Annotated in this window: 46 protein-coding genes (1 of these 46 running past the window's edge); 27 read left to right on the top strand and 19 right to left on the bottom strand. The window is 60.0% G+C overall.

Annotated elements, in window-relative coordinates:
- The 6 genes from BGE01nite_RS16865 to BGE01nite_RS16840 form a co-directional block, all read left to right on the top strand.
- Positions 1-888, top strand: the 3' portion of a protein-coding gene (locus BGE01nite_RS16865; RefSeq protein ID WP_146851700.1) for a M20/M25/M40 family metallo-hydrolase. The gene continues 321 nt to the left of window position 1, outside the view; the window shows 888 of its 1,209 coding nt (coding positions 322-1,209); its start codon lies beyond the left edge, outside the window; it ends in the stop codon at positions 886-888.
- 69 nt (positions 889-957) lie between these two features.
- Positions 958-1,491 carry a hypothetical protein gene (locus BGE01nite_RS16860; protein ID WP_146851697.1) on the top strand — a complete coding sequence of 178 codons (534 nt, stop codon included), beginning with the start codon at positions 958-960 and terminating at the stop codon, positions 1,489-1,491.
- A 14-nt stretch (positions 1,492-1,505) separates the two neighbouring features.
- On the top strand, positions 1,506-2,444 hold the full coding sequence (locus BGE01nite_RS16855) for a LysM peptidoglycan-binding domain-containing protein (RefSeq protein WP_146851694.1): 939 nt from the start codon (positions 1,506-1,508) through the stop codon (positions 2,442-2,444).
- A gap of 29 nt (positions 2,445-2,473) precedes the next feature.
- Positions 2,474-3,433: an acetyl-CoA carboxylase carboxyltransferase subunit alpha gene (locus BGE01nite_RS16850; RefSeq protein ID WP_146851691.1), complete on the top strand. Its 960-nt coding sequence runs from the start codon at positions 2,474-2,476 to the stop codon at positions 3,431-3,433.
- Between the two features lie 190 nt (positions 3,434-3,623).
- Positions 3,624-4,256, top strand: a complete 633-nt coding sequence (locus BGE01nite_RS16845; RefSeq protein WP_146851688.1) for an N-acetylmuramoyl-L-alanine amidase family protein — start codon at positions 3,624-3,626, stop codon at positions 4,254-4,256.
- A 102-nt stretch (positions 4,257-4,358) separates the two neighbouring features.
- Entirely contained in the window at positions 4,359-4,778 is a 420-nt protein-coding gene (locus BGE01nite_RS16840) for a response regulator (RefSeq protein WP_146851686.1), read from the top strand.
- 87 nt (positions 4,779-4,865) lie between these two features.
- On the opposite strand, the gene BGE01nite_RS16835 is transcribed toward BGE01nite_RS16840, so the two are convergent.
- From BGE01nite_RS16835 to BGE01nite_RS16825, 3 genes are all read right to left on the bottom strand, one after another.
- On the bottom strand, positions 4,866-6,170 hold the full coding sequence (locus tag BGE01nite_RS16835) for a PQQ-binding-like beta-propeller repeat protein (RefSeq protein ID WP_146851683.1): 1,305 nt from the start codon (positions 6,168-6,170) through the stop codon (positions 4,866-4,868).
- Positions 6,171-6,233: 63 nt separating this feature from the next.
- A complete protein-coding gene (locus BGE01nite_RS16830; RefSeq protein WP_146851680.1) occupies positions 6,234-6,674 on the bottom strand; it encodes a hypothetical protein in 441 nt (146 codons plus the stop codon).
- A gap of 39 nt (positions 6,675-6,713) precedes the next feature.
- Complete coding sequence (locus tag BGE01nite_RS16825; protein ID WP_146851678.1) at positions 6,714-7,538, bottom strand: hypothetical protein; 825 nt, start codon at positions 7,536-7,538, stop codon at positions 6,714-6,716.
- 93 nt (positions 7,539-7,631) lie between these two features.
- Here BGE01nite_RS16825 and BGE01nite_RS16820 point away from each other — a divergent pair, with 93 nt between their 5' ends.
- Both BGE01nite_RS16820 and BGE01nite_RS16815 read left to right on the top strand, forming a co-directional pair.
- Positions 7,632-8,381 carry a HesA/MoeB/ThiF family protein gene (locus BGE01nite_RS16820; protein WP_146851675.1) on the top strand — a complete coding sequence of 250 codons (750 nt, stop codon included), beginning with the start codon at positions 7,632-7,634 and terminating at the stop codon, positions 8,379-8,381.
- A gap of 121 nt (positions 8,382-8,502) precedes the next feature.
- Positions 8,503-8,796, top strand: a complete 294-nt coding sequence (locus BGE01nite_RS16815; RefSeq protein ID WP_146851775.1) for an EF-hand domain-containing protein — start codon at positions 8,503-8,505, stop codon at positions 8,794-8,796.
- Positions 8,797-8,934: 138 nt separating this feature from the next.
- Here the strand turns inward: BGE01nite_RS16815 and BGE01nite_RS16810 are convergent, their stop codons facing one another.
- From BGE01nite_RS16810 to BGE01nite_RS16795, 4 genes are read right to left on the bottom strand one after another with little or no spacing between them, the layout of a single operon-like run.
- The gene (locus tag BGE01nite_RS16810) at positions 8,935-10,320 is read right to left on the bottom strand and encodes a DUF1501 domain-containing protein (protein ID WP_146851673.1); all 1,386 of its coding nucleotides are present in this window, start codon (positions 10,318-10,320) and stop codon (positions 8,935-8,937) included.
- A gap of 22 nt (positions 10,321-10,342) precedes the next feature.
- Positions 10,343-13,564, bottom strand: coding sequence for a DUF1553 domain-containing protein (locus BGE01nite_RS16805; RefSeq protein WP_146851670.1), 3,222 nt, complete (start codon positions 13,562-13,564; stop codon positions 10,343-10,345).
- 48 nt (positions 13,565-13,612) lie between these two features.
- A complete protein-coding gene (locus BGE01nite_RS16800; protein ID WP_146851668.1) occupies positions 13,613-14,989 on the bottom strand; it encodes a sensor histidine kinase in 1,377 nt (458 codons plus the stop codon).
- Positions 14,986-15,663, bottom strand: a complete 678-nt coding sequence (locus tag BGE01nite_RS16795) for a response regulator transcription factor (protein WP_146851665.1) — start codon at positions 15,661-15,663, stop codon at positions 14,986-14,988. The genes BGE01nite_RS16800 and BGE01nite_RS16795 overlap by 4 nt, the downstream gene beginning before the upstream one ends.
- Positions 15,664-15,863: 200 nt before the next feature.
- On the opposite strand from BGE01nite_RS16795, the gene BGE01nite_RS16790 reads away from it, so the two are divergent.
- The gene (locus tag BGE01nite_RS16790; protein WP_146851662.1) at positions 15,864-17,216 is read left to right on the top strand and encodes a C39 family peptidase; all 1,353 of its coding nucleotides are present in this window, start codon (positions 15,864-15,866) and stop codon (positions 17,214-17,216) included.
- An 87-nt stretch (positions 17,217-17,303) separates the two neighbouring features.
- Here BGE01nite_RS16790 and BGE01nite_RS16785 read toward each other — a convergent pair whose 3' ends face one another.
- Positions 17,304-19,739: an SHD1 domain-containing protein gene (locus tag BGE01nite_RS16785; protein ID WP_170266844.1), complete on the bottom strand. Its 2,436-nt coding sequence runs from the start codon at positions 19,737-19,739 to the stop codon at positions 17,304-17,306.
- Positions 19,740-19,992: 253 nt separating this feature from the next.
- On the opposite strand from BGE01nite_RS16785, the gene BGE01nite_RS16780 reads away from it, so the two are divergent.
- The gene (locus tag BGE01nite_RS16780; RefSeq protein ID WP_146851657.1) at positions 19,993-21,771 is read left to right on the top strand and encodes a polyprenyl synthetase family protein; all 1,779 of its coding nucleotides are present in this window, start codon (positions 19,993-19,995) and stop codon (positions 21,769-21,771) included.
- Between the two features lie 356 nt (positions 21,772-22,127).
- A complete protein-coding gene (locus BGE01nite_RS16775) occupies positions 22,128-22,574 on the top strand; it encodes a transposase (protein WP_146851772.1) in 447 nt (148 codons plus the stop codon).
- 219 nt (positions 22,575-22,793) lie between these two features.
- Here BGE01nite_RS16775 and BGE01nite_RS16770 read toward each other — a convergent pair whose 3' ends face one another.
- Together BGE01nite_RS16770 and BGE01nite_RS16765 are read right to left on the bottom strand one after the other, a co-directional pair.
- On the bottom strand, positions 22,794-23,780 hold the full coding sequence (locus BGE01nite_RS16770) for a phosphatidate cytidylyltransferase (RefSeq protein WP_146851654.1): 987 nt from the start codon (positions 23,778-23,780) through the stop codon (positions 22,794-22,796).
- 12 nt (positions 23,781-23,792) lie between these two features.
- Positions 23,793-24,386: a lysophospholipid acyltransferase family protein gene (locus tag BGE01nite_RS16765; protein ID WP_170266843.1), complete on the bottom strand. Its 594-nt coding sequence runs from the start codon at positions 24,384-24,386 to the stop codon at positions 23,793-23,795.
- Between the two features lie 217 nt (positions 24,387-24,603).
- Here BGE01nite_RS16765 and BGE01nite_RS16760 point away from each other — a divergent pair, with 217 nt between their 5' ends.
- Entirely contained in the window at positions 24,604-25,761 is a 1,158-nt protein-coding gene (locus BGE01nite_RS16760) for a glycine-rich domain-containing protein (RefSeq protein ID WP_146851650.1), read from the top strand.
- 136 nt (positions 25,762-25,897) lie between these two features.
- Positions 25,898-26,509 (top strand): DUF1294 domain-containing protein, encoded by a 612-nt coding sequence (locus tag BGE01nite_RS16755; protein ID WP_170266842.1) that lies wholly within the window; start codon positions 25,898-25,900, stop codon positions 26,507-26,509.
- Positions 26,510-26,555: 46 nt separating this feature from the next.
- On the opposite strand, the gene BGE01nite_RS16750 is transcribed toward BGE01nite_RS16755, so the two are convergent.
- Complete coding sequence (locus BGE01nite_RS16750; protein ID WP_146851646.1) at positions 26,556-27,704, bottom strand: hypothetical protein; 1,149 nt, start codon at positions 27,702-27,704, stop codon at positions 26,556-26,558.
- Positions 27,705-27,784: 80 nt separating this feature from the next.
- Positions 27,785-28,651 carry an MYG1 family protein gene (locus tag BGE01nite_RS16745; RefSeq protein WP_146851644.1) on the bottom strand — a complete coding sequence of 289 codons (867 nt, stop codon included), beginning with the start codon at positions 28,649-28,651 and terminating at the stop codon, positions 27,785-27,787.
- Positions 28,652-28,862: 211 nt separating this feature from the next.
- Here BGE01nite_RS16745 and BGE01nite_RS16740 point away from each other — a divergent pair, with 211 nt between their 5' ends.
- Positions 28,863-31,940, top strand: coding sequence for a PVC-type heme-binding CxxCH protein (locus BGE01nite_RS16740; protein WP_146851641.1), 3,078 nt, complete (start codon positions 28,863-28,865; stop codon positions 31,938-31,940).
- A gap of 49 nt (positions 31,941-31,989) precedes the next feature.
- Here BGE01nite_RS16740 and BGE01nite_RS29415 read toward each other — a convergent pair whose 3' ends face one another.
- Positions 31,990-32,196 (bottom strand): hypothetical protein, encoded by a 207-nt coding sequence (locus BGE01nite_RS29415; RefSeq protein WP_218033013.1) that lies wholly within the window; start codon positions 32,194-32,196, stop codon positions 31,990-31,992.
- Positions 32,197-32,864: 668 nt separating this feature from the next.
- Between BGE01nite_RS29415 and BGE01nite_RS16730 the strand changes: the two genes are divergently transcribed.
- Positions 32,865-34,151, top strand: a complete 1,287-nt coding sequence (locus BGE01nite_RS16730) for a Gfo/Idh/MocA family protein (RefSeq protein WP_146851636.1) — start codon at positions 32,865-32,867, stop codon at positions 34,149-34,151.
- Positions 34,152-34,161: 10 nt separating this feature from the next.
- Here BGE01nite_RS16730 and hemC read toward each other — a convergent pair whose 3' ends face one another.
- Positions 34,162-35,097 (bottom strand): hydroxymethylbilane synthase, encoded by a 936-nt coding sequence (gene hemC, locus BGE01nite_RS16725; protein ID WP_170266840.1) that lies wholly within the window; start codon positions 35,095-35,097, stop codon positions 34,162-34,164.
- A 43-nt stretch (positions 35,098-35,140) separates the two neighbouring features.
- On the opposite strand from hemC, the gene BGE01nite_RS16720 reads away from it, so the two are divergent.
- Positions 35,141-36,595: a DUF1501 domain-containing protein gene (locus BGE01nite_RS16720; RefSeq protein ID WP_246145743.1), complete on the top strand. Its 1,455-nt coding sequence runs from the start codon at positions 35,141-35,143 to the stop codon at positions 36,593-36,595.
- 11 nt (positions 36,596-36,606) lie between these two features.
- Here BGE01nite_RS16720 and BGE01nite_RS16715 read toward each other — a convergent pair whose 3' ends face one another.
- The gene (locus BGE01nite_RS16715) at positions 36,607-37,308 is read right to left on the bottom strand and encodes a hypothetical protein (protein ID WP_146851631.1); all 702 of its coding nucleotides are present in this window, start codon (positions 37,306-37,308) and stop codon (positions 36,607-36,609) included.
- Between the two features lie 146 nt (positions 37,309-37,454).
- Between BGE01nite_RS16715 and BGE01nite_RS16710 the strand changes: the two genes are divergently transcribed.
- From BGE01nite_RS16710 to BGE01nite_RS16690, 5 genes are all read left to right on the top strand, one after another.
- The gene (locus BGE01nite_RS16710; RefSeq protein WP_146851629.1) at positions 37,455-39,992 is read left to right on the top strand and encodes a bifunctional serine/threonine-protein kinase/formylglycine-generating enzyme family protein; all 2,538 of its coding nucleotides are present in this window, start codon (positions 37,455-37,457) and stop codon (positions 39,990-39,992) included.
- 90 nt (positions 39,993-40,082) lie between these two features.
- A complete protein-coding gene (locus BGE01nite_RS16705; protein WP_146851628.1) occupies positions 40,083-40,421 on the top strand; it encodes a hypothetical protein in 339 nt (112 codons plus the stop codon).
- 718 nt (positions 40,422-41,139) lie between these two features.
- Positions 41,140-42,933 carry a hypothetical protein gene (locus tag BGE01nite_RS16700; protein WP_146851627.1) on the top strand — a complete coding sequence of 598 codons (1,794 nt, stop codon included), beginning with the start codon at positions 41,140-41,142 and terminating at the stop codon, positions 42,931-42,933.
- Positions 42,934-43,037: 104 nt separating this feature from the next.
- Positions 43,038-45,902: a glycoside hydrolase family 31 protein gene (locus tag BGE01nite_RS16695; protein ID WP_146851626.1), complete on the top strand. Its 2,865-nt coding sequence runs from the start codon at positions 43,038-43,040 to the stop codon at positions 45,900-45,902.
- Positions 45,903-45,926: 24 nt separating this feature from the next.
- Positions 45,927-46,649, top strand: coding sequence for a DUF6209 family protein (locus BGE01nite_RS16690; protein ID WP_146851625.1), 723 nt, complete (start codon positions 45,927-45,929; stop codon positions 46,647-46,649).
- A 299-nt stretch (positions 46,650-46,948) separates the two neighbouring features.
- On the opposite strand, the gene BGE01nite_RS16685 is transcribed toward BGE01nite_RS16690, so the two are convergent.
- From BGE01nite_RS16685 to BGE01nite_RS16675, 3 genes are read right to left on the bottom strand one after another with little or no spacing between them, the layout of a single operon-like run.
- Positions 46,949-47,488, bottom strand: a complete 540-nt coding sequence (locus BGE01nite_RS16685) for a YraN family protein (RefSeq protein WP_146851624.1) — start codon at positions 47,486-47,488, stop codon at positions 46,949-46,951.
- Positions 47,489-47,495: 7 nt separating this feature from the next.
- Positions 47,496-48,191 (bottom strand): 5'/3'-nucleotidase SurE, encoded by a 696-nt coding sequence (surE, locus tag BGE01nite_RS16680; protein WP_146851623.1) that lies wholly within the window; start codon positions 48,189-48,191, stop codon positions 47,496-47,498.
- 47 nt (positions 48,192-48,238) lie between these two features.
- Positions 48,239-49,237 (bottom strand): uracil-DNA glycosylase, encoded by a 999-nt coding sequence (locus BGE01nite_RS16675; RefSeq protein ID WP_246145742.1) that lies wholly within the window; start codon positions 49,235-49,237, stop codon positions 48,239-48,241.
- Between the two features lie 364 nt (positions 49,238-49,601).
- On the opposite strand from BGE01nite_RS16675, the gene BGE01nite_RS16670 reads away from it, so the two are divergent.
- Positions 49,602-50,711 (top strand): L,D-transpeptidase family protein, encoded by a 1,110-nt coding sequence (locus tag BGE01nite_RS16670; RefSeq protein ID WP_146851622.1) that lies wholly within the window; start codon positions 49,602-49,604, stop codon positions 50,709-50,711.
- Positions 50,712-51,379: 668 nt separating this feature from the next.
- Here BGE01nite_RS16670 and BGE01nite_RS29035 read toward each other — a convergent pair.
- Positions 51,380-51,553: a hypothetical protein gene (locus tag BGE01nite_RS29035; protein ID WP_170266839.1), complete on the bottom strand. Its 174-nt coding sequence runs from the start codon at positions 51,551-51,553 to the stop codon at positions 51,380-51,382.
- Between the two features lie 112 nt (positions 51,554-51,665).
- On the opposite strand from BGE01nite_RS29035, the gene BGE01nite_RS16665 reads away from it, so the two are divergent.
- From BGE01nite_RS16665 to BGE01nite_RS16645, 5 genes are all read left to right on the top strand, one after another.
- A complete protein-coding gene (locus BGE01nite_RS16665; protein ID WP_146851621.1) occupies positions 51,666-52,700 on the top strand; it encodes a hypothetical protein in 1,035 nt (344 codons plus the stop codon).
- A gap of 98 nt (positions 52,701-52,798) precedes the next feature.
- Complete coding sequence (locus tag BGE01nite_RS16660) at positions 52,799-54,217, top strand: sulfatase family protein (protein ID WP_146851620.1); 1,419 nt, start codon at positions 52,799-52,801, stop codon at positions 54,215-54,217.
- Between the two features lie 99 nt (positions 54,218-54,316).
- Positions 54,317-55,129, top strand: coding sequence for a sterol desaturase family protein (locus BGE01nite_RS16655; protein ID WP_146851619.1), 813 nt, complete (start codon positions 54,317-54,319; stop codon positions 55,127-55,129).
- Entirely contained in the window at positions 55,126-56,676 is a 1,551-nt protein-coding gene (locus tag BGE01nite_RS16650) for a sulfatase (protein WP_146851618.1), read from the top strand. The genes BGE01nite_RS16655 and BGE01nite_RS16650 overlap by 4 nt, the downstream gene beginning before the upstream one ends.
- A complete protein-coding gene (locus BGE01nite_RS16645; RefSeq protein WP_146851617.1) occupies positions 56,673-57,560 on the top strand; it encodes a hypothetical protein in 888 nt (295 codons plus the stop codon). Before BGE01nite_RS16650 ends, BGE01nite_RS16645 begins: the two co-directional genes overlap by 4 nt.
- The last annotated feature ends 111 nt before the right edge of the window (positions 57,561-57,671 follow it).

The raw sequence follows: 57,671 nt of genomic DNA, 5'->3' as shown, positions 1-57,671 counted from the left end.
AACCGCATCTACGGTCCGGGCACCGTCGATATCAAAGGCGGCACCACACTGATCTGGCTCATGCTTCGTCTTCTTCGCGAAAGCAGCCCGGATCTCTTTGAAAGCACGCACTGGATGATCGCCGCAAACTCGGCGGAGGAAGTGATCGGGGCCGACTTCGCCCGCAAGACCACAGCACGCTGCCCTCAGGGTGCGCATGCGGTGCTTGTGTTTGAGGGCGGCCCTCATGAGAAGGACGGCTGGCATCTCGTCACGGCCAGGAAGGGGCGCGCAGAGTATCGCATCACCTCCCACGGTCGTGCCGCTCATGCCGGCAGCAATCACGCTCTCGGCATCAATGCCGTGGTCGAGCTCTCCCGCATCCTGCCAGCGGTCTCAGCTTTGACGAATCCGCAGAAGAACCTCACGCTGAACCTCGCCTCCATGCACGGCGGCACCGTGCTGAACCGGGTGCCTCATGAAGCCGTGGCCGAGCTCGAGATGCGTGCCTTTGAACCCGCAGCGCTCGCCGAGGCTGGAGAAGCCCTGGAGTCCTTTACCCAGCGCACCGCCGCCGGGGCTGAGATCAATGTCGAGTGCATCGGCCGCACGCAGGCCTGGCCCGGCGGCCGGGACACGGACGCGCTGTATCGCGCCTGGGAGAAAGCCGCCACCCAGATGGGCATCAGCACCGTGGCCGAACAACGGGGTGGCCTGAGTGATGCGAACTACCTCTGCACCCTGGGCCCGACCATTGATGGACTGGGTCCTTCCGGGGGCAATGCCCACTGCTCGGAGCGCAGCGCGGACGGCAGCAAGCTCCCCGAATATGTGGAAAAGGACAGCTTCGTGACAAAAGCGGTCCTGAACGTGCTGGCAGTCAACGTTATCGCGGCTCAGCAGGTCTGAGACTGGTGACAGGCTCCGGTCAGCAAAAACCGCTGGCCCTTCCCCCTGCCCCGTCTAACCTCCCCTCACATGCCAAGCCAGTTTGATATCGAATACGCCGTGGAGAACACGCAGGTGCTCCATGAGCCGGACCGCCGCATTGACACTTTTGGAAGCACCCGTTTTGAGTTTCAGCTCGTCTCCGAGCTCATGGACCAAGTGAACGCCACCCGCGTCCGCACCGGCCAGATCACGGCTGAAAAACCCATGATCCTCCGCCCGGATCCTGAATCCGTGGCCAATTTTGACTTCGAAGGCTTCGGCCCCCAGGGGCACGCTTTCGGGGACTTTCTGAAGGAAAACCTGCACCGTCTGGCCCTGCTGAAGTATGGCTTCCGCTTCCAGATGCAGGACATGCAGGAAGAAATCGTCCACGAGTCCATGACCGAGGTCTGTGACAAGCTGATGGCGGATGTCCGCCGCACCGGTAATCCCATGCTCGCCGTCATCGCCGGCGTGGATGACACCTGGGAAATCAGCCTGCTGAAGTTCACGGTCGAGATGATCGAGAAGTCCCAGAAGATCAACCTGTTCGATTTCAAGCGCCGCGGCCTGCTGGGCTGAACGTTGACACCCGAATGGCCAAGACGCAGCTCAAACTCCTGCTCTTTCTCATCGTCCTGGGAATCACCCTCGGATGCATGGCGACGGCGTACTACATTTACGACAAAGTCCTGAAGCCTGAGAAGGCCATCCAGCAGGAGATCGCCAGCATCAAGAAGGTGGACATGCCGCGCATCGATCCCGGCGCGAAGCGCTTCGAGGTCGCGATCGAGCAGATCAAGCAGGGCCGCATCAACGAGGGCCGTGAGGCACTGTACAAGATGCTCCAGCAGTTCCCGGACTCCGCCACCTGCACAGAGGCCAAGCGCATCATCGGCGAGATCAATCTGGACGAGCTTTTCTCCATCAACCAAAAAGCCGGAAAGAAAGACTACATCGTCCAGCCCGGCGACTCCCTGGCTCTCATTGCCAGCAAGCAGGGCACGAACATGGACATGATCGTTCGTCTCAACGGTCTGATGAGCACCGTGCTCCAGCCGGGAGATCACCTCACCCTCATCCCTCTGGATTTCTCCGTCGACGTGGACGTGTCGAACAAGACCGTCACCCTCTACCGGAATGTGGGAGACAAGCGTTACTTCTTCAAAGAATACGCCGCCGTGGACCTCCGCCTGCCCCCCGGCATGAAGGCGATCGCCGAAATGGAGATCAAGGGCAAGTCCGCCGTGGCAGATGGCAAGCAGCTCCTCTCCACTGACCCGCGCTATGTCGATGCCGAGAAATGGCTTCCAGGCAGCCGTGCAGGCATTGTCCTGCGCACCGTTCCTGTCAAAAAAGCCGTCCCCGTGCCGGAAACACCCGCCCCCAAGGCAAAAAAGGGCGCTGCCACGGAATCCACCCCCGACGTTTTGATTGAAGAAGCCCCAGAAACAGGTGTGTTCCTGAACCGCGGCGACCTCGAAGAACTGTTTGCGCTCGTCCGCAACGGCTCAAAACTGCATTTTGTCCGCTAACCGCCCTCTCAATCCCTTTCCCCTGCCCCATGAAACAAGTTTTGGAATTTGAAAAACCCGTCGTCAAGCTGCGCGAGGAACTCGAGGAGACACGCAAGAAACTCGCCAGCAAGCCGAGTGACAAGCTTACTGCCCAGGTCGCTGACATGGAGAAAAAGCTGGAAACCCTCCAGCGTGACATTCACAACAACCTCAACCCCTGGCAGCGCGTGCAAATCTCCCGTCACATCAACCGTCCCTTCATGCTGGACTACGTGAAGCATTGTTGTGACGAGTTCATCGAGGTCCACGGGGACCGCCATGTGGGTGATGACCACGCCATGCCCGCCGGCTTTGCCATCTGGGGCGGCAAGAGAGTGGCCGTCATCGGCCATCAGAAAGGCCGGGACACCAAGGAAAACCTGCTGCGCAACTTCGGCAGCGCTCATCCGGAAGGTTATCGCAAAGCTCTGCGCGTCATGCGCCTCGCGGAAAAGTTTGGTCTTCCTGTCGTGACTCTCATTGACACACCCGGAGCCTTCCCAGGCATCGGCGCGGAAGAGCGTAACATCGCCGAGGCCATCGCCTTCAACCTGCGTGAGATGATGACCCTTCGCACACCTGTCGTCGCCGTCGTCATTGGCGAAGGTGGCTCCGGTGGCGCGCTCGGCATCGGCATCGCTGACAAAGTGCTCATGATGGAGAACGCCTACTACTCGGTCATCAGCCCTGAAGGCTGCGCCGCCATTCTTTGGAAGCACCGCGAGCATGCGCCAGAGGCCGCCTCCGCGCTGAAACTCAGCGCCCAGGATCTTTCCCAGCTCGGCGTCATTGACGGCATCGTGCCCGAGCCTCTCGGCGGTGCGCACAATGATCACGAAACCGCTGCCGACGCGCTGAAAACCGCTGTGCTGAACGCGATCACGGAGTTGGAGAAGCTTCCGACGGCGAAACTGCTGGAGCAGCGCTACCAGAAGTTCCGCGCCCTCGGCAAATACACGGAGAACTGATCGTCAGACCGCTGGAAACAGTCGGGGGATGCCGGAAAACATGAGCACCGGAGCATCACCTCCTACGTAAGGATAATGTGGCAGGTGGTTTCCTGCTTGCCACTCATCAGCCGACACGTTAAACGCACCAAGGGAGGCATGGCACGAGGCCTGCGTCCTTGTCCATTTTCTCAATTCTCCCTTCCCGACAATGGCTCTCACTTCTCCAGGCAACTTCGTATCCGCCGGTTTCAGGCGTTGCTGGCTCTGGGTGCTGCTGCTGACTCTTGCAGCCCCGCTCGCCCGGGCCTTTGACACGGTGGTTCTCGATGCCGGCCATGGTGACTTCGACCGTGGCGCGGCCATCGGTTACGTTTATGAAAAGCATCTCGCGCTCGATACCGCCCGCCGTGTGGAGCAGCTGCTCCGCAAAGCCGGGCTGAAGGTCATCATGACGCGTTCGCGTGATGTCTTCATTCCGCTGTCCGGCCGTGCCTCCGTGGGCAACCGCTACGGCAATGCCATCTTCGTCAGCGTGCATTACAATTACAACCGCGGCGGCAGCGGCGCGGGCGTGGAGAGCTACTACTACCACACACGTGGTTATACCCTGGCAGGCTACATCCAGGCTTACCTGGTGCAGCGCACCGGCATGATCAATCGCGGCGTGAAGCACGCCAGCTTCCACGTCATTCGTGAGACCACCCGCAATCCAGCGGTGCTGATCGAGTGCGGCTTCGTGAGCAACAGCACCGAGCGCGCCCGCATGATGACGGGCGAGTTCCGCAACCGCATCGCTGAAGGCATCGCCCAGGGCATCGTGTCCTATCAGAAGGCAAACTGAATTGAGGAACCTCAGATAGGCAGGCAGCCGCAGCACAGCTGCATCGGGCATTCCGCCTAACAATGGCACATCCAGAAAACTGGCCTGCCACGAAGTGCGTTTATGCCTGCCTCCTCGCACTCCCTCAGCTCGGCACAGATGCGCGTCTTCATCGTCGACAATGACACCAAGACTCTCGACGTCCTGAAACGATGCCTGGAAACCATGGGCCACCAGGTCATGACGGCCGAAAACATGGAGGGAGCCCTTCATGGCATTTATGAATCCGACTTTGATGTCCTGATGTCCGACATCGGCCTGCCTGATGGCAATGGCTGGGACCTTCTGCGGCAGACTCAGAAGCGGAAGCCATTCTATGCCATCGCCATGAGCGGCTATGGATCGCCCGCCGACATCCGCGCCAGCGCCGCCGTCGGCTATCGGGATCATCTGGTGAAGCCCCTGACCCGGGAAAAGCTGCAGGACGCACTGCAGAAAGCCCGCGCTGAAACGGTTACCTGCGGCCCCACCGAGGACCAGTGAAGCTCAAGTGCATTGTTCACGCTTCAGCGTGTGCTTGGGAGTTCATTGAACACGCTGAAGCGTGAACAATGTACGTTAGATGCATGATCAAGGAACATTCGCCTTCACCGCACTGATGCAGTACACCGCCTTGTCACTGCGCAGCAGCATCTTCTGCCCCACCACCGCAGGTGTGGCATGAAACTGTGAATCATCCAGCGGCGGAATCGTGGCCAGTTTTTCAAAAGTTGGTTTGGCCGCGATGACGAAAGTCCCATTCCGCCGCGAGACGGCATAGATCTTGTCGCCGATGAGCACTGGAGAAGCATAGAAGGGCTTGCCGCCACGGCCGCGCCCGCCACCGCCCTCCATCACACGCTCACGATAGACGTCCTTGCCAGTCTTGGCCTCCATGCAGATGGCGAAACCCGCATCATTCACCACATACAGATGCCCTTCATGCAGGATGGGCGTCGGCACATAGCTGCTGCTCTTGCTTTCCCACAGGATGTTTGAGGAAGTCACATCACCACTTCCGCCCAGCTTCACCGCCGCGCTGCCCTGCTGCGGATAGCCGCCGAAGAGATACACCACATCTCCATCCTGGATCAGCGCAGGAGACACATTCCCCGGAAGACCATGGCTCGCATACCAGCGCAGCTTGCCCGTGTCGGGATTCAGCCCCCAGATCTCCTGGGCGATGGGAAACACAAGATCCGTACGCCCGTTCGTCTCAATGATGCTCGGTGTGGAATAGGCGAGCTCGATCATATCCCCGCCCGCGCGCCACTGTTCTTTGCCCGTCTTTTTGTCCAGAGCCACCAGCGCGCGGCTTTCGTCCGTGGCATTCACGATGACACTGTCCTTGTAAAGAATGAGGCTGCCACCGGATCCCCAGCGCCGTCCGCTGGAGCCCGTGCCCAGCGGTGTGTGCCAGAGCTGCTTGCCATCCATGTCAAAGGCCAGCGCCCCTGATTTGCCAAAGAACACATAGATGCGCTCACCATCACTCACCGGCGTGCTCGTGGCATAACCATGCTCGGTGATGAAGCCCTGATACTCATCTTCCACACCCAGAGTCTTGAAAGAGGACTGCCAGAGCTTTTTGCCATCTGCCAGATTCAGACAAATGAGGTGCCGCTCCAGCTTGCTCATGTCATTGCTGCCTGGCTGGTCGCCATAGCCTGTCCAGCAGGTCACCAGTATTTTGTCCCCGATCACAATGGGGCTCGAGGAGCCCGGGCCAGGCATGTCAAACTTCCACGCCATGTTCTCCGAGGTACTCCAGGAGGTCGGAATACCAGCCTCCTTCACCACAGCAGCCCCGGTGGGACCGAGAAAGCGCGGCCAGTCAGCCGCGATGCCAAGATGAGGAAGAGTAGCGGCAATCGCCAAAAGAAGCGTGGGTTTCATGCGACCATGAAACCCACGAGACGAGCGAATGGTTGCGCCCGAAAAGCGCCCCATTGGAGACGATCAACGATAGCCGTAGGCCAGCGCCCAAAATAGACCGGACTCCTTCTTCGAGGTCAGCGAGAAGACGATGGTGTAAGTGCCGGTCTTCGGCGGGTTCACCCGCATGCTGGCATACATCTTGGAGGACTTGCCATCGATGGTGACTTCCTTGCCAGCTTCATCGTAGATCTTGAGCTCAAAGGTGACATCCTCGTTCGCGGTGCCGAGCCAGAAGGCATACTCGTTCCCCTTGAACATCTGGTGCTTGATCATGAGCTTCTGCGCGCTCTTGACCTCGCCGTTCCAGTATTCCTCACGGACGATGAAGCCCTGCTCCACAAAGGATTCAGCAGCCTCCATGGAATAGCTGTGCGCGTCATCCACCGTGGCTAGGGCGGGCAGCGCGGCGCCAGCCAGGAAAACTGCAAGGAGAGCTGTGCGAAGTTTGAAAAGTGTAATCATGGCGATGTTCGATGGGGGAGCCAGGACGGAAGAGTCAGGTCACTTCGCGGCTTTGATGCTGTCCAGCAGCGAGTCGCTGGTCTTGCCGATGTCACGCACGGAGTCTTTGGTGAAGCCATCCACAGCGCCTTCCATTTTGGCCAGAATGTTCTTCAGGCCTTTGGAGATGTCAGACACCGTCGCGTGATCCTTCACGGAGCTGCTCATCTTGCTGATGGAACCGATGAAATGCTCCACAAGCATCGGCTGGTTCAACAGCTCGGCGCGGTCCGCGGAGAAGTTCTTGGCCACCACGGAGGTGACGCTGGCAGTGCCGCGCAGCCAGCCGCCGATGCTCACGCACTGGGAAAGGTCCGCGTCCTTCATCTGCTCCATCGTGTCACGCACGGTCTTCTGCGTCTGGTCGAACTCCTTGCGGATGGAGGACCAGTCACCCTTGTCAGCCGCATCCAGGATGGCCTGCGCATGCGGACGCACGGACTTGATCAGGCCCAGCCCGGTGGCGAGGTCGATGACGTCACGGCCGATGTCCTTGACGGTCTCTTTGTCCTCAGCCTGCACGGCCACAAAGCCCTCGGCCACGGTCATGCCAAATTGCAGCGCCAGCCGGGTGCGGTCCCCCGTCTTGGCCAGATCGATCTTACGGATCTCCTGCTGCCAGTTGGGCTCTCCCAGCTTGTCGAGCACGCTGAAGACTTCACTCGGCACAGGTACCACCACGTCATCCACCACCTGTCCGGGGAAGGCCTGGGGATCAAACTCCTGCACGCCAGACTTGGCCGCCTGGGCGCCCGCGGTCTGAATGGAGACAAAGCCCGAGGTCAGGGAAAGCAGAACCAGAGCGTGAAAAAAGGAACGTTTCATGGATGAAGAAACAAAGCGTCAATTCTTACGGAGGCAACCGGTTTGAAGGATGCGTAACATACTGCTATTTCGTGACGTTCACCGGCCCCACCCATGCTCCCCGAACTGACCGACACCGACCGCGCTCTCTATGAATGGCAAATGTGGGTCCCTGGCATGGGGGAGGAAGGGCAGCGCCGGCTCAAAGGAAGCTCTGTCCTCGTCTCACGAGTCGGTGGCCTGGGAGGCCTGGTGGCGCTGGAACTTGCCGCCGCTGGAGTAGGCAGGCTGGTCCTGGCCCATGGCGGGCATTTGAAGATGGCCGATCTCAATCGCCAGCTCCTGCAGACCCGGGCCCATGTGGGGCAGGTGCGCATGGACTCCATCGTCCGCCGCCTGCAGGAGCTGAACCCCGACTGTGAGATCATCGGCATCCCGGAAAACGCCTCTGCGGACAACGCGGACGAGCTCGTCGAGCAGGCAGACATCGTGGTGGATGCCGCCCCCTTGTTTCAAGAGCGCCTGGCTCTCAACGCCGCAGCCGTCCGGGCGGAAAAGCCCATGGTCGAATGCGCCATGCACAACATGGAAGCCAGCGTGACCACCTTCATCCCTGGCCGCACCGGCTGCCTGGCCTGTTACGTGCCGGAGGTGCCGTCCACCTGGACGAGACAGTTCCCGGTTTTCGGAGCCGTGTCCGGCACCGCCGCCTGTCTGGGAGCCATGGAGGTGATCAAGCTCATCACCGGATTGGGCGAGCCTCTCGCCGGAGAGATGCTCTGCATGGACCTGGCCCGCATGTCCTTCCGCCGGGTCAAACTGCCGCGCCGGGAAGACTGCCAGGTGTGTGGCAAACTGCCCTGAGCACATTCTAAAAAAAATTTATGAAACTGTCGTGAAAGGTTCGCGTTTCAGGGAGACGCGCAAGGGATTGGTTTTAGCCAACGCCCCCAGGCCATACCAAACCACATCAAATATCCGTAACATGAAAGTCATCACCACTATCCTCTCCCTTCTGGCCATCGCCACCTTCGTGAACGCCGCTGACGAGAAGAAGGAAGAAGGCAAGAAGCCAAAGATGGACCCTGAAAAGATCTTCGCCAAGCTCGACGCCAACAGCGACGGCTCCATCAGCAAGGAAGAATACCTTGCCAGCCCCCAGGCCAAGAAAGACGCCGCCAAGGCTGAAGCTTCCTTCGCCAAGAAGGACAAGGACAGCGACGGCAAGCTGACCAAGGAAGAATTCTCCGCCCCAGGCAAGAAGAAGAAGGACGCCTAATCCCTCTTTGAGCCGGCAGCACGACCGGTTCTGATCTCTGAGGCCGCACTCCGCGAGGAGTGCGGCTTCTTTTTTGCAGGCCTCCCGGCTGCATTCGCCGTCACCGGCGACGATGATTCTAACCTTCAGTTCGGTTATCTAAGCCAAGATCTCTTTCACCACGTTCCCTTTTACATCCGTGAGCCGAAAATCCCGGCCGGCATAGTTGTAGGTCAGCTTCTCGTGATCGAGCCCAAGGAGGTGCAGGATGGTAGCGTGAAGGTCGTGCACGTGGACTTTATCTTCCACGGCTTCGTAGCCGTAGTCATCGGTTAGACCGTGAGCAAAACCGCCTTTCACGCCGCCACCAGCCATCCACATGGTGAAAGCTTTGTTGTTGTGATCGCGTCCATCGGTGCCCTGTGCGTGCGGCGTGCGGCCAAACTCGCCGCCCCAGATCACCAGCGTGTCCTTGAGGAGGCCGCGCTGCTTGAGATCGGTAAGCAGCCCGGCGATGGGCTGGTCGACCGAGGCGCAGTTGGCTCCGAGCGTTTTGGAGAGATTGAAGTGCTGATCCCAATCACCATGAGAGACTTCTACAAAGCGGACGCCGGACTCTACTAAACGTCGCGCAAGCAGGCACTTGTGACCGAAGTCCGCCGTTGCCTCGTTGTCGAGACCGTAGAGAGTTTTCGTGGCTTCGGTCTCGCTGGAGAGGTCCATCACCTGTGGCATTTCCTTCTGCATTCGGAAGGCGAGTTCATAGCTCTCGATCACACCCTCGACCGCAGGATTGAACTGGTCGCGCTGCAAGGTCGCGCGGTTGAGCGTCTGCACCAGATCGAGTTCGGCGCGCTGGACATCAGTTGTGAGCGGTGACTTGAGGTTGCGGATTTGAGCGCTGGCAATGGGGCGATTGTCGGAACCGATGCGCGTACCCTGATAGATCGCGGGGAGGAATGATGACCCATAGTTCTGTGCGCCGCCGGAGGCTGCGGGGGGCGTCAGCGTGACGAAGCCAGGGAGATTTTCGTTATGGGTGCCGAGGCCGTAGAGAGTCCACGCGCCAAGTGAGGGACGGACAAACTGAAACGAGCCGGTATGCATTTGCAGGAACGCCTGCGGATGCGCGGGCAGATCGGTCTGCATGGAGCGCAGCAGGCAGAGTTCATCGGCATGGTTTGCGACATTGGGGAAAAGCTCGGAAATCCAGAGTCCGCTTTGTCCATGCTGCGCGAAGTTCCATTTTGAGCCGAGAAGTTTGGTGCCGGGACGTGTGCCGGGTGCACCGCTTTTGGCGGAAAGCTTGGGCTTGTAATCGAAGGTGTCCACATGACTTGGCCCGCCCCTCATGCACAGGAAAATGACGCGCTTTGCCCGTGCAGGAAAGTGAGGCTGTTTCGGTGCCAGCGGCCCCTCGCGTGACACGGCGGACTGATCGGCAGCGCGTGCGGCGAGGCCCGCAAAGGCAAGATAGCCAAAGCCGCTGGAGGCGGTTTTCAGCATCTCGCGACGACTGAAGGCAGGATAGTCAATAGAGGTCATGGTGGACAACGGGGGAAGTCGGTTAGTTGAGAAAGCGAAACTCGGCGCTGGCGAAGAGCGCTCGGCAGAAGGATGTCCAGGCAGTCGTCTCAGCAGCATTGGTGCTTGGAAACTTGGCGAAGAAGTCGGAAGCTGCATGTTGTTCGGCCTCGCTGGGAGCGCGGGAGAACACAAGCCCATAGGCGAGCTGCACGCGCTGGGCCGCATGGTTGCTCACGCTTGCGGGATAGGTGGCGATCACACGCTCAGCGAACTTTTGCGCAGCATTGGCGATGAAGGGCGAGTTCAGCATGTAGAGCGCCTGGGAAGGGACGTTGGTGGTTTCGCGACTGCCGGTGACGAAGCCTGGTTCCGCGAAGTCGAACACGGCAAGTGCATCGGGCAGCAACTCACGGGCAATCGGCAGATAGACCGAACGCACGGCAGTGAGGCTGCCAGCTTCCACAAGCACATCCTCAGGAACTCCTGCGTCAGGGTATTGCTTGAACTGTCCGATGGGGCCATTGCCATACTCCGCAATGGCTGAACCTAGGCGCGGACGGAGATCGAGTTGACCGCAAATTGCAAGCATCGCGTCACGGATCGCTTCGGCATCGAGCCGCCGCTTGCTCATGCGCCAGACAAGGGTGTTTTCTGGATCGGCGGCGAAGTTAGCTTCGTCGTAGGTGGAAGAGAGCTGGTAGGCGCGGCTCAGGACGATTTCGCGAACCAACTGTTTCACCGACCACCGTCCTTCGCGGAACGTCACGGCAAGCGAGTCGAGCAGCGCCTGATTGGCCGGCTTGTTGCCTGTCGTGCCGAAGTTGTCAGGCGTGTTGACGAGACCCTGCCCAAACAGCCATAGCCACACGCGGTTCACCATCACACGGGCAGTAAGCGGGTTGCTCTCTGACAGCATCCATTCGGCCAGCTCGCGACGTCCGCTGCTCGTGGCGGGCAGTTTCGGCGGTGGCTGGTGTGTAAGCACTGAGAGGAAGCCGCGCGGCACTGTCTCGCCCGGCTTGTTCACGTCTCCACGGTCGAACACGGGTGACTCGTTAACGACGCGAAACTCGGGCGGCCTCGCGAAGCGCCCGTCGCGTTCCAGATAGCGCGAGGCGATGGCTTGATCCGGCGTGCTGTTTTCGTAACGCGGTGTTTCGCGCCCCCGTGACCGGATTTCTTTGAGCTGCGCAGGCTGATCCGTGACACCCATCGCCAGCGGACGCATTTTGCCATCCGGGCCAAATGATCCGAGTTCCGACTCCAGCAGCCCGATTTGATTCATGCGGAACAGGATCAGCAACTGACCGCGTGGATTGCGATCGCCACCGGACTTCGGCTTGAAAGTAGCATTGGCCAAGTCGTCCGTTTCCCTGATCAGTTTGTCGAGTCCGGCCTGCTTTTGCTGGCGCTCCTGCACTGATAGCACTCGTGGCAGCACAGGCGCGCCCGCACCTTTCGGAAGCTCAATCAACTGCGTGGCGCTGCGATTCTGCGCGGCGAAAAAAGTGCCGTAGTGAGTATCGGTGGAGAGGAAAATGCCTGCCAGGGAATAATATTCGCTCTGCGGGATGGGATCGAACTTGTGATCGTGGCAGCGCGCACATGCCGCCGTGACACCCAGCAGTGATTGCGAGACGGTGTCGATCTGTTCATCGGCCAGATCGAGCGCGAACTGCCGCGCGTTCGCCTGATTCACGCTCTTGGTGCCAATCGCGAGGAATCCAGTGGCGATGAGTTGCTCGGCACGTTGTTTGTCGTCCCTGGCTGGAAGCAGGTCTCCAGCGAGTTGCTCGCGCAGGAACTGGTCATAAGGCTTGTCCTTGTTGAACGCCGCGATGACATAGTCGCGATAGCGCCAGGCATTGGGGAAGGCGAGGTTAATGTCCTTGCCCGTGCTCTCCGCATACCGAGCTACGTCGAGCCAGTGGCGGCCAAATTTTTCGCCAAACTGCCGTGACTCAAGCAAGCGGTCCACCACCTTCTTGAAGGCATCGGGCGAGCTGTCGCTGAAAAATGCGCTGACCTCCTGCGGAGTCGGCGGCAAGCCCGTGAGATCAAAGGTCACACGCCTCAGCAAAGTAAGCTTGTCTGCATCAGACACCGGCTTCAGTCCTTTCGCTTCGAGCGCGGAAAGAAGAAAACGGTCCATGTCATTTCGCGGCCACGCAGCGTCCTTCACCTCCGGCGCTGGCGATTTCTTGGGCGGCTGCCACGCCCACCATTCCATGGCCGTCGTCCATGTGTCCGCCTTCCTCGCTACTTTCGACTCGCCCGTGCGAGGATCCGGGGCGCCAAATTGCACCCATGTCTCGAAGTCTTTGATCACATCGTCTGCGAGCTTCCCTCCTGATTTTTCCGGCGGCATCGCGAGGTCCTTGTCATGGTAACGAATGGCCTTGATCAGCAAGCTAGCCTCCACATCGCCCGGCACCACGGCATGGCCGGAATCGCCGCCCGCGCGAGTACCATCGCGTGTGTCCAGCACCAGTCCGCCTTTGACTTTTCCCTCGTCCGATGAGTGGCATTTGTAACATTTGTCGGCCAGCACGGGTCGGATCTTCTTCTCGAAGAACGTCAGACCTTCAGCAGTAGGGGCCTTCTCGACAGTGGACGCCGTTGGAGCAGGTTTCGTCGGAATGGGCTCGGGTTTTGGAGCCGGAGCAGGACTGCCGCGAGTAATCCCCGTGACCCCTCTGAATTCCTCCACCGTAAGCGCTCCATCTTTGTTGGTATCGAGCTTGCCGAAGACCTCCGCTGCATTCGCGCCGCTCATGGAGCGCGAACGCTCGATGAATCTCGCGAACTCCTGCGAGTCGAGCTTTCCATCCTTGTTGGCATCCACGCGCGTGAACGCTTCGTCCAGCGCGGGCACCGGCCGGGAAGTGGGTGGTGGAGTCTTGGTCGGTGTGGTTGGCTCGGTCTCAGGCTTTGTCGGGGCAGGCTCTGGTTTCGCAGATGGTGGCGCAGGGCTACCCCGCGAAATCGCTGTAACCTTTCTAAACTCTTCCAACGTGAGCCCCGCATCTTTATGGGTATCGAGCTTGCCGAAGACCTCCTCCGCATTCGCCCCCTTCATCGAGCGCGAACGTTCGATGAATCTCGCGAACTCCTGCGCGTCGAGCTTTCCATCTTTGTTGGCATCCACTCGTGTGAACGCATCGTCCAGCGCAGGCACAGGCCGTGAACTGGGTGATTGGGCCGTGGCGGCAGGGCCGGACAGGATGGTGAGTGCTGGAAGGAAGACGAATAGCCGTTTCATCCACCCAGCATGGCACACCGAAGATTAGCAGAAGATTAGCGTGGAGAATTATTTTTCGCGGCACAGAGACATCTCTATCACACCGCCTCCATCCAGCTCGGCAGTGAGCGTGAATCCCAGGGCCAGGGCGCAGCTGCGCGCAATGGAAAGCCCAAGGCCTGTGTGAGCGGCGTCGCTGCGCGTGGCATCCTTTCGCCAGAGTCGATCGAAAAGCCGGAGGATGTCGTCGGGAGTGAGATCGGGGGCGAGGTTGCCGACTCGCAAAAACGGGTCTGTGTCCGTCGCTGCTATGACGATTTCGCTTCCCAGTGGCGCGTACTCCGTGGCGTTGGCGATGAGGTTGGTGACAACAATGCGCAGCAGGCGGGGATCGGTCTCCAAAGTAGGCGATCGTTCGAGCTGCGTGGCGAACTTTAAATCGCGCTGCTCAGCTCGGCCGCTGTGCAGCGCGAGGCACTCCTCGATAATGGGGCGCAAGGCCACCACCTCGATCGTGATGTCAGCTGAGGAAGTTTCCAGGCGGGATAGGATCAGGAGACTTTCCACCGTTTGCTGAAGACGTGCCGCAGCCTGCGCGATGAGACGAAAGTCGTCCGGAGAGGACTGGTCTGGCCACTTTGCCGCCACTTCGCTGGTTGATCGGATCCCGGCGAGCGGAGTGCGTAGTTCGTGCGCCAGATAGCTGCTGAACTGGCGCTCACGCTCAAAGCCTTCCTCTCTTCTCGCCATGAGATCATTCAGTCGCTCCACGATGGGCACGACTTCCAGGGGCATATCTTCCAAGGCGAACCGCTCATGCAGTGATCCGGCCTCCATCGCCGCTGCTTGCTCACCCACCTGGCCAAGCGGACGCATGGCATGGCGCAAGGCGAGCACTTGCAGCAAACAAAGCACGGCGCAGCAACCGACAGCGCCAATCGCCAAGTCCCTTAAAAGTCGGGACAATCGAGCCTCCCCCTCGCTCCGACTGATGGCGACGGCAAACTCCAGTGGTGGCATTCCGCCGCCTTGAGGGAACTGCATGGCGCTGATCCGGACCCGATCGCCACTATTCAGCGTGCCGTCATAGCGAACGGCGTCGCGGGCCAGCACGGTAGGGCGGGGTAAATCCGCGTCGCCGAGGTTGGGCGACCGGCGCTCCGTACTCCCGGCGACTGTCCACAACTCAAAATACTGGCCGGACGACTGAAACTCTTCCTTGGCCAGGAAAGCCCGCAGACCAGGCGTGCGTGTTCCGCCGCCACCGGCGGTCATCTGATTACGCAGGGCTAGCCGCGCCGAGCCTGAGAGCCTGCCAAGGCGCGCATCGAGGTCTGCCTCAATGGCCTGCTTTCCCCAATAATAGACCCCTAGACTGGCACTGGCGCATACCACCGCGAAGCCGGGCAGAAGCCATCCGAGAAGCTGGGCACGAATACTTTTCATCGGGGTTCAAGAACGACGTAACCCATCCCGCGCCGCGTGTGGATAATGGGCGCGCTGTTGTCGGAAAGGGTAATCGCCCGGCGCAGAGTGCACACCGCCGCGTCCACGACATTGCTCATTGGCGATGCTTGTTCATCATAGATGTGCTCTTCAATCTCCGTTCGCGAGACTACCTGGCCTTTCCGCAAAAGCAGATACTCGAGCAGCGCGAAGAGCTGGGGCTTGAGACTGACTTCGCAGCCGCCGCGCCGGACGGTCTTCGCCGCCTGATCCAGCTCCAGATCCCCGGCGACAAGGAGGTGTGAACGCTTCGCATACTTTCTCCGTCCGAGCACTTCCACGCGGGCCAGAAGCTCCTCGATCGCAAAGGATTTCGTCAGGTAGTCATCCGCGCCTAGCTTCAAGCCGGCTACACGGTCGCCAACCGCATCCTTCGCTGTCAGGAACAAAACCGGCGTTTCGTTGCCAGCCGCGCGCAGCCGCCGCAGAATCTCCCGCCCGTCCATGCCGGGAAGCATAATGTCGAGGATGATCACATCGTAATCATGATCCAGCGTCATCTGCCACCCCTCCGTTCCATCTTCGGCGGCATCCACCGCATACCCTGAAGCCTTGAGCGCCTTCGTCACCGGATTGCGGATGAGTGCGGAATCTTCGACGATCAAAATACGCATGAGTTGAGGGCAGGAAATGTCGACTCCCAACATTAGGGGAACATTAGCGCATGAAAATCTTTTTACTGAGAGCTGTCACCTCCTTTCCCCATGCAGGCCATGAGGGTGGCTTTGCTGTCAGAAACGAAGAAGGCTCACCACTCCAGTCTGGACATCTGGCATGCCTGCTGACTAACCTGTGACCGCAGTTTCTCCCCACCATGAAATCCCTGCCCCTCGTCTCCACCTTTCTGGCGCTCACTCTCGCCATCGCGTCCGCCCAGGACACTTCAGGCCCGGCCCGGCCCCTTGATGACCTTCTCACCGGAGACGCAGCCTGGCAGATGAATGCGGCCCAGTTTGAGGAAAAGTTCAAGGCCACGCGCTTTGACTGGCTTTCGGAACGCAAGGATCAGGCACGCTTCTTCGGCCCGGGCCTCAGCCTCTGGGGAGGTGCCATCAAGCTCAACGAAGCCATCATCGAATTCACGACCGAAGGCAATCCGGCCAAGCTGACCTTCTCCATCTACAACCGTGGAGATGCTGAGTCTCTCATCAGCACGCGCGACCAGTTCGAGACGCGCGTGAATGAGTTGCGTGATGGCATCTCCAAGAAACTGGGCGTGACTCCCACGGAGCGCGGGAAGGACAAGTCCAGTGCCGTGGCCGCGGAAGGTCTGGTCTGGATGAAGGCACCCAGTGCCTACCTGCTGGAGTACAGCTATCAGCGCGAGATGAAGAGCCGCGACATCCCTTTCCGCGCCGAGTTCATCCGCCTCCGTGTGGCGAACGTGGGCGCGGCAGGCCGAGGCGCCATGGCAGCCACCTCCACCGCCGGCACCACCACTGCCGTGGGTCGCAGCAGCCTAACCGCGAATGTGAAACGGGATGAAGCCAGCGGTGATGTGGTCATCGCGAATGTACCGATGGTGGACCAGGGTCCCAAGGGCTACTGCGCCGTGGCCACCGCCGAACGAGTTTTTAAGTACTACGGCATCCCGGTGGACCAGCATGAGATGGCCCAGGTGGCAGATACCAGTGATGGTGGAGGCACCAGCCCGGACAAGATGCTCGCCGCGCTGAACAAGCTCGAGGGTCGCATGGGCGTCAGCGTCCGCGTGATCGAGGACTGGGACTTCAAGAAGTTCATGGACAAGGTGGGCGACTACAACAAGGAGGCCAAGAAGGCGAAGAAGCCCGAGGTGGATGCCAGCCCCCGCGGCGGCACGATCTACATCAATGAGATCATCGGGCAGATGGATGGCGAGATCCTCAAGGTGGCCCGCACCGAGCGCGACCGCTCCGGTTACGGCAAGTTCCAGCGCACCATCGCCGGGCTGATTGATCAAGGCATCCCGGTCATGTGGAGCGTCTCTCTCGGCCTGCTGCCAGAGAAGGAAATCCCGCAGGCCAGTGGCGGCCACATGCGCCTCATCATTGGTTATAATGTCAAGACCGGCGAGGCTCTCTACTCTGACTCTTGGGGTGCCGACCACGCTCTGAAGCGCATGCCGCTGGCGAATGCCTACACCATGACCAACGGCCTGTACTACATGCAGCCGCGCGCACGCTGAACAAAGCGGCAAGAAGAAGAAACAAAAAAGGCAGGCGGTGACGCCTGCCTTTTTTGCTGAATCACATTTCTCTGTCTGGAGATCGGCTCACTTCTTACCAGGCCAGCTTACCACCGGATTGACCGGAGGCGCCACGGCCAGCGGCTCACCCATGGTGAAGGCGATGCTGATGGTATGCGGCCCTTTCACCTCACCGAGGGAGACCTTCAACACGCGGATGCCCTTCATGCTCTTCTGCTGGTCGCTTGGAGGCTCCGGAGCATCTTCCGTCAGGAAGGTGGCCCCTTCCGGGGAAAGAATCACCGCGTGCATCGTGTCCTTCGCATCGGTCAGCGTGGCAGTCTTGCCATTCACGGCCACGGTGGCCTTGGTGTGCATCTTCCAGGTGACGGGCGTGTTGTTTTTGACGATCAGATCATCCTGAAGAAGCACATAGGGTTTGGCGCCCCGCACCAGCATGACACCGCGGTGAGCTTCCTTCGCCACTTTTGAGTAGGCATCCTTCAGGTCCACTGCCGCCATGCCGACTCCTTCCGCGCTTTTCATAAAGGTCACGGCAGACTTGCCATCCAGGCTCTGGTTGGTGCTGATCACCGGCTTCGGTGGAGGAGCGCCCTTCTTCGCAGGAGGTGGTTCTTCCTGCTGGCCGATCTCCAGGGTGTTCTGTCCAGGAGTGCCTTCAACATAAAGCTGGTAGCGCTTCGTGCGGTCCGCAGCATTCGGATCCAGCCCTGGAGCGCGGTCAGACTCCTCACCCAGCTCGATGGCCCAGCGCTTGCCAGCTGCATCCAGGATAAAGGTTCCGAGATCAAGCTGTGAGGTGCGGATGGCGTTGTCTCCACCCTTCAGCGCCACGTAGAAGGCATTACGATCCCAGGCAGAGCGCAGCGCAGCGATCTGACCGCCCGCAACACCGTAGTCCATGGAGTCAGGTGTGCCATCCCCCGCTGCATACGGATTGTAGTACATCACGTGACCCGCCAGGTTCAGGAAGGCTGTTTCTGTGCCTGGGGCACTGCCCGCCGTGAGGGCCTTCTGTCCGAGGTTCCCGTGCACACCAGCCAGCCACGTCGAAACCCATGGACGGGTGAGAGCGGTGCCTCCGGTGTCGCCATAGTTAAACAGAGATCCAGTCGGACCCACGAGATGCAGGCGGGCCAGACCGGCTTGGGGCAGGCCCTCCAGCATGCTGAAACCAAAGTCGCTTCCAGCATTTGTCTTCAAGGTCTGCAGGACCATGATCGCGTAATCCAGCACATGCTCACCGGCCTCCATTCCCTCAGGCCAGATTCCCGCTGGAGCAAATTCGACCATGCCTTTGCCAAACACCTTGGCAGCTCCATCGACAGCCTGACGGGCGGCACCAGCATCGTCATCCACCAAGCAGATGGCGGAGAGGATCAGTGCCGAAGCCATGGCCATGTGCTCAGAGTCGGGCGGACCGTCATCCTCAGCTTTTTTCGGAGCTCCCTTGGCGGGTGCCTTGGCCTTGGCGGCGTCCTCCACGCCGGCCGCCTTGCCACGGGCACTTTCCGGTATGGGGTCTCCCTTGATCCTCGCGGCGAGAGCACCAATGCCCTTCTCAATCATGTAGGTCTTGATGTCCGTGAGCTGCTTCGCCGTGAAGCCGTCTTTGAAATAGTCGTAGCCCAGGGATGCGGCGATGAGGAAGTCCGCCGTGACGGCAGGCTCATCCACATACCAGTTCTGGAAGGTGGCAGGGTCCGTGATCGCCACCATCTCGCGGATGCCGCGCTCCTTCCAGCGGGGATCGCCATCCAGGAAATGCAGAGCACCCAGAGTAGCCATGCGGAACAGCGCCTTCGAACCTGGGGTCACAGGGCTGCGCTGCTCACCAAACACGCGAGTGAGCTCAGGCGTCTCAAGCAGCTTCTCGCCACCCGCTTTCAGGTTTGCCACCATCTTCGCGTAAAGCGGGTCCGTGGCGATGAGCCCCTTCAGATGATCCCAACCGGGCTGGGCATGAATCAAGCGCGGGCGGGTTTTCAGCACTTTGGCGATGTAGTCCGCCGTGTTGGGAGCCTTGAAACCTTTGACGGGTGTGATCGTCAGCGCCGGACGTGGCGGGGCAGGCTTCGCGGGAGCCGCCGGGGCGGCAGGAGCCGGGGCTGGTGCAGCAGGCGCAGCCGGGGCACCTGGGACCATCTGGACCGCCTGAGATGGTGGAGCCCCTGGTCCGGCGACCGGGGTCACGGTCGGGGCTGTGGAGGTCGTCCCTGCCGCAGGCGTAGGGGTAGTTCCCGCAGGCGCAGCCTGCAGCTTCTTCCATTCAGCCGCAGCATAAGCCTTGTCCGCATCCGAAAGGGCATCGATTGGAATGCTGATGATCGAGCCATCCGCCTTCTTCAGGGTGACCGTACGTGCGGCAAGATCCACCCCCGTCATCTCAGCGTCCAGGGACGTTCCAGCTTTGCTGGTCCATTTGCGTACTTCAGCTGAAGCAGGCACGGCTAGAGCCAGCAGAAGAGCGGCGGCGACATGGGTGGAGGGGATCACTTTCATAACCACGGTGGTTGGAGGCGGGGGTGGAATGGATAGTCCGCATACCATGAGATACGGACAAGAGCAAAATTTGCCCCTGCCGCATTTTCCTTCGTAATGAGCAAAAAGAATCCGCGCCCGCCGGGCTGAGCCTTCATCGATTTCACTTCCACATGTGCAATCCTTGCAAGACAAAGCCCCGCCTCCACGGTTACATTCATACGCTCCCTCCCCCCCAGCCGCCTGCTCGTCAGGCTTTGAGCCACCTCTCTTCATGTCCACTGTCGCTGTCCGCTCCACCTCCCTGCCCCCGGTCATTCCCGGCCTGACTCGTCGCGTCCGGCCACCAAAGAAAAACATCCCGCAGACCAAGCAGGACCGTGACCACGTGCTGAAAGCCGTCCGCGAATACATGGAGGACCACCGTCTGGTCCCCCCCGTGCCCATGCTCGAGCTCCAGGGGCACACGGACAAGATCATGTCCCTCTACGGCATCGACAAGCTGTACCGCGACTACACCGGCGTGCTGTTGGCGAACGAGACCTGGCGCGAGTCCCTGGCCAGCGTGCCCTTTGAGAAGCGCCTCCTGCTCATGCCCAAGTGCCTGCGCGTGGAGAGCAAGTGCACCGCGCCCTTTGATGAATTTGGCCTGCTCTGCAAACAGTGCGGCCTCTGCAGCATCCAGGACTTCCAGAACGAGGCCGAGAAGCTGGGCTACGCGGTCCTCGTCGCCGAAGGCAGCGCCATCGTCATGTCCCTGATCCAGACCGGCAAGATCGAGGCCATCGTCGGCATCTCCTGCCTCTCCGTGCTGGAGCGCACCTTCCCCTATGTGGAAGCCGCCGCCATCCCTGCCGTGGCCGTGCCGCTGCTTCAGGATGACTGCATCGACACCACCGTGGATGTCGACTGGGTCTGGGACTACATCCACCTCACCAGCGAGGACAAAACCCGCCGCCTGAACCTCAATGCCCTGCATGATGAGGTGAAGACCTGGTTCACTCCCGAGGCTCTGGATTCCCTGCTCGGCAAGCCCACCTGCAAGACCGAGGAGATCGGCCGCGAGTGGCTGGCCCGTGCTGGCAAGCGCTGGCGCCCCTTCCTCACCATCGCCGCCTATCAGGCCCTGCGTGAAGATCCCGAGGCCCCGATTTCAGATGACCTGAAGCTCGCCGCCATCTCCGTGGAAGCCTTCCACAAGGCCTCCCTCATCCATGATGACATCGAGGACAACGACGCCGAGCGCTACGGCGAACCAACTTTGCATTCGGAATACGGTGTTGGTGTTGCCTTGAATGTCGGAGACCTGCTCATCGGTGAAGGTTACCGCCTCCTCGCCGAGATGCAGTGCGCCAGCCACATCCGCAGCGCTTGCTTGAAAATCGCTGCCGAAGGTCAGCGCGAACTCTGTCGCGGCCAGGGTGCCGAGCTGCTCTGGAACAACAACCCTGTGGCCCTCACCGGCACCCAGGTGCTGGAAATCTTCCGCAGCAAGACCGCCCCCGCCTTTGAGGTCGCCCTCAAGATCGGTGCCGCCATGGCCGGCCAGCTTGAGGAAACCGCCGACGTCCTCCACACCTACAGCGAGAACCTCGGCATCGCCTACCAGATCCGCGATGACCTCGACGATCTGGGTGATGACTCCGCTGCGGACAACAACGTCAGCATCCGTCCGAGCATCATCCTCGCCCTTCTCCGCGAACGCGGCAAAGACGAGGTGGCCGACATCATGGAAGCCCTCTGGAACGGCACCGCTACCACCCTCCCCGACAAGCCCACCATCCGCGCCTGGGCCGAGGAAACCGGTGCCTATGAGAAGTCTCAAGTCCTGCTGGAAAGCTACAAGGAAGCCGCCATCCGCGCCCTGGCCGAAGTCGAGATGCCGAACCTCAAAGGCCTGCTGCGCCGCGTGATCGGCAAGATCTTCAACGAGCTCGAGATCAAAGGCTGGTGCCGCGAGATCGAGATGGAAAACAGCGCCGTCACCGCCGCCCGCCGCATCGAAGCCGCCAAAGAAGCCGAGCACCTCGTGCCCGAACCGAAGGTGGCGTGAGGAGATCGTATTATCTGGGGCTCTGAGCCTCGAAGAGGCGACACTCCTAAGCCCAGGGCATCGCCCTGGGGAACCTGCGAGAAAATGTTATTTAACCCGACCTGGAGGCCTGAAAGGCCGACACTCGACGCCGGTGGTCGTTGCGGCAAATGGAGCCGAGGAGTCGAGTGTCGCACCTTCGGCGCTCGGGGTTTGGAGGGGATCATAGGCCTGCGAGAACCCAGGCCGTTGGCCTGGGCTAAGGAGTTTCGCCTCTTCGAGGCTTAAAACCGACGACACCACACTCGATACCATTCACGCGTGACACCATGGGTTTGGGCGTGACGGGTTGGTTAGAAAGTCTCTACATTGCTGCCATGCCACAGTCGTTATCGCAAATCTTGGTTCATTCCGTGTTTAGCACCAAGGCTCGTGAACCGATGGTTTCCCCATCCATGCGCCCACGTCTTCATGCGTACCTGGCAGGCGTCTTGGGTGACCTTGGCAACGTGTCCATTCAGGTGGGTGGCACCGCGGATCACGTGCATGCACTGTTCGCCTTGTCTCGAACGATGACCGTTGCCGACACGATCGAGAAAATGAAGAGCAACAGCAGCAAGTGGATGAAAAAAGAGACTCGTTGCGGGTTTGGCTGGCAGAGTGGCTACGGCGCTTTTTCGGTGGCGGCATCACAGAAGAAAACCGTCATCAAATACATCCAGACTCAGGAGTCACATCATCGCGTGATCACCTTCCAGGATGAGTTTCGCATCTTGCTGAAACGATATGAAGTAGAGTGGGATGAGCGCTATGTCTGGGACTAAAGCGATGCGATTTAGAGCGGCGAACCGAGCTTTTGCCATATCGTTTCTGATCTAACGCGACTAAGCAATGCTGGTTGATACGAGCCTTTGTCTTGAGGGCCAAGGGCCCGACACTCCTTAGCCCAGGCCAGCGGCCTGGGATTCTGCCATTTTGGCAGTCACCAGCGAACCCGAGCGCCGAAGGTGCAACACTCGACTCCTCGAACACACTCGCCCCCCTCACCGCCCCAAAAACCGCAGCACCCACTCCGGCGGCGGTGCATCTGCTCCGGTGCCGAAGAAAAACCGGCACACATGGAAAAACAGCGGCGCGGCAAAGCACAGCGAATCAATGCGGTCCATGAATCCACCGTGACCTGCAATCGAAGCACCCCAGTCCTTCGCGCCGAGGTCACGCTTGATGGCTGACATCACCAGCCCGCCAAAGAAACCTGCCAGACAGATCAGCAGCGCCATCAAGGCTGCCTGCCAGAGATTGAACGGAGTCGCCCACCACAAGCAGGTGCTGATCGCCACCGTCGTGCCAATCCCGCCCACCGTGCCCTCGAGCGTCTTGTTCGGGCTCACATGCGGTGCCACAGGCCGCTTCCCGCAGGTCTTGCCCCACACATACTGCATCACATCACTGAGCTGCGCGGTGAACACAAAGAAGAACAGCAGCTTCGCATTCTCGCCCGCATAGTCCTTCAGCGGCAGCGTCAGCAGCATCGGGATGTGGCTCACCGAATACACGCACACGAGCAGCGCCCATTGGATCTTCGAGGTGCTGATCAGGAAGTTCTTCGTCTCACCCGTGAGCACCCGGCGGAACGGGATGAAGATGAAGGCATACACCGGGATCAAAATGGTGAAGAGCCCATACCAGCGCATGCCTACCAACAAGTAATTCAACGGCAGAATGATGAAGAACGCCCAGAACAGCACCTCATGATCCGCCCGGTCGGTCTTGTTCAACGTGATGAACTCTCGCATCGCCAGGAACGAGATCATGGCAAACAGCACCGTGGTGAAGGTGGACCCAAGCAGCAGCATGGAGCCAAACACACTCGCCATCACCCACCATGAGCGCGTACGCGCGTTCATGTTCGCGATCGTCTTTTTCGCGCCCTCGGTCTTCGCGCTTTTCGCCAGGATGAATCCAGCGACGGACGCAATGACAAGAATGCTGCCGACAACGGTGAGAAGTATCTGCGTATCAGAATCCATGGGGGAGGGAAATCAGTGATTCAGCATCGCCTCGCGCGCCCTGTCTAGAAAGGCCTGCTTGGACTCTTTTTCATCAAAATGGATCGGCGCGCAAAAGTGCGCCTGCACAATGATCGGCACGGGCAAGAGCGTGCCCTTCGGCAATACACGGGCCAGATTGTCCAGATACACTGGCACCAGCGGCAGATGCGGAAACCGCCGCGCCAGATGATAAAGCCCCGACTTGAAAGGCCCGACATCCCCATCCGTGCGCCGCGTGCCTTCCGGAAAGATGAGGATCGATCTCCCGCCCTCCAGACAGGCAGAAAGACGGTCCAGCGGATTGTTGTCACGCTTGATCGCCTCCCGCGGGATCAGCACCGCCTTGAAAATCTCATTCGCCACATACCGGCGCAGCGCCGATGTGCTCCAATAATCCTCCGCCGCCGCCGGTGACGTCAGCACCCGCTGCTCCGCCGGCAGCGCCGACCAGATCACCAGCGTGTCCAGATGACTCGTGTGGTTCGCATAATAGATCGCCGGCCCCTCGCCATGCGGCGAAGCAGACAGGCGCCTGACGCCCGTAAAAAGACGGGTAGCAGCAGCAAGAACGCGGCTCGGAAGCATGGCACTCAGTTCATGCCGCCTCCGCCCTCTCGGCAAGCATAAAAAGACAACAGCAGCCATTGTTCTCAAAGTGGCGTCGATTGTGCGAATGGCGGGCTTAAGCCGGCAATCGCACCCGTTTCGATAAAACTCTGTAATGCAGGATCGCCATGTCTATATATGACAAAGATGCTCCTCTAGATGGGCATCAATCCCCTCCCCGCTGTCTGCTCCTTCCATGAAAAAATCCGCCGTCCACCTGTCACCCTCCCGCTGTTTCTCGGCGCTTCGCTCATGTCTGCTCACACTGCTCCTGGCCGCTGGCTTCGCGGGGACATCGCAGGCCCAGGTCCCCGGCATCATTTCCTATCAAGGCCGGATCACCGTCAATGGATCAGCATTCAACGGCAACGGGCTGTTCAAGTTCGCTCTGGTGAACGCCAGCGGCAGCCTCACCTTCTGGAGCAATGATGGCTCCAGCACCACGGGAAACGAACCGACCTCCAGCATCGGACTCGCCGTGGCGGGCGGAGTGTACTCGGTGCTGCTAGGTGCCAACATGACGGAGGTGCCGCCGACAGTCTTTGACAACCCTGACGTCCGTCTCCGCGTCTGGTTCACGGATGGAACAAACGGCATGCAGAGGCTGGCCCCGGACCAGCGGATCGCCACCGCAGGTTATGCCATGCGCGCTGCCACTGCCCAGACCGTGGTGAACAATGCGATCACAAGCGACAAAATCGCCGACGGAGCGGTCACTGAGACTAAGATCCCTGACGGATCGATCACGCCAACAAAGCTCTCTTTTGTCGTCAATGGCGACGACAGCGGAGTGCCAAGCGGAGCGCGGGAATATGCCACTCCAGGCAGCCACACCTTCACCGTGCCCGCAGGCGTGACGAAGATCATGGTGGAAGTCTGGGGCGCGGGGGCAGGTGTCTACGCATGGCATGCCTTGCCCGGGGGAAGTGGTGCCTATTCCCGCAAATCATTCAACGTCGTCCCCGGAAGTGCGTGGACCGTCACCGTGGGCGCCGGTGGTGCTTACGTAGATGCTGGGCCATCTCCAGCTGGGGGCAACTCGTCTTTTGCCAGTGTGAGCACACCCTCGATCAAGCTTGTGTCTCAGGGAGGCCGGAGTGCGATACCTGGCATTGAAGGACTGCCAGCGCTGGCATTACCAGACCCAGATGCCGACATCGGCAGAACAGGCCCCACCAATGCAGAGGTGATCACCGGCACTGTCACACCTCCACTGGTCATTTTAGACGACACCCAAGCAGGCAACTCCAGGATACTTCAAGTTCACCAAAGTTCAGGAGGCCCCTTTCACCCTTCCGGTGAATTTGAAAACAACTACCCCGGCCAGGCTGGTTACGTGCTGATCCAATGGTGACCACCAGCAAGGGCATGAGGTCAGGACTGCGCCGGAGTCTGGCACTCTTCTCCGAAAGCCGCCGCATGCCAAGGAAAGAGATGACGGCGGCTCATTGTGTCCGAAAATGGAGGCTTCCAGCCCCGACCTCCCGCCCATGCCCGCCTCCAAACCATCCCCTGAGCTGACGGCCAAGGTCTCCAAGTGGAACACCGAGAAAGGCTATGGCTGGCTCCAATGCGGAGACCGGGACGTGTTCCTGCATGTGCGTGACTATCACGGCAAGGGCAGTGAACCGCAGGTGGGTGAAACGGTGCGCTTCACACTGGGCGAGGATTCCCAAGGCCGTCCCTGCGCCCAGAACGCAGTATCGCTAGGAGGCAAGGGACTGCGCTGGCCCGCCAGAAACCAGCTCGTCCTGATCGGCCTGCTGATTCTGCCGGTCCTGGCCCTGCATCACCTGCACTTCTCCCTCTTGGAGATCGGACTCTACGGGATATGCATCTCACTGGTCACCTACAACGTCTATGCCAGTGACAAGCGCCGGGCCCAAGCCGAGGCCAGGCGCATCCCTGAAATCTATCTCCATGCCTTGGAGATGATCGGCGGCTGGCCTGGCGCATGGATGGCACAACGGAGACTGCGGCACAAAAGCTCCAAGCTCAGCTATCAGATCAAATTCTGGCTGATCATCATTATCCATCAATTCGTGGCCTTGGATTCCATGATCGAGTGGCGGCTCGTCAAGAGCCTGGTGGGTGCCAATTAGCAGCGCCCTAACTAACTTCGAGTTTGCAACTTCACCTTCGGCGCCATCATTCCCCATTGGCGATCACCCGGGTGACATACACCCGGCTGTTGCTGCCGCGTGTGCGACCAAACTCAGACGTGGTCACGAGTGAAAGGTTCTCATTCACATAAGCCGTGCCGAAGTTGCCGAGATCATCTCGTCCAGGAGAAATGGGCACGGCGATGACTTCCGTGGCTTTCTTCAGACGCAGGGTGGCGGTATCCAGTTCAGCCATCCAGAGCGGAGCACGATCACGGAAGATGCCTTTGCTATTCTCGTTGGTGCGTGTGTAGACGAGGTAAAGCTTCCCCTGCTGCCGAACCCAGCGCATCTGAGTGGCAGCGGAGGGCACGCGCGAGCCGTCATCCCATTGCAGTTCCACGGCAGGCTCGAAATTCTGACCATCCGCACTGGCGGCGATACGGTTCTGATCCGGGCAACGCATGGCGATGAAGTAGCGATCACCCAGCTTGGTTAGATGATACTCGCCCGTGTTCTTCACCTGTTTCCCAAGTCCCTGGATCTGCGGGCTTCGACCGAGGATGGTGATCTTCTCGCCATCAAACGAGGCCTTCAGTACCTGACCACCGTTGCAGGGCCAGAGCAGCGAGCCATCCGGCTGGATCCAGGGCATGCCGCTGGTGGTGTTCGCATCTGTCTCGCCATCCAGCACGGTGTAGTTTTCGGACCACTTTTGGGTGACCGGGTCGTACACGGCATAGGCCGGATAGCGCAGCCCGGTAAGCTTAACTTTGGGCGTGCCATAGTTCGTGTAGCCCACGCAGTTCCCTAACAACAAAAGCTTCTTCGTCTGCGGATGATACACCGGCACCGTGGCCCCCATCATGCCCATGATACCCTCACGAATCTGGCGCGCCACATATGGCAGTTCCGTCAATGCTGACCATGTCTTACCGCCATCCTTGGTCGTCATGAAGGCCAGCCCGCGATAGACGTCCGTGCCTGTCGTGGAAAGCTTCGACAAGGTCATCAGCATCTCATTCCCCTGGTCATCCAGCGCGGCCACGCGCGGGATCGTCCAGCGGCTCTGCGGCGCATTACCCTCACGAATCAGCTCCGTGGATATGGTGAAAGGCGATTCAGCAAGGACTGGAGCAGTCTGCAGCAACAGGAACGACGTGAGGCAAGCAAGCGAGATGAGTGACGAAACCATGGGGGATGCTCATCAAACGAAGTCCATGCCCCTGTATGATCACGAAACGTCCGCCCGAGTCTCTGGACCTTCGAATCGACTCACGACAAAGAAGCAGCCGATACCCTCGCCAAGCCGAGAAGCTCCTTCACGCGACCGATCTCTCCTGCCGATGTCTTGGCCACGAAGCCGCGCGCATGAGCGAAGTGCACGTCGTGCTCTTTGTCGATGCGGGTGAAGTCGTAACGCGGATCGTCATTATGGCGTGAGAGGCCGTAGCCACTGCCACGACGATCAGGATAGATCAGCGCGGCGACACTTTCCCCTTTGCCAATGCTTTCCAAATAGCGGCCAATGCCTGCGGAAGGTTCGTCAGGGATCGGTTCGATGCGCGGGAGGAAGAGCACCTCGTGATCATCCACATTCCAGATCTCGGCATTCTGCGCCACGAAGTCCAGACGGGCACGAAGATCGCGCAGATACTCCAGCAGATCCTGGCCGATGTAGCTGAGGATCTCCCACAGCGGTTCGCCAGGCTCGAGGCGCTTCACTTTGGCAAAGCGGCGCAGCACGGTGACATCAATGGGTGAATTGAGCTTGTTCATCGTGTCACGATCCACGCCCAGCCACTTCGCAGTCACGTTCGGACCACGCGTGTCAAACCACTCCGCAGGCTCCAGCCAGTCACAAAACTGACGAGCATCTTCATACACACCGAGATGTTGCAGCACGAGGCTGAGAGCGCACACAGGCGGATGATCCGCCGGGAATTGGTGATGATCAAAGTTGTTCCGCTCAGGCTCATGTTCGCCACCGACATCCACCACCGCGATGCTTGGATCCGCAAGATCGTCCGCTGTCGGCTCACGGCGCACGATGGGCACGCGATGCACTGCCGCGAGGAGGCTGCAGGCGAGCAGTTCGTCCTTATGAGCGCCGCCGGGATGAGTGAGGATGAGGGAAAGCATCAGCAATTTACGATTTATGACTTATGATTTGGACGAACTACTCGGAGGTGAGGGCTGAACGCTGCTCTTGGCCTCTTGACGGGAACCTTGACCTTTGACTCAAAATTCGCCTTTCTCCAGTAGATTTCCAGATTCAGACCCTATCTCAAAAATACCGGAAGCCGTGCCTCGGCGTGCTGGAAGGTCGTGCACAGCGAGCGTTGGTTTCATCATGCTCCTGCCCATGAAAGCGCCGCTGTCTCTCTTGTCTCCCGCTTTGCTCCTGCTCTCCCCTGCCCTGGCCATGGCCCAGGCACCGAAGGATGGCATCCAGACGAAGACGACTTATGCCAAGGCCTATGGCGAGACCAAGAACGCGGTGATGGTGGACCCTGCCAAGGATCTCCCGCGCTATCCAGCGGTGCCCCCCAAGGATGCTGCAGCCACCTGGCAGGTGAAGAAGGGCTTCAAGCTCGAACTTGCCGCGAATGAGCCACAGGTGCTGGATCCCATCGCCATCTGCTTTGATGAGCGTGGCCGCATGTTCGTGTGCGAGATGATCGACTACAGCGAGATGCGCGATGTCACACCGCATCTCGGCCGCATCACCATGCTCGAAGACAAGGATGGCGATGGCTTCTTCGAGACCTCCAAGATCTTCGCCGATGACCTCCCCTGGCCCACCGGGCTCATCTGGTCCAACGGCGGCCTGTATGTGGGTGCCACGCCGGACATCTGGCGCTTTGAGGACAAGAATGATGACGGCAAGGCCGAGGTGCGCGAGAAGGTCTACACAGGCTTTGGCACCGGCCTGAAGATCCTGAACGTGCAGGGCCTGATGAACAGCTTTCAATGGGGCCAGGACAACCGCATCCATGTGCTCGCGGGTGGCGGTAATCGCGGCGTGATCAAGTGCCTGAAGAAGCCTGAGCTCAAGGAGCAGGAACTCGGTGGCAAAGACTTCTGGTTTGATCCGCTCACCCATGAGTTCGGCTTGGAACTTGGCGGTGCGCAGTATGGCATGAGCTTTGACAACTACGGCCGCAAGTTCGGCTGCTCGAACTCGGACCATCTTCAGTACTGGCTCTACGATGACCGCTACACTGCGCGCAACTCTTTCTACGACATGCCCCCGAGTCGTCGCAGCATTGCGGTGGATGGTGGAGCCGCAGAGGTCTTCCGCATCAGTCCGGATGAGCCCTGGCGCATCATCCGCACCCGTTGGCGCATTGCCGGTGTGGTGAAAGGCAGTGTCGAGGGCGGAGGTCGCGTGAGTGGCTACTTCACCGGTGCCACCGGCACCACCATCTATCGTGGCGATGCGTATGGCCCTGAGTTCGTGAACAACAGCTTCAGCGGTGATGCCGGCGGCCAGCTCATTCATCGCAAGATCATTCGTTATGCCAAAGACGGCATCAACCTGGAAGGCGAGCGCCCCGCCGATGAGCGCGGCTTTGAGTTTGCCGCCAGCAAGGACACCTGGGTCCGCGTGGTGAACTTTGCCAATGCGCCCGATGGCTGCCTGTATGTCTGCGATATGTATCGTGAGGTGATCGAGCATCCCTGGAGCGTGCCGGATGAGATCAAGAAGCACCTCGATCTCAACAGCGGCAACGATCGTGGCCGCATCTGGCGCATCGTGCCTGACAAAGGCGTGGAGCGCAAAGGCCAGAAGGTCACGCTCGGCTCTGCCAGCAGCGAGGAACTGGTGAAGACACTGGGCCACACGAATGGCTGGCATCGCGACACCGCCCAGCGTTTGCTCTATGAGAAGCAGGACAAAGCAGTGGCGCCGATGCTCAAGGCTCGCTTCCTTGAAGACTCCTCCGAGCTCGAAAAGATTCACATCCTGAACACCCTGGCGACATCCGGCGCCCTCAAAGAGGACACCCTTGAAAAGGCAGTTGGCGACACCTCCGCCCAGGTGCGCGAAAGAGGCACAGTGCTTGGATCGCAGATCATGAATGGAGGCAAGATCGCCGCTGCGGTCTACAAGCTGGAGGAGGATCCCTCCCCACGAGTTCGCTTCACCTACGGCATGCTGATTCCAGAGTTTTACAAGCATATCCCAGGCATCGCTGGAGCCAGTGCGGAGCATCGGCAGGCGACCATCCTCGCCAAGGACGGCAATAATCCGCTCATCGTGTCCGCCATCCTGAGCAGTGAAGGCGTCGATCCACTTCCGATCCTGGAGGAGCTCGTCCATTCACCCAAGCCCGCTTTGACAGACCTGGTCGCCGAAGGATTGCTCTCCATCATCGGCCAGCAGAAGCAAGACAAGGCATTGGCCTTTGCCATCAAGCTGCTCGCGGAGCCAGCCACCGCGCCCACCTTGCGCCGCAACGGCTTGAAGGCCCTGGCCGCTGGCCTTCGCAAGGGAGGCAGCTCCATCGCAAGAGCTGACAAGGAAGGCAAGCTCGCCGCAGTCTTCACCCAGGCTTCTGCCACGGCACAAGATACGCAGGCTACGGAAAGCAGCAGGCTTCAGGCGATTGAGCTGCTCGCGCTAGCCACCCAGGATCAAGCGGAAACCGCACTTCAAGCCGGACTCAAAGCCGGCCAGTCAGAAGCCATCCAAGCGGCATCTGTGAAATCCGCGAACGAATTGTTAGGCAAATCCGCCACCGCATCTCTGCTCACCGCATGGTCCGGCCTCAAGCCCAAAGCTCGTGAAGCCTCTCTGGCCGCACTCCTGGCCCGAGACGATGGAGCTGCATCCTTGCTTGAAGCCATGAGCACGAAGGGTGGACCCGAGCCGAAAGACCTCGCCGCCTCCCAAGTGCAGGCTTTGGCGAAGCACAAGAATGCCAGCATCGCCAAACTGGCGGCCACAGTGCTGAAGTCTGTGATTCCGCCCTCCCGCGAAGAAGTGGCCAGGACCTTCGCTCTAGCTGCAGGCATGAAGGGCGATGCCAAGGCTGGCCAGACTCATTACATGACCCGCTGCCTGGCCTGCCATCAAGCAAATGGCCTCGGCATCGAAGTTGGCCCGAACTTCACCACCGTGAAGACCAAGGGCCGTGATGCCTTGCTGACGGCCATCCTGGAGCCGCACAAGGAGGTGGCTTCGCAATTCATCGCCTACACCGTGAACACGAAGGAAGGCCAGACCGTGCAGGGCATCATCACCGCCGATGACGCGAACAGCATGACCCTCAAAATGATGGGCGGCGCCGTGGTCACCCTGCAGCGCGCCAACATCCAGGGCAGCAACTCCGCCGGCCAAAGCCTCATGCCCGAAGGCCTCGAAAGCGGCCTCAGCGTGCAAGACATGGCCGACCTCCTGAGCTTCATTGAGGCCGCGAACTGATCGTTCGGAGCCCCGCCTTTAGGCGGAATCTTCGAATGTCCGCTGCTCCTCAAAACTCAGCATCATCCCACCCCCGTCCATAATCCAGGAGGGGATGATCACGCCATAGCCTCGTCATGTGCTCGCGCCCATGATACTCCAGCCAGTCATGGGCGCTGCTCCAAGGCCAGTCCTGCCACTGAGCTGTGTAACCATGATGCACCGGGTTGTGATGAATGTAATTGACGGTCACCCACTGATGTTTCTCCGAGCGCATCGTCCGATCCACACAACGGTAGAAGTTGGAGCGTCCACGAGTCTCCTCCTCGCGGTTCCAAGCAAACGATGTCCTGCCATGAAATAGTCCCAGGCACTTGAGCAAAGCGGCCAGCTGCTCCGTTTCTACCAAGGCATGGTAATGGTTCGGCAAGACGCACCATGAAGGGACAGACACACACTCCTTTTGTAGCAGCGTCAGCAAGTCAGCGGCGAAACTGTCCAGTCTCTCCAACGAGTATCCGATGTGAGGACGATGCTCCCAACAAGCGGCCGTGATCAGAAAGAACCGGTGCCCGTGATTCTCCTTCCAATGAGGCGGCGAATGCCAGGGCTGGTGACGAAGCTGACGGTGCCTCAGAACCAGCTCTTGTTGAGAAGGCGTCCATCGACGCCAGGAATAAGGCGCGCTCATTGACTTCTATTGTGAGACACCTCCGAGGAAGTGACAAGATATCAATCAGCAGGCGACCTGAATTTGGCACACTGCCGTTAAGGGCAATCGGCGCAGGTTGAACACTCTTTGCTCACCAGATTCCGGCTAAAGCCGGGGCTCCTAGCTCAGATCCCGCCCCGTCCCAAAAATACCGGAAGCCATTCACGCCGGGGCTGGAACAGGGGCGGGAGTGCTGCTCTCATGCGGCCCTTCACCTTCCAGCCTCACGCTTTATGTCCACCGCCTCTGATTCCACCCCAACGATCAAACTCGCTCTCGTCGGCGCCGGCATGTTCGGCGGCGATGTGCATCTGCGGGCTTATGCGGACCTCCAGCGTTTCGGCATCGCGGGACAACTCGCGCGTGTCGGGCTTGATGAACACTCGCGCGATCTCGCTCCAGTGAAGTTTGATCTCGTGGCCGTGGCGACTCGCTCGGAAGGCTCGGCGAAAAAGTCAGCCGCGGCTTTCAAGAGCATCACCGGCCATGAACCGAAGTGCTACCATGGTGAAGCGCCTTGGGATGACATTCTGCGTGACTTTCCGGATCTCGATGTGATGGCCGTGGCCACTCCCGACCATCTGCACACACAGCCGATTTTGTCGGCACTCGCAGCCGGGGTGCATGTGCTCACGGAGAAGCCCATGTGCCTCACGACTCAGGAGTCGGATGAGATCATCGAAGCGGCAAAGGAGAAGAACCTCATCGTCGGTGTGGACATGCACAAGCGCTATGACCCGGACCATCTGCGCATTCGCGATGACATCCAGAACCGCATCGGAGCGCCGCTCTACGGCACTGCCTATCTCGAAGAGCCGCTCGAAGTCAGCACCAGTACCTTCAAGTGGGTGGAAAGCAGCGATCCTTTTAGTTATGTCGGCCCGCACTGGACGGACCTGATCTACAGCTACTACAAGTCCAAGCCCGTCAGCCTCACCGCCGTGGGCCAGAAGAAGCGCCTCGTGCGTGACGGCATCAATGCCTACGATGCCGTGCAGGTGCGTGTGGACTTTGACAACGGCATGTCCATCAACTTCCACAACAACTGGATCACCCCCGCCGACTTCGAAGGCCCGGTGAACCAGGGGCATGAGATCGTGGGTGCCGATGGCAAGGTCGAAAGCGACCAGCAGTATCGCGGATTCCGCTGGTGGAACGCAAACGGCGGCTCCCGCACAAGCAACAACCACTTCACCCGCGATGTGCTGCGCAATGACGGCACGAAGGCCTACATCGGTTACGGTGTGGACAGCCTCACGGTCGCTCTTGTGGCCATCTGCCGCGTGAAGTTCGCCGGTGCCACGCGCGATGAAGTCGCACATCTCTACCCCACCGCCGAGGAAGCCCGCATCACCTGCGCCATCGTGGATGCCGCCGCCAAAGTGCGTGACCTGAACTGGAAGTACATGCAGGAAGGCAAGGGCGCGACCGTGACCGCGCGCTTCGCTGATGATGGCATCACCATCATCGACCCGAACTCGCCGAAGGTGTTTGACACCATCTACGGCAAGCCGCTCTGATCACTCTTGGTTAGGCCTTGGCGAGTCTGAGGGCGAGAGCCTTCGGATCGCTCACCGGGCCGTTCATCTCCAGTTCACGCGGCTTGGCGGAGAGATCCGCCTCGTCAAACACACGCACAGACATGTGCAGCTGGTCCCCGCTGATCCAGGTGTGCGCGCCCACGGGTGTCTGGCAGCCTGCGCCCAGCAGTTTCAGATACTCGCGCTCCGCCGTTACACGTAGTTCCGTATCATCGTGATTCAGTGCACGCAGCAAACCTCGTGAGCTGTTATCATTGGAACGGCACTCGATAGCGATCGCCCCCTGCCCCGCGGCAGGAAGGAAGGCCACCGGATCCAAGGTCAGACCATGCAAAGTCTGGCCATCAATCTGGATGAGACCATCTTTCAGCAGACCCAGGCGGATCAAACCCGCCGCCGCGAGCAGCACTGCATCCAGCGCTTGCTCACCGAGCACCTTCTTCACACGAGTCGGCACATTGCCGCGGATCTCCACGATCTCGACATCCGGCCTCAGCCACTTGAGCTGCGCTGCGCGGCGCACACTGCTGGTGCCCACGCGAGCACCTTTGGGAAGGGTCTCGAGCGTCAAAGACTCACGCGTGATGAGCACGTCCTCGATCGGCGCGCGCTCCAGCACCGAAGCGATTTGGAAACCAGCAGCAAGGTCACTCGGCACGTCCTTGAGGCTATGCACAGCCGCATCGATTTCGCCCTTTTCCAAAGCGATCTCGAGTTCTTTGATGAAGATGCCCTTGTCCACCTGGGCCACGCCTGCGAACTCGGAAAAGCGCAGGTCCTGACGCTTGTCGCCACTGGTCTGGATGATCTTCCGCTCAACGACAAGACCTGGATACGCGGCCTGAAGCGCTGCGGTGACCATTTCGGTCTGCGTGAGGGCCAGCTCGCTGCCGCGAGTGCCGAGGATGAGGGGACGGTTGGACATGGGGGCCGGAAGGATTGCACACAAATCCCGCTCTGCGCAAAGGATGAAACGCTGGACTGTGGCGCAAAAGCGCTCCTCCTGCGGACGTTTCCTCCCCATGTCCCCTTCGGATCTCATCGGCCCCTGCGCGCCAGCCCCCTGGTCGCGCCGCCGCCTGCTCACGGCCGGAGGTCTGGGCATGTTCGGACTCACCATGCCACGCCTGCTTCAGGCCAATGAGGCCGCCGGAATGGACAAGCTCATCGCCAGGGCCAAATCGGTCGTCTTTCTCTTCCAATGGGGAGGCCCCAGCCACCTGGAAACGTTCGACATGAAGCCCGATGCGCCCGAAGGCATCCGCGGCTTTCACAAGCCCATCAAGTCCAGCGCCGATGGCATCATGGTCTCCGACCGCCTGCCCAAGACGGCCAGGATCATGGACAAAGTGACTCTCATCCGGTCCATGCATCACACGATGAAGAACCACAACAGCGCCGGCTACTACGCGCTGAGCGGCCATGCGCCGCCGAGTGATGACCAGCGGCTCAAGGAAACCCAGGACCTCTTCCCTGCCTACGCCAGTGTGGTGGACCGCCTATCCCCCGTGACCGGAGCCCTCCCCACCTCCGTGAGCCTGCCCTGGACCGTGAGTGATGGCTCCTTTACCCCCGGTCAGCGCGGCAGCTTCCTCGGCAAGCAGCATGATCCCTTCTTCGTCCTGCGGGATCCCAGCTCGCCCAGCTTTGCCCTGCCGGAGCTCAGCCTGCCTTCGGATATCAGCTACGAGCGCCTCTCCGCACGCCGTGAGTTGCAAAAGCTCGTCGATGCGCAAACGAAACTGCTCGACTACTCCGCCGAGGCCCGAGGCATCGAGGGCTACTATGAAAAGGCGCTCGCCATGCTGCATAGCGAGAAGCTGCGCACCGCCTTTGACCTAACCAAAGAGTCTGACAAAGTCCGCGACTCCTATGGCCGCACCGCCTACGGCCAGAGCTGCCTGCTGGCACGCCGTTTGGTGGAAGCCGGGGTCAAATTCGTGACCGTCAATTTCGCCCCGAGCATCGGCGGCCAGAGCACCACCGAAGGCGGCTGGGACACCCATGGGTTCAACGACACCCGCATGTTCCCCATCATCGACAAATACCACATGCCGATGACGGAGCAGACCCTGCCCACCTTCTTGAATGATCTGGAAGACCGCGGCCTGCTGGACACCACGCTGGTTGTCTGGGTCGGCGAGTTTGGCCGCACGCCGAAGATCAACAAAAACATCAGCCGCGACCACTGGCCCCAGTGCTACACGGCCCTCCTCGCCGGTGGCGGCGTGAAGCGCGGCTTCGTCCATGGAGCCTCGGACAAGAACGGCGAATACCCCGCCGAGAAACCAGTGAAGCCAGACGACCTCGCTGCCACCATGTATCATTTGTTAGGCGTCCGTCACGACACCGAGGTCCGCGATGTGGCGAACCGTCCGGTGCCCATCAGCTATGGCAGGGTGATCCAGGAAGTGATCGCGTAAGGCGCATCCCTTCACTTGCCAAACAGAGAGCCTTCAGTCCCCTCGGCAGTCATGGCCCCTTTGGGCACATTGTTGGAAGCCCAGGTGAAGACCTTTTTGCCCTCATGGCTGACCTCGATCACCATTCCCCGGATGGATTCCTTCTCACGTGGGCGGCTGCCATCCGTGTAATAGAAGCCACCTTTGAGCTCCACCCCTTGAAGCTGCACCGGGTCCGTCTGCATCACCATCTGCTGCATGTTTTTCATGGTGCCGATCTTGATCTGCCCCTTTTGCCCGGTGGTTACTTTGGTCCCTCGGTTCATTTGATCCGTGTAAATGATATAATCCACCGTCACACCTTCCAGCGTCTGGCCGGACTGGTTCGTGAGCTTCATGTTACACTCCCACATTTCGGTGGTGATGACCTCGCTGCTGCCGCCGCTTTTGCTTGAGCTGGATTTCGACTTCGTGTAGTCGGCCGCAAACCGATATTTGATCTGCGCCGGGTTCGCCTTCCGCCAGCCATCGATGTGCTCCTGATCCGCCGGCACAAATTTATCCACCGGCGCCACGATCGTCTGACCGTTGGTCATCTTCAGAGTCACCCGGTCCGGTGTGGCCGCGGCGATCTCCGCCTGGATCGTCCGACCATCCGGACTGGTAAAGGTTCTCGGCTCGGCATTGATGGCACCAAGAGGGATAAGGGCAAAAGCAATAAGAAGAGGCTTCATAACTCGGGAGATCTACACATTTGCCACGGTGTGCAGCGTTCCTAATCGAAAGCCCGGCTGCATGTCAATCTTAGTATGGTGGTGAATGCCCCATTTTTCTCTGGGCATCCGCTGCGTGAAGTGGCTACGTTAGCAGGCTTTTCCAAATGTCCCCTGCCAGACCAGCCCCTGAAGTCCGCGACCATGAGACCCTCCGTCTCATCGGCAGGGGTGCTTATGGGGAGGTCTGGATGGCCCGCTCCGTCACCGGCGTGCTGCGCGCGGTGAAGGTCGTCTGGCGTGAGGACTATGACCACGCGGACTCCTTTGAGCGCGAGTTTGAGGCCATCAAGCGCTACGAGCCCATCTCGCGCCGTCACCCAGGACTCGTCCCCATCCTCCAGGTCGGCCGCAGTGATGCCCAGGGTTTCTATTACTATGTGATGGAGCTGGCGGATGATCTGGAGAAAGGCCGCGATATCGATGCCGACACCTACAAGCCTCACACGTTGGGGCTTGAGATGCGCCGCTCAAAGCAGCTCAAGGCCGACCGCTGCCTCGCCATCGGGTCGAATGTCGCCGAAGGTCTCCAGCACCTGCACGACAACAAACTCATCCACCGGGATGTGAAGCCCTCAAACCTCATCTTCATTGATGGGCACTGCCGCCTCGCAGACATCGGCCTTGTGGCCCTTCTCGGCCAGCGCAGCTTCGTCGGCACGGAGGGCTTCGTCGCTCCCGAGGGGCCCGGCTCACCCGCGTCTGACATCTTTTCGTTAGGCATGGTGCTCTATGAGGCCAGCACTGGAAAGGACCGCCTCGACTTCCCGGACATCCCTTCCTGCAGTGACAGTGGGGACAAGCTCGACTCCTGGCAGCGCCTGCACCGCATCATCTGCACCGCCTGCGCGCCCAAGGCCAAAGACCGCTACACGAGCGCCCGCGAGATGGCCCTGGACATGCGCGGACAGCCCCTGCCCTCCTCACGCAAAGCCATGTGGCAGTGGGCCGCCGCAGCCGTCATCACCCTCAGTCTGGCTGTCGGCTTCGGCATGTGGATCGCCCAGCGCAATAGCGCCATGAACGTGGTCTCGGTGCAGAAGAGCACGCCCATGCTCACCATCAAGACCACACCTGCCGGTGCCCATGTCTATGCGGGTGAGGATGATCTCGGCATCACCCCGCTGATGCTGAATCCTGAGGAAGGCGTGCCCATCATCTACCAGCTCCGCCTGCCCGGTCACAAGCATCAGGAGATCGAGCACACCGCGAGCCGCTCCAAGCCTGCCGAGTACGATCTCACGCTCGAGGTCACCCGCCTGCCGCAGCAGGGTGAAAAGTGGGTGAACAGCCTCGGCATGGTCTTCAAACCCGCACCCGGCGGCCACATCACCGTCCAGCCTGTGGAGATCAAGCACTTCAAGCGCTTCCTGGAAGCCACCGGCCGCTCTTTTGAAGGACGTGTGGTTAGGGCAGGCACCGGCAAGGACACCGCCTATTACGTCGTCGCACCCGTCGGCGACTCCGAGGCCTTCCGCTTCTGGCTTACTGATCGCGACCGCGAGGCAGGCCTCCTCAGCCAGGAGCACCATTACGAAGTCGAACCCTTCTATTATGTCGATACTCCCGCCGCAGGCGCTGAGGACATGCCAGATGATCGCGAGGGCGAACCCACCGGCACCAGTGGAGCCGAAGGTGCTGACTGGCAGGCCTTCCACATGCGTGTGGAGCGCCAGACCTACGGCAGCGTCACCCTCCGCAGCACACCGGAAAAAGTCCGCGTCTTCCAGCATGAGGAGTTTCTCGGTTACACACCGCTGGAGCTTCCCCGCGTCCGCAGCGGCCTCGTGGAGTATGAGCTGCGTGAGGAAGGCTTCTCCGATGTCGTCCTTGAGGGTGAAGTCCGTCCCGGCGAGCAGCTTGAGCTCTTCAGTGACATGCAGACACGCCAGGCCGTGACCTTCGGCCGCGCCTGGGAGGCAAACGGCCTCGGCATGCGCTTCGTCCCGCTCACAGACACCACCATGATCGCCGCCACGGAGACACGCCGTCGCGACTACATGGAGTACGTCAGGAGCGCCAGCAACATCCGCCGCCCTGGCAACCTCGACAGTGAAGGCAAGGGCAACACCCAGCCCGTCGTCAGCGTGGACCGCGAGGAAGCCCGCGCCTTCTGCGCCTGGCTCACTGAGCGCGAACGCAACGCCGGCCTCATCGATCCGAAGGATGTCTACCGACTCCCCACCGATGATGAATGGAGCCGCGCCGTCGGCCTGCCCCTGGAGCGCGGCACCAAGCCCAGCGAGCGCGATGGCCGCATCCGCGGCATCTACCCTTGGGGCTTCGACTGGCCTCCGCCGCCGAATGTCGAAAACCTCGCCGATGCCAATGGCGCGCGGAAAGCCAACCTCGAGTCCTTCATTCCAGGCTATGAGGATCGCTTCCCATTCCTTGGCCCCGTGGGAGCTTTCCAGCCCAATGATCGCGGCATCATCGCCCTCGGCGGCAATGCCAGCGAGTGGGTGGACACTGACTTCGACTCCGCCAAGCCCAACGACACCAAAAGCACCCTCGGCACTGTCCGCGGCGGCAACTGGCGCACCTCCAATCCTGACGAACTCCTCTCCTCCAGACGCACTCCCGTGCCATCGGACACCAAGCGTCCCACCATCGGCTTCCGTGTCGTTCTCGAGCGTCGGAAATGACAGGATCATCACTCCCCGCCTCCCCGAGCAGACACCGTTGCTCCTCTCACTGACATCCGGCCTTATCCGCCCTCCACTCTCACGACCTTCATGCCCGTAGGTTCCGCCATCACTGCCATCCTTTCGTTCTCGCTCTGCATCTTCGTCCTGAAGATCGGCGGTGACACCAAGCTCTGGCGCCTCTGGTGGATGGACCTCCTCGGTGTCCTGGATGTGGACACCGACCGCGCCGCCCGCAAGGCCCAGGAGCGCCAGATGGCCTTCATGTGCCACATCCTTTTCGTCCTCTTTGCCGCCCTCAGCGTCAGTTGCATCTACTGGACCGTCGATGGCATCCGCGAGCTACGTCGCGACAAGACCGTCATCGAGCGCGAGATCGACATGGGCCGCGAAGAGATCGAAGGCGTCCGCAAAAAACTCGGCCAGTGATCCAACCTGGATCTGCTTGGATTGACTTGGATCGCCCCGTGTAGCGGCTCGCGTCAGCACGCCGCTCTTCACACCTTGACCAGCCTGGGTCGCCCCAAATGGCCACCCTGGTCCGAAAGGTGAGCCCGGCCCTTTCCCCCCTCCAGATCTCCTGTGAAAAATACCTGGATCTGGTCGGATTCAGTCGGATTCGCCCCACGATCCCTCCATCTCCATCCTTCCGCCCTGGCCTCGCGCAGGTCGGATCCAGTCGGATTGAGCCGGATCCGCTCCTCTTCCAAACAACCGTAAACAAGCGTCAACCACTGTAAACGACCGTAAACGGCCTCTCCCGCAGTCCCATCCTCCAGTACTCCAAATCTCCTGTAAAAAAGCACACTCATAGCCCCTCACACTCCACCTGATTCCGCACCACCGAAACGGACCCAAGCGGACCCTTTGGACACCTCACCCCACACCTAACAAACTTTAAAACACACACTCAAGCAGCCGTCACCTTCGAAGAAGCCCCGTCTGCCCACCCCTCACTTCCGGAACTCAGCCCGCCCTCATCGAAATGTGACATCAATGTTTCAACCATAACTTAAACACTAAGAAATGAGTATTTTAACCTAAAAACATAAGACAAACAACATCGTCACCATTTGGCACTCGTCCTGCTATCGATGCGGTCATAGTCATACATCCCCAACATCACCCCATTTAGACTAGCGACGCCATGAAACAGAATCTTAACATCAATGACGTTTTCTCCGGACGCTGCCTCCTCCCCTTCTTGATTGGCGCATGCACGACTGCCGCCGCCGTCAGCCCCGCTCAGGAAGCCAGCCCGGCCAAAGATCCCGCGCTGCTCGTCTCCGTCCCCTTCAAGTCGGACCTGCCCTATGACGTAAATGTCGCCGCGCTTCGAGCGCTGAGTGACACGCCGAAGAAGCCCAATCCGCCCTACAACATTCCGGACAGCAACATTCCGCCTGCCCAGCGCCTGTTTGATGTCTTCTCCTGGCAGACCTTCATCGCGCTGAACTGGCCCGCGAAACCTGACGGCTCGCCTAACAATGATTTAACTCTCGCTGATTCCACCACACCACGCGTGTGGGAATCCTTCGTCGATGCGGGACTCGTTTACCGCAAAGACGGTGCTGCGCCACCTGACTGGAAATCCGCCGTCTCCGAGAGTCAGAAGAAGACCTTCTGGATGTCCGGCATGTCCATCGGCACTCCAGCGGACAAAAAGAAAGCAGGTGATGGCGACTACGTTCTCCCAGTCATCGGCGGAGCCAGCGGCAGCCTCCAGGCCTTCACCGGTCCCATGGTCGACCAGCAGGGCAAATGGGTGCGTTATCAGGCCGCAATGAACGATGTGGAGTTCAACTACCTCGTCGAAAACAAGCTCTACAACCTGGAAGGCCAGATCGCCTACACCGCGAAAAACCAGATCAACTTCCCCTCCAACAAAGGCACCACCAAGCGCGGGGCCATGGAGATCAAGATGTCCTGGAAGCAGATGAGTGATCAGGATGATCCCGCCCGATTCCTAGTTCGCAAAGCCCGCGTCATTCCGCTCACGGGCGAGCCCTACACCGCCGACTTCGGATTGGTGGGCATGCACATCACCGCGAAGACGGAATCATCCCCCACCTGGATCTGGGCCACCTTTGAGCAGGTGGACAACACCAACTCCGACGACCTCCAAAAAGACAGCAAGGGCCGCCCCATCAAGCCCACCTTCTTCAACACCACGAATCCCACGATTCCGATCAATACTCTTCCCCCGAAGAACGCCGCACCCGTCGCACAATTCAATCCTGCCACCGGCAAAAACGACGGCCCATCAGTCTTCACCTCCTGGGATGAATCCCTCACCACGAATCCCACGCAGGCTACCATGGTCCTGCCGGTTCCCAAAGCCACCGCAGCCCTCAATGCCCAGGTCCAGGCAGCGCTGAAGAGCCTCGGCTCTGTGTTCCAATACTATGAACTGATCGGCACCCAGTGGCCCGTCGCACCGAGCTTCCCAGGCTTCACCAATGGTGTCGCCAATCAGCCTAACGGCCAAGTGCTACCATCCTCCTACGAGAGCATTGTCTACAAGATCCCCGGAAAAGTGGTCCCCGTCTTCCTGGTGAACACCACCATGGAAACCTTCTTCCAGTCAGGCAATCAAGTCGCCGGTCCTGTGGCCGATGACTACCGCCTGCCTGCCGGACTCGCCGCAGATCCTAACATCATCTTCGCCACGGAAAGCTGTGCTGGCTGCCACTTCTCCGCCGGTGCCGCGGTGGCCTTCAAAAAAGATCCCTACGGTCGCTACGTCACCCAGACCATTGATGGCGTGAAGTATCGCGTGCCTATCTTCGGCCAGAACGCCGTCCGCGGTTTGATGGGAGATGCTGACTACTCCTGGCTCATGCAGCTTCGCGCGCAGTCAGCACCTTATACAGGCACGGACACTGTGGATATCTCCACGCAGCTCCTGCCTAACAATCAAAAGATCTGCCCGGCCAAATAAGCCGATCTCCGGGTTACCTCCGAGTCTGGTCTGCTGCACATCGCGGCAGCTCCCGGAGGTCCTCTGCCCACATCAAAAAGCCTTTCCCTTCCCTACCTCCCGTCATGAGCACCTCGTTCCCATTCGTCTACCCAGATCAATTCACGCCTAACAACCCCGGCTGGAGTACCGTGGGCAATATTGCTTCCTGGTCACCCGACGCCACCGGTCGTCGCTTCACCTTCACCTTCGGCCAGAACAACGCCTACTCCCTCTACATCGAGGTCCTCGGGGCCACGGCCTATCGGCTGCGCTTCACACCAGTGCCCGGTGCCACTTACACCACCGAAACCTCCACCGCTGTAGTGGATCGTGATCTCGGCATCTCCGGTCTGAATGTCACCTCCAGCCAGCCAAATGCGCAGACGCTGCAGATCAATACCGGTGCCATCACCATCCAGGTTGGCCTCGCACCGTTTTATGTGCAGGTGTATCGCAACGGCCAGCTCATCCACCAGGATGCTCCAGGCCAGGGTGTGCTCTACATCCCCGGCCAGCAGGTCATCGCCATCATGAAGACCGCCCCCAGTGGTGCCAGCTACTACGGTCTCGGTGAGAAAGCCGGCCAGGATCTCCAGAAGAACCAGTTCACTTTCACCTTCTTCAATTTCGACAACTTCACTTACAACGGTCCTTCCGAAGGCCAGCCCGGCCCGCTGAATCCCACAGAGCCATTGTACTGCTCCATCCCGGTTCTCGTCGAATACGATCCCACGCCCTCCGGTGCCTTCTCAGGCTCCGCCTTCGCCACCGGACTCTTCCTCGATAACTGCGGCCAAACATTCGCCAATGTCTCGGCGAACGATTACTCGAACATGGACGGCAAGTACTACCTCGGCGGCCTCTACAATGAGCTCGACACCTACTTCTTCGCCGGCTCCGTCGTCCCTGACATCCTCCGCCAATACACCACGCTCACCGGCCGCGCACCCATGCCTCCGCGTTATGCCTTTGGCTTCCACCAGGGTGCCTACGGCTACTTTGATCGCTACAAGCTCGCCGCCGCCGCCAACTCCTACCGCGCCGCGCGCATCCCTTGCGATGGCCTGCATATTGACGTCGACTTCCAGGACAATTACCGGACCTTCACGCACAGCGAGATGAAGTTCCCGAATACCAAGGAACTCTTTGATGACCTCCATCTCATCGGCTTCAAGATGTCCACAAACATCACCCCGATCATCACCACCAACGTGCTGAACCAGGCCGGTGAAAAAGCACCTTATGTACAGGGTGATGCGCTCAAGGCCGCCAATGCCCTGATCTACAACACCCGCTACGAGTCCGGCGAAGACCCGAACCTCTACCAGGGCGGCGTGAACTACGGCGTCAACTACGGCAACAATCCCTACCCTTACCCGCCTCTCCAGCCAAACAACCAGGGTCAGACCCCGCTCACCGCGCCGGGAAACTACCCCGACTTCGGCCTAACCAATGTTCGTGAAGTCTGGGGCCAGCAGTACCAGGACCTCATTCAGAACGTGGGGCTGGATATGATCTGGCAGGACATGACCTGCCCGGCCATCGATGCCAACCTTCCCCCTTCCCAGCAATATTTTAAAACCTTCCCGCAGGATCTCATGATGGCGCAGGAAGAGGTGGATCCCACCACCGGAAAGGTCGTCGCCACCAACTACCTTCCGAATGCGCAGCTCCACAATAGCTACGTCAACAACCTCCTCCACGCCACCTGGGACGGCATCAATGCACTCGCTCCGCAGCGCCGGAACTTCATCATCGCCCGTGGCGGTTATGCCGGCATGCAGCGCTACGCAGGCCTCTGGACGGGCGACTCCGCCTCGAGCTGGGATTTCCTCAACATCAACATCCCTGAGGTCCTGAACCTCGGCATGTCCGGCGTCCCCATCAGTGGCTGTGACATCGGCGGCTTCGCCAAAGGCTCCGGCTCAGTCGGTGGCACCAGCGTCATCGGCGGCACGGTAGTCGGCGGCATAACCAACTATGAGCTCTTCACCCGCTGGATGCAGCTCGGTTCCTTCCTGCCGTGGTATCGCAATCACTACGACGGCTACAACAAGCAGTTCCAGGAGGCCTTCGCCTATGGCGAGCCCGTGCCGACCAACTGCCGCACCTATGTCGAGCTGCGTTACACCATGATGCAGATCTACTATGATGCCATGTTTGAGTGGACCCAGACCGGTCTGCCCATCTGCCGTCCGCTCTTCCTCAATGAGCCTCAGGACCAGGGTGTTTACGGGAACAGCAATTACTACCTCGACTCCCAGTTCTTCGTCGGTGGCGACTTCCTTGTCGCGCCCATGCTCTTCCAGGCCGTCACCGCCAGCCCGCCAATCTCTCCTACCCGTGACCTCTACCTGCCTGCCGGCAGCAACTGGTATGCCTTCCAGAACAACCAGGCTCCGCTCCTCGGCGCGGTTCAAGGCGGCACGGTCATCAGCTACTACGCGGATCTCAATCTCGTCCCCACCTACGTCCGCGCCGGTGCCATCCTGCCCTTCCAGCATCTGGAGCAGTGGGTCGGCGAGCTTCCCGCCAATCCTCTCACCATCAACTGTTATCCCGGCCCCGATCGCTGGACGGATGGACAGGCCTATCAACTCTATCAGGATGATGGCATTACCCAGAATGCCGAGACCAAGGGCGAGTACCGCATCTCACGCATCTACCAGCAAACCCTAACCAACAATGGCACCACGCGCCAGGTCCGTATCGCCCGCGTGACGGACAACTACACGCCACCTTCGCCCTTCAACTACATCGGCATCCTCGGCAGCATCACCTCCGCCTACCAGGTCACTCGCGATGGCACCACGCTGCCCAATGTCGGCGATCCCGACTCGCTCGAATCCTCCACGGTCGACGCCTGGTACTGGAACCAGTCCCTCAACATCGTCTTTGTCAAAATCTTCGACAATCGCACAGACACGCTCGTGAGCGCATCCTACTAATCCCAACACCTGAAGGAACCCATCATGCAACTCCGTCAAAACGCGGGCGCCCGGCCCCAGATCACCTTCACCTCAGATTTCCACGAGCTCGTCCAGGGAGACCTTGTCCCCGGCCCGTGCCTCCTGCGCTACGATCCCCTCCGGCTCGTCTCGCTCGGCGATGCCGCCACTGAGGAACATCACATCCGCGCCTACGTGCGCTTCCATCCCGTCGGCGTCGAATGGCAGGGCTTGCTCGAGCTTCCCGCTGGCCTTCCTCTCGCCGAACTCGCGGACGTCACCGGCCAGGGCTTCATGCTCACCGCCACCTTCGATATCCCTGAAGGCTGCGATGCACTCGAACTCTGGTTCTCCTGCACGCATGACGATGGTCAAACTCATTGGGACTCTGATCTCGGCAAAAACCACTGGCTGCGCTTCGGCCTCGCCGATCTCAAGCTCAAGACCGCCAAAGTAAAACCCGCCAAAAAGACCGAGGCTCAGGACACCCTCGCCTTCGAAGTCTCCACCAAACCCAAGATTGAGTCCGTCGAGGTCCGCTGGCATCTCACCAATTCCCCGAAGACACCCCGCATCATCACCCCCCTCGTCTGTACCGGAGACACGCCCGCTGGCAAAACCTGGACCGCCCCCGATGGCGGCATCCCCGTCCCCAAAGGCGCCGTCGTCGCCTTCGACATCGTCTACAACGTCGACTCCCGCCCCTACACCGACGACAACCAAGGCCGCTGGCACATCGCCGACTAATGTGGTGCAAGCTTCCAGCTTGCTCCCCCCCCGTACAACCCCATTCCAATGGGGTTGTGCTGCGTACGCCCCCAGACTCCAAAGTCGCGAAGCGTCCAAAACCCCCGGTAGGGCCGCGCTGCGTCGCGGCCGACTTCCTCCCGCACCGATCTCTCCCGACTCCCTTTCGCCAAACACCCCAAGAAGTCGCGGAGCGTCCTGGACTGCGCCTGTCCTCTGGCGCTCTGGATCGGCCCCCCGTCACCGCCACACCCCTACCTAACAAATCATAAATCAAAAATCGTAAATCATAAATATCTTCACCTCCCCGCCATCGAACTATCCGCAAACGTGAAAGCATTCTCCATCACACTCACCCGCGGCAGTTCCCCATCCACCAGCACCACCTCCACAATATCAAACCGCGTCGCGATCTTCGGATTCCCCAACAACCTCAACCAATCCAGCGCCCCGCGTTGAATGAGCAACTGCTTCTCCTGAGTCACCGCATCCGCCGGCCGCCCAAACGCCGCACTCCGCCGCGTCTTCACCTCCACAAAGGTCAGCACCTGCCCATGCCGCGCCACAATGTCCACCTCACCACGATGCAGCCCGCGATAGTTCCGAAACAGCACACGCCGTCCCTGCTCGCGCAGATGCTTCACCGCCAGATGTTCGCCTAACAAACCGGTCTCCACCGTCGTCATCTTCAGCCCCAGCAGCCAGGGCGAGACTCGCCTCTGCAACGACACACGACTGATCAAAAACCTCCGCAATCCAGGATGCCTTCGCACCCGGAGCATCCAGCTCTCCAGCGACGCAGAGGACTGTGCCTCCACCTCTGGTGCGGATTTGCTCATGAGTCAGTCACACACGCAGTTTCGAGATCCCGATCTCACCGCCAAAGCAAACCGCCACATCGGACTCCGGATCACGAACGCGGTCCGCATAGCGTGCATCGTAGTGATGGAACCCATCATCCCCTAACCGGAAGCTCACCGGTAGCGGCGACCTCGCCGGATGGCAGTCCCGCATCGTCGGCAGCGCCAGCTCACCCGGCGCATGATGCGGAAAGTTCACGCACCAATATTCGCCATCATGCAGCTCACGCGTCTGCAGATGCAGCAGCACCTCCTGCGTCCAGCGCGCCGCGCGATCCCAGTCCACCCCCAGCTCACGGATCAGATAGTGAGAAAAAGCCGCCGACTTCACGCCATGATAAGACGCTTCACGAGCACCCGCACAGGTCCCGGACACATGAATATCTTGCCCCAGGTTCCCGCCCGCATTGATGCCGGAGAGCACCCAGTCAGGCTTCAGTTCAAAAGCAAAGAGTCCCAGCCGCACACAGTCCGCCGGAGTTCCCTCCACCGCCCATCGGCCTTCACCTCGAGGCTCCGCACGCAGTGGAGAGTGCGTCGTGATCCGGTGCCCGCACATGCTGTGCTCCCGGATCGGCGCCACCACACTCACCCGCGCCCCCGGAATCATCCGCACCGCCTTCTCCAGCGCCGCGATGCCCGGCGCATCAATGCCATCATCATTAGTCAGGAGAAAATGCACGATTAGATTTCAGGGTTAGTCACTGCTCACAGCTTACTGCTCACCGCCTACTTCTGGAAATATCCGCGTTGCTTGTCATTGATCGGCATCCCCGCCTTCTCCATGACCTTCATCATATCCTCCCAGCACTCGCGCTTCGCACGAATGCCTCCACCGGCCAGCTTCTCCTCGCGCAGAATGTAGCTCGGGTGATACGTCACCATCGTCGGAATGCCCTGCACATCATAGAACCGGCCGCGCAGGCGCATCACACCTTCGCCGATGCCCAGCCCCTTGCAGGCCACACCGCCGAGCGCCACGATGACCTTCGGCTGGATGATCGAAATCTCCGTCAGCACATACGGCAGACAGCTCGCCATCTCCGCGTCATTCGGCGCACGGTTCGAGGTACCTTGATTGCCTTCCATCGCCGGACGGAACTTGCAGATGTTGCTGATGTACACATCTCTCCGCTCCAGTCCCATTGCCTTCAAGATACCTGTCAGCTTCTGACCCGCAGGCCCCACAAAAGGCTCCTGCTGCCGCTCCTCTTCAAATCCCGGAGCTTCGCCGATGAACAAAATCTGCGCCTCTGGATTCCCGACCGCGAACACCATCGTCTCCCGCAGTGTCCCCAGCGCCCGCGCCTCGGGCGACTTCTCCGCGATCGAAGCCAGCGCCGCCAGCTTCTCCGCCTTCGTCTCGCCCGTCACTTCGATCCGTGCCGCCGCAGCAGCCGCCAGCTTCACACCCGCAGGCGCTCGCCCAGTTGCAGCCGAACCACCACTCATCGTCCGCGTCGTTGCGGCCGCCACCGGAGCCGTCGACTCCAGAAAAGATTTCGTCGTCATCATCGGCTGCGCAGGCCGTGTTGGAGGAGCCTCCTCAGCGACCATCGAAGCCCGCCCCTGCGGCGCACGCCCCACGGGTCCCGGCGACATCGATGCAGGCCTCCGTCCCCCTTGCATCCGCTCCAGCGTCCCCGGCCTCACCCCCACATGCGTCTCCCCCGCGAGCAAACGCTGCTCCAGGTAGTGCTTCAACATTCCCTTCGCTTCCAAAGACATGCCTTCATCTCTGGCGAGCCTCCCCGCCGACTCAAGTCCTCTGCACCAAAAATGCACCCCACCGTAGAACGAACTTTCCAGTTCGTTTCCTCCAAGAGCCAGCTCAACAACCTTACTCTCCCCCTCCAGACTACGTCCCTATTATATATAGGCTGAAGAAGATCACACAGAACTTGGGACAGCCGCCTTGACCGCCTCGAAGCCCAGCGAGCCCGCCTCTCAAACCCGGCCTGACAGCTGCTATAGCATACCGCCAATTTCCCCACCGCCCTCCCTGTTGCATCTCGCCCCTCTTGCGCGTATGGACATGGACGGCGTGATCTATTCACGACCGCTTTTCGAGATTCTCCCGATCTCCCCTGAAATGAAACACCTGACTTTCCTTTTCCTCTTCCTTCTGGCTTTGACCCTGCGCTCCTTCAGCGCGGTCACCATTCCTGATCCCCTCCCCAAGGCCCCCGAGCCCATCGAGGACATCCTGCGTCTCCAGATCTTCCTCGACAGCAAGCTCTTCGGCCCCGGCAAACTCGATGGTCGCCCCGGCGAATTCGGCACCAAGGCCCTGAAGCGCTACCAAAAATCCCAAGGCCTGCCCGAGACCGAGCTCAAAGATCACACGCTGGACCTCTCCAGCGTCAGCGAACTCTACACCACCTACACCATCCGCGAGGAAGACCTCAAATTCGTCGGCGAGGTTCCCACCCAGCCCTCCGCGCAGAGCAAAAAGAAATACCTGCCCTACGACTCCCTGCTCGAGTTCCTGACCGAGCGCTTCCACTGCGCCCCTGACTTCCTGGAATACATCAACCTCCCTGTGAAGATGAGCGCCCTCAAACCGGGCGATTCCGTGAAGGTGCCCAATGTCACCCCTTTCCTCATTGAGGAACTCACCGAGGTGGCCAAGCTTCCTGAAGTGCCCGAATTCCAGGCCCGCGTCATCAAGATCAACACCATCGAGAAAATGCTCGACCTCTGGGAGGGTGAAAAGCTCCTCGCCAGCCTCCCCATCACCCCCGGCAGCGGCTACCTCGCCACCCCTCCCGGCACTTGGCGCATCATCGGCATCACCCAGATGCCGACTTTCCGCTGGGACAAAAGCGTCCTCGAATACGGCGTCCGCAGCGACACCTTCTACACCCTCCCCATCGGCCCGAACAACCCCGTCGGCATCATGTGGATCGGCCTCAGCAAGCCCGGCATCGGCATCCACGGCACAAATAGTCCCCAGACCATCGGCCGCAGTTCCAGTCACGGCTGCATGCGCACCGCCAACTGGGACGTCATCCGACTCGTCAAACAGGTCTCCGCCGGCATGACCGTCATCATCGAAGGCCCCAAAGCCATCCCGCGCCCAGTCCCGGTCGCCAAGGCCAAGAAGACCGAGCCTACCGTCGCTGTCGAAGAAGCCCCGCCGCCGAAAAAGGGCATCCTCAACTGGCTCTTCCGCAAGACTCAAAAGCCGCCCAAAGAGTAGGTCGCACCACGCCTAAAGTGGCCGTCTTGTCCCCAAGAACTCAGCCACAGTGGCCATCCATCAAGCGCCAAAGGCGGCTCTGCAGCCATTTGGCAAACGAACAAGCCTCAACGATTGATAGCGTTACATTTTAGTTATTTAATCGAAACTTAAATGTTATTTATCAATTTGAGACCCGCTGATCTAGCGCAGATCGTCAGCTCGAAGCCGTAGCTACTGCACGATCCAGCTCATTGCCCGTAACATCAAAGTTACATCTCTATATATCGTTACATTAACGATATTTTAAAGATACTAATAAAACCGTAAGCACCTCATTGACAAGAGGTTTCCATGATGACCGCCTTCAGACCACAAAGACGCAGGTAAGCAGAACACCGCCTCCTATCTGAGCCACCCATTCCACACAAAGCGTTACATTAAAGTTAATTAATCCGCAATATGACCTTTTAGCACCTCCACTCGGCTTCTCTTGAACTCCAATTCGCCATTTTGGCATCAAGCCTCCAAAAATTACGGCCTTAAGCGTTAGCAATAAGTTACGAAGCTACCACCTTCTCTCGCTGATAGACTCCTATGCGGCGCAGATACTACACTGTCGACGGTCCACCGGCCATTAAGCACGGGCTACCGTCGACAGTTTAGCGCTTACCGTCCACCGGCTTGGCTCAGTTCGCTGCCCGCTGGATCGCCTGGCCAGCCTTCGAAATGCCCCGGCCTGCATGATATGCGGCATGGTCCATTTCAGCACCCACACGTTGGGCAGGACCGCCACGGCTCCGGCAGCTGGTGAAGTTCACCGTGAGCATGATGGCCAGGAAAAGAAGAGGGAGTGTTTTCATAAGATGTGTATGTTGAGGTTAGTCAGTTACCCACAATACGTGTTCCCAAAGCCAAGTGGATTGGCGCAACTTTGGATTCCCCTGATCGTTCTCAACGCCGACACGCCACATCATGCTCCGGTCCAGCCTCCTCGTTCTTCTCTCCGCCACCCTGCTCCAGGCCCAGACCTGCGCCTGCACCATCCCGGTCTTCCGCTATGCCCTGGACCGTTGGGAGACCGACCGCTTCAAGCTCACCGTCCCGGCCACGACTTCGCAAAACGCGGAACTCACGGATCTCCTCCGCCCCCTGCGCGCCAACGGCAAGGCCAACCTCGACATCGCCACCGCTCGCGATGTCGCCATCACCAAGGCCGAGCTGCTCGACTCCAAAACCACATCCCAAACCGTCTGGTCCGGCGACCTCGACAAAGCCGCCCTCGCCGCCGTGCTCGACTCCCCCGGCCGCACCGAGATCCTCAAGCGCATTCTCGCCGGTGAATCCGTCGTCTGGGTCATCGTCGACTCCGGCAAGCCCGAGGACCAAGCCGAGATCGCCCGCATCGAGAAGCGCTTAAAATTTCTCGAAAACGTCGCCGCCCTCCCCATCCAGGACCCGAACGATCCCGACAGCCAGCTCGGCCCCGGCCCTGCCCTGCTGCTGAAGTTCACCACGCTCCGCCTGCGCAGCGATGACCCCGCTGAAAAGCTGCTCATCACCATGCTCTCCGGCCCCACCGGCAAGGTCGACCCCGCCCAGGGCTCCTTCGCCGCCGCCGTCTTCGGCAAAGGCCGCGTCCTCGGCGCATGGCCCCTCACCCATCTCGATGACACCGCTCTCGAGGAAGCCTGCATGTTCCTCGTCGGTCGCTGCTCCTGCCGCCTGAAAAACGACAACCCCGGCTGGGACATCCTCCTGAATGTCGACTGGCCCAAAGCCCTTCAAGATGCTGCCGACAAAAAGACCACCGCTTCCGAGCCCGCGAAGCAGGTCGAGATGAAACTCCCCGAAACTGTCGTCACCCAGGCCCAAGTCATCCCCTTGGCCAACGAATCCCCCGCTACAGCCACCACGGTCGCCATCCCCCAGAGCACCATCCTCCTCGCCTCCTCCGCCCTGCTCCTCAGCTGCGTCGCCTTCCTCTTCTTCAAACAGAAGTCGCGCTAGTCGCATAAGAGCTCACGCTTCAGCGTGTCTGGAACCTATCTGCGCCCTCCGCGTAATCTGCGGTTAAAAAGGTTTCTCCCCGGCGTTTCACCACTTCCATGAAGTGGCCCGCCCTCCTCACCTCCTTCTGCCTCGCTCTCGCGCTCACCTTTCCCGCGTCCGCCCAACCGAACATCCTCGTCATCGTCGCTGACGACCTCGGCTACGCAGACATCGGCGCCCATGGTGGCAAAGAGGTCCCCACACCGCATCTCGATGCCCTCGCCGCCAGCGGCATCCGCTGCACCTCCGGTTACGTCACCGCACCTTACTGCAGCCCCTCCCGCGCCGGATTCCTCACCGGCAAATCGCAGACCCGCTTCGGTCACGAGTTCAATCCCCATGTCGGCGATGAAGCCAAGCTCGGCCTCCCGCTCGACCAGCGCACCATTGCCAATGTCCTGCACGACTCCGGCTACGCCACCTCGCTGATCGGCAAATGGCACCAGGGCTTCGATGCCGCCCATCACCCGCAGTCACGCGGCTTCGACGAGTTCTTCGGCTTCCTCGTCGGCGGACATAACTACTTATTGCACAAAGACGCCGAGCCCGAGTTCGGCTCCGCGCATTCGCACGACATGATCTACCGCGGTCGCGAACTCCAGAAGCTGGACGGTTACACCACCGACCTCTTCACCGATGAAGCCCTCTCCTTCATGGGCCGGAACACGAAGCAGCCCTGGTTCCTCTACCTCGCCTACAACGCCGTCCACACACCGCTCGAAGTCGCTGAAAAGCTCAAGTCCCGCATCCCCGCCAGCGTCACCGATGAAAACCGCCGCGGTTATCTCTCCCTTTTGTTAGGCCTGGACGACTCCATCGGCCGCCTCACCGCTGAACTGAAGGCCAACCATCCTGACACCCTCGTCTTCTTCTTCAGCGACAACGGCGGCTCCGGCCGCAAACCCTTCTTTGCCTACAACACCGGCATCAACACCCCCTTGCGTGGCGACAAAGGCCAGACTCTCGAAGGCGGCATCCGCGTCCCATTCTTCATCTCCTGGCCCGGCAAGCTGCAGGCTGGCAAGACCTACGACCACCCCGTCTCCACGCTGGATATCCTCCCCACTAGTTGCGCCGCCTCCGGTGCCAAACCACCCGCAGGCCTCGAAGGCACCGATCTCCTCCCGCATCTGAAGGGCGAAAAGACTGAGCCGCCCCACGACATGCTCGCCTGGCGCTTTGGCCCGCAGAAAGCCATCCGCCGCGGCCAGTGGAAGCTCGTCGACGTGCGTGACATGGAGACCAAAACCCAGTCCGGCTGGCAGCTCTACGATCTCACCACCGACATCGGCGAGACCCACAATCTCGCCTCCACCAAGCCCGATCTCGTCGCCGATCTCACCGCCGCCTGGAACGAATGGAACTCCCGCAACATCCCCCCGCAATGGCACGGCAGCCCCAACGAAGACCCCACAGCCCCACCCAAACCCGCCGCCAAAGCCAAAGCAAAGGCAAGAACTCCAGCAAACAAGTAACCCATCAAAAAGGGTTCCAATCCTGAAATCCTGGAATCTTGTTAATCCTGTCAAAACAAACCACGAACTTCGAAGCGTACCGTTCCCCCCGAACCGCCCATGACCTTCCTCCTCGCCGCGCGCCAAGGCTTCCGCTTCCCAAAGATCCAGCAGATGCTCGTCGGCATCGCCATCGAGCAGTGGCTGCGCTACGCCATCTTCGCCGGCATCGCCTGGCTGCTCGCCTATGTGTTTTTCAAAAAGCGCTGGTGGCGCCGAAAAATCATTCAGCGTGATCCCCTGCCCTCGGATCTCCGTCGCGAGTTCCTCTGGTCACTCAGCACCGTCGTCATCTACGCCCTCGTCGGCACCGGCACTCTTCTGCTCGGCAGGCCAGGCTGGTTAAAAATCTACAAGAACATCGGCGACTACGGCTGGCTCTGGTTCTTCGCCAGCATCGTCGTCGCCATCTTCATTCACGACGCCTACTTCTACTGGACCCACCGCCTCATGCACCATCGGAAGCTCTTCCGCTTGTTTCATAAGGTGCATCATCAGAGCACCAATCCCAGCCCCTGGGCGTCTTACTCCTTCGCACCTCTCGAGGCTGTCGTGCAGGCAGGCATCTTTCCCCTGCTCGTCCTCACCATGCCCATGCATCCCATTGCATTCCTGGTCTTCATGATCTGGCAGATCACCTTCAATGTCGCCGGTCACACCGGTTACGAATTCTACCCGCGCTGGATGTTGCAAACTTGGTTCGGCAAGTTCATTAACACACCCACCAATCACATCCAGCATCACGAGAAGATGCGCGGAAACTACGGCCTCTACTTCAATCTCTGGGACCGCCTACTCGGCACGAACCACAAGGACTACGAAGCCCGCTTCCAGGAGGTCACCACCCGCCCGCACCCTCACACGCCCGCATGAAACACCTGCTCCTCGTCCTTCTCGCCCTCAGCACCACCCTCCTCGCTTCCGCTCCGCCAAACATCGTCATCATGCTGGTGGATGATATGGGCGTCATGGACACCTCCCTGCCCTTCCTCACGGATGCCCAGGGCAAGCCGAAGCGCTACCCGCTGAACGACTACTACCGCACGCCGAACATGGAGCGCCTCGCGCAGCGCGGCATCCGCTTCAACAACTTCTGCGCTATGAGCGTGTGCTCGCCCACGCGCATCTCCATCATGACCGGCCAGAACGCCGCTCGTCATCGCACCACGAACTGGATCAATCCCGACACCGACAACGCCGGCCCACAAGGCGCTCCTGATTGGAACTGGCAGGGCCTCAAGAAGGGCGATGTCACGCTTCCCTTGCTGCTTCAATCCAACGGCTACCGCACCATCCACGTCGGCAAAGGCCACTTCGCCCCCCGTGAGTTCGAGGCCTCCAACCCACAGGCCATCGGCTTCGACATCAACGTCGGCGGTGCCTCCATCGGCGCACCCGGCAGCTACTACGGCAAGCAAAACTTCGGCGGCATCGCTACGAACAAAAAGGGTAAAAACAACAACAAGAAGAAGGATGGCAAGCCTGGCAACGCCGTCCCCGGCCTCGAGAAGTATCACGGCCAGGACATCTTCCTCACCGATGCCCTCACCCTCGAAGCCAAGTCTCACATCGACGACTCCGTGAAGGCCCAGAAGCCCTTCTTCCTCTACTTCGCCCAGTACGCCGTCCACGCTCCGCATCAGTCAGATCCACGTTACGCCGCTCATTACAAGGACAGCGGCAAGCCCGAGCAGGCGCAGAACTTCGCCACCCTCATCGAAGGCATGGACAAATCCCTGGGCGATCTCCTGGATCATCTCGACACCCTCGGCATCGCCGAAAACACCCTCGTCTTTTTCTTGGGCGATAACGGCAGCGATGCCCCGCTCGGCCATGAGCACGCCGTCGCCTGCGCCGCGCCCCTGCGCGGCAAGAAAGGCTCGCACTATGAAGGCGGCATGCGCGTCCCCTTCATCGCCGCCTGGGCCAAACCAAATGCTTCGAACGAGCATCAGCAGCGCCTGCCCATCGCCGCGAATGCCGTGCAGAGCCAGCAGGCCGCCGTGTATGACATGTTCCCCACCATCCTCGATCTCGCCGGCGTCGCATCCCCAGCCAAGCATGCCGTCGATGGCAAGAAGCTCGATACCCTCCTCACCGGCAAACCGGACAGCACTCGTGGCGAGACCTTCCTCATGCATTACCCGCACTCGCCACATCGCACCGCCTACTTCACCACGTATCGCGATGGTGATTGGAAAGTGATCTATCACTACTTCCCCACCGAGGTCTCCGGCGGCAGCCACTACCAGCTCTTCAATCTCAAGGACGATCCCTTTGAGCAAAAGGACCTCACCACCACGAATGCCACCGAGTTGAGACGCCTCATGCAGGGCCTCATCACCGGCCTCGAAAGCCAGAACGCTGTTTATCCGGTCGATGCCCAAACCAAGGCGCCTGTGAAGCCTCTGCTCCCATGAAACTCTCGCATCTCTCACTCGCTCTCGTCTGCCTCTTTGCCTCCTTCGCTGCGGCTCAGGACCTCCTCCCACCCATCGCGGAGGGCCAGCGCATCGCCACCTGCGGTCACAGCTTCCACGTCTTCACCTACAATCAGGTCGCGCAGATCGCTCAATCCGCAGGCTTGAAGCATGAACTCGTCGGCCTCTCCAGCATCGGCGGCTCCACCGTTGAAAAACACTGGCTCGTCCCCGAGGACAAAAGCGCCGTCAAGCAGGTGCTCAAAACCGGCAAAGTGGATGTCCTCACCCTCTCCCCCATCTGGCTGCCCGATCCCGCCATTGAAAAATTCATCAAGCTCGGTCTCGAGCACAACCCCGACCTGCGCATCACCGTCCAGGAATACTGGCTGCCTAACGACGAGTATGAACCCGTCTATCCCCTGCAGACCAAGAAGAAGATCGACCACGACGCCACCGACCTCACCAAGCTCGCCGAGGCCAATGCTCGCTACGCCAAGGACATCGAGGACATGGTGAAGGGCATCAATCAAACCCTCGCGAAGCCCTCCGTGCTCGTCGTCCCCGTCGGCCAGGCCTCCATCGCCTTGCGCGCGAAAATCCTCGCCGGACAAGCTCCCGGGCTCAAGAAACAGTGGGACCTCTTCAAGGATAACTGGGGCCATGCCAATCTCCCGCTGCAGTTCCTTTCCAGCTACTGTCACTTCGCCGTCATCTACCGCCGCAGCCCCGTCGGCCTCCCCGTCCCCCTCGCCTTGAAAACGCTCAAAGGCATGAGTGAAGACGACAAAGCAAAGCTCAACACCCTCCTCCAGGAGATCGCCTGGGAAACCGTCAGCAAGCACCCGATGGCAGGCATCATGAAGCCTGCGGTGCTGCAATAGTGTCGGACATCAATAACCTGAATCATCCAAGGTCTTCCGCGCCACAGCGAAAGCCCGCGGCAGCACGGTCAAAGGCCGCAGGCCGCAGCGCCAGTGGAGCGCGGACTTTAG

The sequence above is a fragment of the Prosthecobacter gellanilyticus genome, assembly GCF_007992435.1.
Taxonomy (GTDB): Bacteria; Verrucomicrobiota; Verrucomicrobiia; order Verrucomicrobiales; family Verrucomicrobiaceae; genus Prosthecobacter; species Prosthecobacter gellanilyticus.
Note: the sequence above shows the minus strand (reverse complement) of the source record. Positions and strands in the feature narration are given on the sequence as shown.

Excerpts from the sequence above, each read along its gene's own strand:
- BGE01nite_RS16860 (WP_146851697.1), top strand. The coding sequence starts at position 958 with ATGCCAAGCCAGTTTGATATCGAATACGCCGTGGAGAACACGCAGGTG.
- BGE01nite_RS16855 (WP_146851694.1), top strand. The coding sequence starts at position 1,506 with ATGGCCAAGACGCAGCTCAAACTCCTGCTCTTTCTCATCGTCCTGGGA.
- BGE01nite_RS16850 (WP_146851691.1), top strand. The coding sequence starts at position 2,474 with ATGAAACAAGTTTTGGAATTTGAAAAACCCGTCGTCAAGCTGCGCGAG.
- BGE01nite_RS16845 (WP_146851688.1), top strand. The coding sequence starts at position 3,624 with ATGGCTCTCACTTCTCCAGGCAACTTCGTATCCGCCGGTTTCAGGCGT.
- BGE01nite_RS16840 (WP_146851686.1), top strand. The coding sequence starts at position 4,359 with ATGCCTGCCTCCTCGCACTCCCTCAGCTCGGCACAGATGCGCGTCTTC.
- BGE01nite_RS16835 (WP_146851683.1), bottom strand. The coding sequence starts at position 6,170 with ATGAAACCCACGCTTCTTTTGGCGATTGCCGCTACTCTTCCTCATCTT.
- BGE01nite_RS16830 (WP_146851680.1), bottom strand. The coding sequence starts at position 6,674 with ATGATTACACTTTTCAAACTTCGCACAGCTCTCCTTGCAGTTTTCCTG.
- BGE01nite_RS16825 (WP_146851678.1), bottom strand. The coding sequence starts at position 7,538 with ATGAAACGTTCCTTTTTTCACGCTCTGGTTCTGCTTTCCCTGACCTCG.
- BGE01nite_RS16820 (WP_146851675.1), top strand. The coding sequence starts at position 7,632 with ATGCTCCCCGAACTGACCGACACCGACCGCGCTCTCTATGAATGGCAA.
- BGE01nite_RS16815 (WP_146851775.1), top strand. The coding sequence starts at position 8,503 with ATGAAAGTCATCACCACTATCCTCTCCCTTCTGGCCATCGCCACCTTC.
- BGE01nite_RS16810 (WP_146851673.1), bottom strand. The coding sequence starts at position 10,320 with ATGACCTCTATTGACTATCCTGCCTTCAGTCGTCGCGAGATGCTGAAA.
- BGE01nite_RS16805 (WP_146851670.1), bottom strand. The coding sequence starts at position 13,564 with ATGAAACGGCTATTCGTCTTCCTTCCAGCACTCACCATCCTGTCCGGC.
- BGE01nite_RS16800 (WP_146851668.1), bottom strand. The coding sequence starts at position 14,989 with ATGAAAAGTATTCGTGCCCAGCTTCTCGGATGGCTTCTGCCCGGCTTC.
- BGE01nite_RS16795 (WP_146851665.1), bottom strand. The coding sequence starts at position 15,663 with ATGCGTATTTTGATCGTCGAAGATTCCGCACTCATCCGCAATCCGGTG.
- BGE01nite_RS16790 (WP_146851662.1), top strand. The coding sequence starts at position 15,864 with ATGAAATCCCTGCCCCTCGTCTCCACCTTTCTGGCGCTCACTCTCGCC.
- BGE01nite_RS16785 (WP_170266844.1), bottom strand. The coding sequence starts at position 19,739 with ATGAAAGTGATCCCCTCCACCCATGTCGCCGCCGCTCTTCTGCTGGCT.
- BGE01nite_RS16780 (WP_146851657.1), top strand. The coding sequence starts at position 19,993 with ATGTCCACTGTCGCTGTCCGCTCCACCTCCCTGCCCCCGGTCATTCCC.
- BGE01nite_RS16775 (WP_146851772.1), top strand. The coding sequence starts at position 22,128 with ATGCCACAGTCGTTATCGCAAATCTTGGTTCATTCCGTGTTTAGCACC.
- BGE01nite_RS16770 (WP_146851654.1), bottom strand. The coding sequence starts at position 23,780 with ATGGATTCTGATACGCAGATACTTCTCACCGTTGTCGGCAGCATTCTT.
- BGE01nite_RS16765 (WP_170266843.1), bottom strand. The coding sequence starts at position 24,386 with ATGCTTCCGAGCCGCGTTCTTGCTGCTGCTACCCGTCTTTTTACGGGC.
- BGE01nite_RS16760 (WP_146851650.1), top strand. The coding sequence starts at position 24,604 with ATGAAAAAATCCGCCGTCCACCTGTCACCCTCCCGCTGTTTCTCGGCG.
- BGE01nite_RS16755 (WP_170266842.1), top strand. The coding sequence starts at position 25,898 with ATGCCCGCCTCCAAACCATCCCCTGAGCTGACGGCCAAGGTCTCCAAG.
- BGE01nite_RS16750 (WP_146851646.1), bottom strand. The coding sequence starts at position 27,704 with ATGGTTTCGTCACTCATCTCGCTTGCTTGCCTCACGTCGTTCCTGTTG.
- BGE01nite_RS16745 (WP_146851644.1), bottom strand. The coding sequence starts at position 28,651 with ATGCTTTCCCTCATCCTCACTCATCCCGGCGGCGCTCATAAGGACGAA.
- BGE01nite_RS16740 (WP_146851641.1), top strand. The coding sequence starts at position 28,863 with ATGCTCCTGCCCATGAAAGCGCCGCTGTCTCTCTTGTCTCCCGCTTTG.
- BGE01nite_RS29415 (WP_218033013.1), bottom strand. The coding sequence starts at position 32,196 with ATGCGCTCGGAGAAACATCAGTGGGTGACCGTCAATTACATTCATCAC.
- BGE01nite_RS16730 (WP_146851636.1), top strand. The coding sequence starts at position 32,865 with ATGTCCACCGCCTCTGATTCCACCCCAACGATCAAACTCGCTCTCGTC.
- hemC (WP_170266840.1), bottom strand. The coding sequence starts at position 35,097 with ATGTCCAACCGTCCCCTCATCCTCGGCACTCGCGGCAGCGAGCTGGCC.
- BGE01nite_RS16720 (WP_246145743.1), top strand. The coding sequence starts at position 35,141 with ATGAAACGCTGGACTGTGGCGCAAAAGCGCTCCTCCTGCGGACGTTTC.
- BGE01nite_RS16715 (WP_146851631.1), bottom strand. The coding sequence starts at position 37,308 with ATGAAGCCTCTTCTTATTGCTTTTGCCCTTATCCCTCTTGGTGCCATC.
- BGE01nite_RS16710 (WP_146851629.1), top strand. The coding sequence starts at position 37,455 with ATGTCCCCTGCCAGACCAGCCCCTGAAGTCCGCGACCATGAGACCCTC.
- BGE01nite_RS16705 (WP_146851628.1), top strand. The coding sequence starts at position 40,083 with ATGCCCGTAGGTTCCGCCATCACTGCCATCCTTTCGTTCTCGCTCTGC.
- BGE01nite_RS16700 (WP_146851627.1), top strand. The coding sequence starts at position 41,140 with ATGAAACAGAATCTTAACATCAATGACGTTTTCTCCGGACGCTGCCTC.
- BGE01nite_RS16695 (WP_146851626.1), top strand. The coding sequence starts at position 43,038 with ATGAGCACCTCGTTCCCATTCGTCTACCCAGATCAATTCACGCCTAAC.
- BGE01nite_RS16690 (WP_146851625.1), top strand. The coding sequence starts at position 45,927 with ATGCAACTCCGTCAAAACGCGGGCGCCCGGCCCCAGATCACCTTCACC.
- BGE01nite_RS16685 (WP_146851624.1), bottom strand. The coding sequence starts at position 47,488 with ATGAGCAAATCCGCACCAGAGGTGGAGGCACAGTCCTCTGCGTCGCTG.
- BGE01nite_RS16675 (WP_246145742.1), bottom strand. The coding sequence starts at position 49,237 with ATGTCTTTGGAAGCGAAGGGAATGTTGAAGCACTACCTGGAGCAGCGT.
- BGE01nite_RS16670 (WP_146851622.1), top strand. The coding sequence starts at position 49,602 with ATGAAACACCTGACTTTCCTTTTCCTCTTCCTTCTGGCTTTGACCCTG.
- BGE01nite_RS29035 (WP_170266839.1), bottom strand. The coding sequence starts at position 51,553 with ATGAAAACACTCCCTCTTCTTTTCCTGGCCATCATGCTCACGGTGAAC.
- BGE01nite_RS16665 (WP_146851621.1), top strand. The coding sequence starts at position 51,666 with ATGCTCCGGTCCAGCCTCCTCGTTCTTCTCTCCGCCACCCTGCTCCAG.
- BGE01nite_RS16660 (WP_146851620.1), top strand. The coding sequence starts at position 52,799 with ATGAAGTGGCCCGCCCTCCTCACCTCCTTCTGCCTCGCTCTCGCGCTC.
- BGE01nite_RS16655 (WP_146851619.1), top strand. The coding sequence starts at position 54,317 with ATGACCTTCCTCCTCGCCGCGCGCCAAGGCTTCCGCTTCCCAAAGATC.
- BGE01nite_RS16650 (WP_146851618.1), top strand. The coding sequence starts at position 55,126 with ATGAAACACCTGCTCCTCGTCCTTCTCGCCCTCAGCACCACCCTCCTC.
- BGE01nite_RS16645 (WP_146851617.1), top strand. The coding sequence starts at position 56,673 with ATGAAACTCTCGCATCTCTCACTCGCTCTCGTCTGCCTCTTTGCCTCC.